52 protein-coding genes and 3 pseudogenes (1 of these 55 running past the window's edge) are annotated in these 57671 nt (G+C 58.6%); 32 read left to right on the top strand and 23 right to left on the bottom strand.

Features of this window, described 5'->3' with window-relative positions; translation table 11 throughout:
* Both scpB and BD293_RS23225 read left to right on the top strand, forming a co-directional pair.
* Positions 1-54, top strand: partial view of an SMC-Scp complex subunit ScpB gene (gene scpB / locus BD293_RS20180; RefSeq protein WP_142085419.1) — the 3' end only. The gene continues 582 nt to the left of window position 1, outside the view; 54 of the gene's 636 nt are visible here — the last part of the coding sequence; its start codon lies beyond the left edge, outside the window; its stop codon occupies positions 52-54.
* A 216-nt stretch (positions 55-270) separates the two neighbouring features.
* Positions 271-420 (top strand): helix-turn-helix transcriptional regulator, encoded by a 150-nt coding sequence (locus BD293_RS23225; RefSeq protein ID WP_246086419.1) that lies wholly within the window; start codon positions 271-273, stop codon positions 418-420.
* Here BD293_RS23225 and BD293_RS20170 read toward each other — a convergent pair.
* Positions 413-1141 carry an SWIM zinc finger family protein gene (locus tag BD293_RS20170; protein ID WP_211841098.1) on the bottom strand — a complete coding sequence of 243 codons (729 nt, stop codon included), beginning with the start codon at positions 1139-1141 and terminating at the stop codon, positions 413-415. The genes BD293_RS23225 and BD293_RS20170 overlap by 8 nt on opposite strands.
* Before the next feature lie 65 nt (positions 1142-1206).
* Positions 1207-3834, bottom strand: a complete 2628-nt coding sequence (locus BD293_RS20165) for a DEAD/DEAH box helicase (RefSeq protein ID WP_211841097.1) — start codon at positions 3832-3834, stop codon at positions 1207-1209.
* 674 nt (positions 3835-4508) lie between these two features.
* Between BD293_RS20165 and BD293_RS20160 the strand changes: the two genes are divergently transcribed.
* From BD293_RS20160 to BD293_RS20150, 3 genes are all read left to right on the top strand, one after another.
* The gene (locus tag BD293_RS20160; protein ID WP_170207254.1) at positions 4509-5000 is read left to right on the top strand and encodes a hypothetical protein; all 492 of its coding nucleotides are present in this window, start codon (positions 4509-4511) and stop codon (positions 4998-5000) included.
* Between the two features lie 119 nt (positions 5001-5119).
* Positions 5120-6376, top strand: a complete 1257-nt coding sequence (locus BD293_RS20155; RefSeq protein ID WP_142079999.1) for an ISL3 family transposase — start codon at positions 5120-5122, stop codon at positions 6374-6376.
* A gap of 135 nt (positions 6377-6511) precedes the next feature.
* Complete coding sequence (locus BD293_RS20150) at positions 6512-7021, top strand: M48 family metalloprotease (RefSeq protein ID WP_170207253.1); 510 nt, start codon at positions 6512-6514, stop codon at positions 7019-7021.
* Here BD293_RS20150 and BD293_RS20145 read toward each other — a convergent pair.
* The 3 genes from BD293_RS20145 to hisI form a co-directional block, all read right to left on the bottom strand.
* The gene (locus tag BD293_RS20145; protein WP_142079999.1) at positions 6988-8244 is read right to left on the bottom strand and encodes an ISL3 family transposase; all 1257 of its coding nucleotides are present in this window, start codon (positions 8242-8244) and stop codon (positions 6988-6990) included. The genes BD293_RS20150 and BD293_RS20145 overlap by 34 nt on opposite strands.
* An 821-nt stretch (positions 8245-9065) precedes the next feature.
* Complete coding sequence (locus BD293_RS20140; RefSeq protein WP_142085411.1) at positions 9066-10859, bottom strand: Ig-like domain-containing protein; 1794 nt, start codon at positions 10857-10859, stop codon at positions 9066-9068.
* A 737-nt stretch (positions 10860-11596) separates the two neighbouring features.
* Positions 11597-12070: a phosphoribosyl-AMP cyclohydrolase gene (hisI, locus tag BD293_RS20135; protein WP_142085409.1), complete on the bottom strand. Its 474-nt coding sequence runs from the start codon at positions 12068-12070 to the stop codon at positions 11597-11599.
* A gap of 89 nt (positions 12071-12159) precedes the next feature.
* Here hisI and BD293_RS20130 point away from each other — a divergent pair, with 89 nt between their 5' ends.
* The 12 genes from BD293_RS20130 (at position 12160) to BD293_RS20075 (ending at position 23383) form a co-directional block, all read left to right on the top strand.
* The gene (locus BD293_RS20130; RefSeq protein WP_170207252.1) at positions 12160-13281 is read left to right on the top strand and encodes a CobW family GTP-binding protein; all 1122 of its coding nucleotides are present in this window, start codon (positions 12160-12162) and stop codon (positions 13279-13281) included.
* On the top strand, positions 13281-14624 hold the full coding sequence (gene cysS, locus BD293_RS20125; protein ID WP_142085408.1) for a cysteine--tRNA ligase: 1344 nt from the start codon (positions 13281-13283) through the stop codon (positions 14622-14624). The genes BD293_RS20130 and cysS overlap by 1 nt, the downstream gene beginning before the upstream one ends.
* The gene (gene yidD / locus BD293_RS20120) at positions 14621-14869 is read left to right on the top strand and encodes a membrane protein insertion efficiency factor YidD (RefSeq protein ID WP_142085405.1); all 249 of its coding nucleotides are present in this window, start codon (positions 14621-14623) and stop codon (positions 14867-14869) included. The genes cysS and yidD overlap by 4 nt, the downstream gene beginning before the upstream one ends.
* Complete coding sequence (gene thrS / locus BD293_RS20115; protein WP_142085403.1) at positions 14866-16785, top strand: threonine--tRNA ligase; 1920 nt, start codon at positions 14866-14868, stop codon at positions 16783-16785. Before yidD ends, thrS begins: the two co-directional genes overlap by 4 nt.
* Positions 16785-17216, top strand: coding sequence for a DUF1636 family protein (locus tag BD293_RS20110; protein WP_142085401.1), 432 nt, complete (start codon positions 16785-16787; stop codon positions 17214-17216). The genes thrS and BD293_RS20110 overlap by 1 nt, the downstream gene beginning before the upstream one ends.
* Entirely contained in the window at positions 17213-18004 is a 792-nt protein-coding gene (locus BD293_RS20105) for an ABC transporter ATP-binding protein (protein WP_142085399.1), read from the top strand. Before BD293_RS20110 ends, BD293_RS20105 begins: the two co-directional genes overlap by 4 nt.
* Positions 18001-18936 carry an ABC transporter substrate-binding protein gene (locus BD293_RS20100; RefSeq protein WP_142085397.1) on the top strand — a complete coding sequence of 312 codons (936 nt, stop codon included), beginning with the start codon at positions 18001-18003 and terminating at the stop codon, positions 18934-18936. Before BD293_RS20105 ends, BD293_RS20100 begins: the two co-directional genes overlap by 4 nt.
* Before the next feature lie 3 nt (positions 18937-18939).
* Entirely contained in the window at positions 18940-20031 is a 1092-nt protein-coding gene (locus BD293_RS20095) for a FecCD family ABC transporter permease (protein ID WP_142085396.1), read from the top strand.
* Between the two features lie 75 nt (positions 20032-20106).
* On the top strand, positions 20107-20526 hold the full coding sequence (locus BD293_RS20090) for a transcriptional repressor (RefSeq protein ID WP_170207251.1): 420 nt from the start codon (positions 20107-20109) through the stop codon (positions 20524-20526).
* On the top strand, positions 20523-21488 hold the full coding sequence (locus BD293_RS20085; RefSeq protein ID WP_142085393.1) for a CobW family GTP-binding protein: 966 nt from the start codon (positions 20523-20525) through the stop codon (positions 21486-21488). The genes BD293_RS20090 and BD293_RS20085 overlap by 4 nt, the downstream gene beginning before the upstream one ends.
* Positions 21473-22372, top strand: coding sequence for a WD40 repeat domain-containing protein (locus BD293_RS20080; RefSeq protein ID WP_142085391.1), 900 nt, complete (start codon positions 21473-21475; stop codon positions 22370-22372). Before BD293_RS20085 ends, BD293_RS20080 begins: the two co-directional genes overlap by 16 nt.
* A 33-nt stretch (positions 22373-22405) precedes the next feature.
* Entirely contained in the window at positions 22406-23383 is a 978-nt protein-coding gene (locus BD293_RS20075; protein ID WP_170207250.1) for an IS5 family transposase, read from the top strand.
* A gap of 34 nt (positions 23384-23417) precedes the next feature.
* Here the strand turns inward: BD293_RS20075 and BD293_RS20070 are convergent.
* The 4 genes and pseudogenes from BD293_RS20070 to BD293_RS20055 form a co-directional block, all read right to left on the bottom strand.
* Positions 23418-25724, bottom strand: a pseudogene (locus BD293_RS20070) (1-deoxy-D-xylulose-5-phosphate synthase N-terminal domain-containing protein); the annotation flags it as partial.
* 24 nt (positions 25725-25748) lie between these two features.
* The gene (locus BD293_RS20065; protein ID WP_142085389.1) at positions 25749-26300 is read right to left on the bottom strand and encodes an OsmC family protein; all 552 of its coding nucleotides are present in this window, start codon (positions 26298-26300) and stop codon (positions 25749-25751) included.
* Positions 26293-27615, bottom strand: coding sequence for a trans-sulfuration enzyme family protein (locus BD293_RS20060; RefSeq protein WP_142085387.1), 1323 nt, complete (start codon positions 27613-27615; stop codon positions 26293-26295). Before BD293_RS20060 ends, BD293_RS20065 begins: the two co-directional genes overlap by 8 nt.
* A 29-nt stretch (positions 27616-27644) precedes the next feature.
* Entirely contained in the window at positions 27645-28847 is a 1203-nt protein-coding gene (locus BD293_RS20055; protein WP_142085385.1) for a methionine gamma-lyase, read from the bottom strand.
* A gap of 111 nt (positions 28848-28958) precedes the next feature.
* On the opposite strand from BD293_RS20055, the gene BD293_RS20050 reads away from it, so the two are divergent.
* Positions 28959-29417 carry an Lrp/AsnC family transcriptional regulator gene (locus BD293_RS20050; protein ID WP_142085383.1) on the top strand — a complete coding sequence of 153 codons (459 nt, stop codon included), beginning with the start codon at positions 28959-28961 and terminating at the stop codon, positions 29415-29417.
* Positions 29418-29752: 335 nt separating this feature from the next.
* Positions 29753-30271, top strand: a pseudogene (locus tag BD293_RS20045) (SDR family NAD(P)-dependent oxidoreductase); the annotation flags it as partial.
* A 74-nt stretch (positions 30272-30345) separates the two neighbouring features.
* On the opposite strand, the gene BD293_RS20040 reads toward BD293_RS20045, so the two are convergent.
* A complete protein-coding gene (locus BD293_RS20040; protein ID WP_142085381.1) occupies positions 30346-30900 on the bottom strand; it encodes a helix-turn-helix domain-containing protein in 555 nt (184 codons plus the stop codon).
* 190 nt (positions 30901-31090) lie between these two features.
* Between BD293_RS20040 and BD293_RS20035 the strand changes: the two are divergent.
* Positions 31091-31273, top strand: a pseudogene (locus BD293_RS20035) (FAD-dependent oxidoreductase); the annotation flags it as partial.
* A 56-nt stretch (positions 31274-31329) separates the two neighbouring features.
* Here the strand turns inward: BD293_RS20035 and BD293_RS20030 are convergent.
* The 4 genes from BD293_RS20030 to BD293_RS20015 form a co-directional block, all read right to left on the bottom strand.
* The gene (locus BD293_RS20030; protein WP_246086418.1) at positions 31330-31809 is read right to left on the bottom strand and encodes a hypothetical protein; all 480 of its coding nucleotides are present in this window, start codon (positions 31807-31809) and stop codon (positions 31330-31332) included.
* On the bottom strand, positions 31806-32363 hold the full coding sequence (locus tag BD293_RS20025) for a recombinase family protein (protein ID WP_142085379.1): 558 nt from the start codon (positions 32361-32363) through the stop codon (positions 31806-31808). The genes BD293_RS20030 and BD293_RS20025 overlap by 4 nt, the downstream gene beginning before the upstream one ends.
* Positions 32364-32870: 507 nt before the next feature.
* Positions 32871-33221, bottom strand: a complete 351-nt coding sequence (locus BD293_RS20020) for a TSCPD domain-containing protein (protein ID WP_142085378.1) — start codon at positions 33219-33221, stop codon at positions 32871-32873.
* A gap of 52 nt (positions 33222-33273) precedes the next feature.
* Positions 33274-33594 carry a single-stranded DNA-binding protein gene (locus BD293_RS20015; protein ID WP_142085376.1) on the bottom strand — a complete coding sequence of 107 codons (321 nt, stop codon included), beginning with the start codon at positions 33592-33594 and terminating at the stop codon, positions 33274-33276.
* Between the two features lie 422 nt (positions 33595-34016).
* On the opposite strand from BD293_RS20015, the gene BD293_RS20010 reads away from it, so the two are divergent.
* Positions 34017-35273, top strand: coding sequence for an ISL3 family transposase (locus tag BD293_RS20010; RefSeq protein WP_142085374.1), 1257 nt, complete (start codon positions 34017-34019; stop codon positions 35271-35273).
* A 303-nt stretch (positions 35274-35576) separates the two neighbouring features.
* On the opposite strand, the gene BD293_RS20005 is transcribed toward BD293_RS20010, so the two are convergent.
* From BD293_RS20005 to BD293_RS19995, 3 genes are all read right to left on the bottom strand, one after another.
* Positions 35577-36167 (bottom strand): hypothetical protein, encoded by a 591-nt coding sequence (locus tag BD293_RS20005; protein WP_142085372.1) that lies wholly within the window; start codon positions 36165-36167, stop codon positions 35577-35579.
* Positions 36168-36361: 194 nt separating this feature from the next.
* On the bottom strand, positions 36362-36673 hold the full coding sequence (locus BD293_RS20000; protein WP_142085370.1) for an H-NS histone family protein: 312 nt from the start codon (positions 36671-36673) through the stop codon (positions 36362-36364).
* Between the two features lie 320 nt (positions 36674-36993).
* Positions 36994-37761, bottom strand: coding sequence for an IclR family transcriptional regulator (locus BD293_RS19995; RefSeq protein ID WP_142085368.1), 768 nt, complete (start codon positions 37759-37761; stop codon positions 36994-36996).
* 71 nt (positions 37762-37832) lie between these two features.
* On the opposite strand from BD293_RS19995, the gene BD293_RS19990 reads away from it, so the two are divergent.
* Genes BD293_RS19990 through BD293_RS19975 form a run of 4 tightly spaced genes read left to right on the top strand, consistent with a single transcriptional unit; the run spans position 37833 to position 40451 of the window.
* Entirely contained in the window at positions 37833-39191 is a 1359-nt protein-coding gene (locus BD293_RS19990) for a selenium-binding family protein (protein WP_142085366.1), read from the top strand.
* Positions 39188-39556 (top strand): 2Fe-2S iron-sulfur cluster-binding protein, encoded by a 369-nt coding sequence (locus BD293_RS19985; protein WP_142085364.1) that lies wholly within the window; start codon positions 39188-39190, stop codon positions 39554-39556. The genes BD293_RS19990 and BD293_RS19985 overlap by 4 nt, the downstream gene beginning before the upstream one ends.
* Position 39557: 1 nt before the next feature.
* Positions 39558-40022: a CoA-binding protein gene (locus BD293_RS19980; RefSeq protein ID WP_142085362.1), complete on the top strand. Its 465-nt coding sequence runs from the start codon at positions 39558-39560 to the stop codon at positions 40020-40022.
* 39 nt (positions 40023-40061) lie between these two features.
* Entirely contained in the window at positions 40062-40451 is a 390-nt protein-coding gene (locus tag BD293_RS19975) for a rhodanese-like domain-containing protein (RefSeq protein WP_142085360.1), read from the top strand.
* 326 nt (positions 40452-40777) lie between these two features.
* Here BD293_RS19975 and BD293_RS19970 read toward each other — a convergent pair whose 3' ends face one another.
* The 4 genes from BD293_RS19970 to pdxR all read right to left on the bottom strand — a co-directional run bounded on the left by BD293_RS19970 (position 40778) and on the right by pdxR (position 46084).
* Positions 40778-41941, bottom strand: a complete 1164-nt coding sequence (locus BD293_RS19970) for an acetate/propionate family kinase (RefSeq protein WP_142085358.1) — start codon at positions 41939-41941, stop codon at positions 40778-40780.
* 6 nt (positions 41942-41947) lie between these two features.
* Positions 41948-42703 carry a sulfite exporter TauE/SafE family protein gene (locus BD293_RS19965; protein WP_142085356.1) on the bottom strand — a complete coding sequence of 252 codons (756 nt, stop codon included), beginning with the start codon at positions 42701-42703 and terminating at the stop codon, positions 41948-41950.
* Positions 42704-42709: 6 nt separating this feature from the next.
* The gene (gene xsc / locus BD293_RS19960; protein WP_142085354.1) at positions 42710-44485 is read right to left on the bottom strand and encodes a sulfoacetaldehyde acetyltransferase; all 1776 of its coding nucleotides are present in this window, start codon (positions 44483-44485) and stop codon (positions 42710-42712) included.
* Positions 44486-44608: 123 nt separating this feature from the next.
* On the bottom strand, positions 44609-46084 hold the full coding sequence (pdxR, locus tag BD293_RS19955; RefSeq protein WP_142085352.1) for a MocR-like pyridoxine biosynthesis transcription factor PdxR: 1476 nt from the start codon (positions 46082-46084) through the stop codon (positions 44609-44611).
* 138 nt (positions 46085-46222) lie between these two features.
* Here pdxR and BD293_RS19950 point away from each other — a divergent pair, with 138 nt between their 5' ends.
* Positions 46223-47614, top strand: a complete 1392-nt coding sequence (locus tag BD293_RS19950) for an aminotransferase family protein (protein ID WP_142085350.1) — start codon at positions 46223-46225, stop codon at positions 47612-47614.
* 23 nt (positions 47615-47637) lie between these two features.
* Here the strand turns inward: BD293_RS19950 and BD293_RS19945 are convergent, their stop codons facing one another.
* Positions 47638-49266: a GMC family oxidoreductase gene (locus BD293_RS19945; protein WP_142085348.1), complete on the bottom strand. Its 1629-nt coding sequence runs from the start codon at positions 49264-49266 to the stop codon at positions 47638-47640.
* 135 nt (positions 49267-49401) lie between these two features.
* Between BD293_RS19945 and BD293_RS19940 the strand changes: the two genes are divergently transcribed.
* The 4 genes from BD293_RS19940 to BD293_RS19925 all read left to right on the top strand — a co-directional run bounded on the left by BD293_RS19940 (position 49402) and on the right by BD293_RS19925 (position 53630).
* Positions 49402-50631: a TRAP transporter substrate-binding protein gene (locus tag BD293_RS19940; protein ID WP_142085345.1), complete on the top strand. Its 1230-nt coding sequence runs from the start codon at positions 49402-49404 to the stop codon at positions 50629-50631.
* A gap of 146 nt (positions 50632-50777) precedes the next feature.
* Positions 50778-51446: a TRAP transporter small permease gene (locus BD293_RS19935; RefSeq protein WP_246086417.1), complete on the top strand. Its 669-nt coding sequence runs from the start codon at positions 50778-50780 to the stop codon at positions 51444-51446.
* A gap of 10 nt (positions 51447-51456) precedes the next feature.
* Complete coding sequence (locus tag BD293_RS19930) at positions 51457-52815, top strand: TRAP transporter large permease (protein ID WP_142085343.1); 1359 nt, start codon at positions 51457-51459, stop codon at positions 52813-52815.
* A 32-nt stretch (positions 52816-52847) separates the two neighbouring features.
* Complete coding sequence (locus BD293_RS19925) at positions 52848-53630, top strand: IclR family transcriptional regulator (protein WP_246086416.1); 783 nt, start codon at positions 52848-52850, stop codon at positions 53628-53630.
* A 400-nt stretch (positions 53631-54030) separates the two neighbouring features.
* On the opposite strand, the gene BD293_RS19915 is transcribed toward BD293_RS19925, so the two are convergent.
* Positions 54031-55178 (bottom strand): IS630 family transposase gene (locus tag BD293_RS19915; protein ID WP_142084307.1). Its coding sequence is split into 2 segments (ribosomal slippage): positions 54031-54731 and positions 54731-55178, totalling 1149 coding nucleotides; the frame shifts between segments, so codons are not numbered across the junction.
* Between the two features lie 449 nt (positions 55179-55627).
* On the opposite strand from BD293_RS19915, the gene BD293_RS19910 reads away from it, so the two are divergent.
* Positions 55628-56659 carry a TAXI family TRAP transporter solute-binding subunit gene (locus BD293_RS19910; RefSeq protein ID WP_246086415.1) on the top strand — a complete coding sequence of 344 codons (1032 nt, stop codon included), beginning with the start codon at positions 55628-55630 and terminating at the stop codon, positions 56657-56659.
* A 141-nt stretch (positions 56660-56800) separates the two neighbouring features.
* Positions 56801-57671 (top strand): TRAP transporter large permease subunit (locus tag BD293_RS19905; RefSeq protein WP_142085341.1); only part of this gene is annotated, 871 nt, incomplete at its 3' end.

Raw genomic sequence — 57671 nt, 5'->3', positions numbered from 1 at the left:
CAAGCACCTTTGGATCCATTAGATCAGGGGGATGACGCTGCGCTGTCAGAATAACCGCCAGGGTTTTTCCAGGCAAAACATCTCGTGTCACTGTACCCTTAACCATCATATTGGACCTTTATGACCGCACCAAGGTCACGCTTTCGGCCGGTGAGGATGAACTGATCCCAGCGGATTGCGCGAACCGACTGCTTAACGGCGAAATCGCCTTGCGCGTCTACCGCAACCTGCGCGGCCTGACAGAAAGACGCCCTCGCCGAAAAGGCGGGCGTGAACCGTGTGACAATTGCCGAAATTGAGACCGGTAGAAAGCAGGGCTCTATCACGACCCTGCGCGCGCTGTCCGATGCGCTCGGCGTGAGCCTGGATGATCTTCCGCGTACGGTCGGCCAAAAGAGACCTGTCGAGCCGTTCAATTAGATCTGGGCTTCTTTGCGCGTGGTTTTTTCTTTACGGCCGGGGCGATTTTCGGAATCGGCTCCTTTACGGGTGCCGCCTCTTCCATATCCAGGCCAAACAAGGCGGCCATATCATCAGTCTTCAGAATATTATCTGGTGACGGAGAAGGTTTCGCAAGCGGCGTTTTAAGGTCGATATTAGCGATTAAATCCTGATGGTTGACCCCGCGTAGAACAAAGAGAAGTTCGGGTTGTTGATCAAGACGCGCACCAATGCCGTAGATAGTCGCAGCAACATGTTTGCACATGGACGCCCAATCAGGACAGGTACAGGAAAGCTTGATCTCTGAAGGCTTAGGAAACAGCCCCGTACCTGGCTGACATAATCGCTCCATAACTGGTTTTGACAATTTGCCTTGCAGCAGATCGACCAAAGAGTCGATGCCATTGGCGCAGTCGTCGCGCAGAGCTTTCCAATGGTCTTTTGGCAGCGGCTCAATTGTTATTTTAACTGTATAAAGCGAGGAACCAGCGACGTTCGCGGTTACCTGTCCAGAGGTGATCTGTAGGTCGACGACCGAGCCGTTACGCACATAGGTACGACCGCGTGGCAGGCGGCTGTTATAATCGCCAAAACTCTCCATGGTGCTGCACCATGCCTTGCCCCAGGCTGTGGTTGCGATCGTACGACCAGAGATAGCAACAGGTGAAACAGGGTGCCCCGCCTTGCGCAGTTTGGCCATTGCCCGTTCAGCTTTTCTTCTGCGTTCAGCCACTGGCACATATCGACCCCACTGCGACATGGAACTTACTCCTTTGAGACCGATGCAAGATCAAGGGCGACGAGGCGCAGCAAAGCGTCATCGGTCATTTCGGTCAAGTTCATTTCGGCTGATCCCCCCAGCACTTCCTCTGACAAGGATTTCTTTGACTCGATCATAGCATCAATTTTTTCCTCGACGGTTCCGGCGCAGACAAACTTATGAACCAATACATTGCGCTTCTGTCCGATGCGGAAAGCGCGGTCTGTGGCCTGATTTTCTACCGCCGGATTCCACCAACGATCAAAATGCACCACATGCGAAGCTGCTGTCAGGGTTAGACCAGACCCACCCGCCTTCAAAGACAGTATGAAAAACGGTACATTTTCGTCCTCTTGGAAAGCCTTGACCAGTGACTTTCGCGCTTTGACTGGTGTGTTCCCATGGAGCACCAAGCCAGGTCGCCCGAATATCTCGGTGAGGTAGTCGTGAAGCGGGGCGGTTACTTCACGAAATTGAGTGAACACAAGCATCTTGTCTTGCCGAGCAGCGACAACCTCGGCAATTTCGCGCAGACGCAACCACTTGCCGCTATCAGCCTCGCTCCACCCCCCGTCATTCAACCATTGCGAGGGGTGATTGCAGATCTGTTTAAGCCGCATGATGGTGGCCAGAACCAACCCTTTTCTTTCAATCCCCGACGCGGTACTTAGCGCCTCGGCCAACTGCTCTACCGTCTGGGCATAGAGAGCCGCCTGCTTGCGGCTGAGCATGCAATGGGCCTTGACTTCGGTCTTGTCGGGCAGATCAGAAATCACCGATGGGTCAGTCTTCATTCGGCGCAGGATGTAGGGTTGCACCAATTCCCGCAACGGTCCAAAGGCATTGTGCTCACGCGCTGCAAGGGTTTTGACGTAGCGGGAAAACTGCTTGTCACTTCCTAGCAAACCAGGATTGATCACATCGAAGATCGACCACAAATCCCCCAAATGGTTTTCAACCGGTGTACCTGTGAGAGCAATGCGGGATTTGGCCTTGATAGATTTAACGGCTTTGGTTTGTTTGGCTTTGGGATTCTTGATTGCTTGCGCCTCATCAAGAACCAGAAACTTCCAGTCTGTTGCCGTCAACGCCGGTTGACGTAGCAATGTGCCGTAGGACGTGATCACCAAGTCAATCTCACTGAAGTCAGAAAGGGTCGTCATTTGATCCTTTGACATCGACGAGGGATGAACGATCTGGGCGCGTAGATCCGGGGCAAAACGATCGATTTCCGCCGCCCAGTTCGCCAGCAGTGATGCCGGGGCCACCAGCAGACAAGGGCCCTTGCCCTGGTGTGCCACGAGCAGCGCCAGCACCTGTATGGTTTTGCCAAGGCCCATGTCATCGGCCAGGCAAGCTCCCAGGCCCAACCCTGTCAGCATGTGCAGCCAGTGGACACCGGCTTTTTGATAGGGGCGTAGGCGCGCCTTCAGTTTCACGCCGGGATATCCTTCACCAGAAGGAGCGCGCAAATTCCTTAATGTCTCGGCTAACCATGGGCCCGCAGTGATCTGGGACCATTGGCGTGTAGCTTCGTCAACATCATCTCCTGCAATGGCGACCCCAGACATCAGGCGCATCGCTTCCAGAAACGACAAACCTTCGCTTGCCGCCAGGTTTTCGGCAGCTTTGAAGCGCTGCATTTCGCGCTCAATGCGGTCGCGATCAATCTCGACCCATTGCCCCCGCAGCATTACCAGTGAGTCAGCACTAGACAGCAGCGCATTCATCTCTTCATCCGATAGAGCCTCACCGTTCAGCGTAACCTCCATACGGAAGTCCAGCAGCCCATCGAGCCCAACAGAAGAAGGCGTTCCACTACCGATAGAGGCCGTGACCTTAGGCCGTGGTGGCCGTGCGGCGGTCCAACCTGCGGGCATGCGCAAAACAATTCCGGCAGCACCAAGATCAGGCGCACTATCCAGTAAGCGCGCGGCATTGGCGGGTGTCCACCTCAAGGGATGGTATATTCCCCCATCCTCCACCATTTCCTTCAACCATGCACATGATTGGCTGGCACGGCTGACAGGGAGTAACAAATTCAAGAGCCGTGAATGATCGTCGGCATAGTCATGTAGCGCCTGACCTAGCGGCACGTGCCGCGCTTGACCGCTAGCCGCGAGTTCGGTCGTATAACTGGCCATGAACGCAAAGGGAAAGTCGGGGTCCCCGCGGTTTTCTGCCAAGTTGAAATGCACCCTCCCGATTGTGTTCCATGCTGGGTTCAGGGCAGACAAAAAACCTGGTAAGTCGGACCCCGCTTCTTTCGCAACGGCTGCCACTATCTGCTGCCAAAGACGAGACAGCACATCGGCAGTCACATATTCCGCCCCCTTCATCATCGGCACTGTCGTCACCATGGCCGCAAGCTCGGCTTCTGGTGGAGAAACATTCGTGCTCGCCTGATGGCACAAGGCCCAAACGGCGCGGCGCGCGAAATTGCGCCACCACGCAAGGTCAGGTGACAAGACTTTGGTTGTCCCGGCCCCCAGACGCAGGAGGCCATAGCCCTCCCCTTGAGCAAACGCTTCGGCCAGCGGACCAGCATCGCTCGTGTCCGCAACAAGGTGTCCATGGGGTGTCAGGCGTAGAGAAAGCGAATTTGGATCAGAATTGTGCAGATACTGTGCCAATGTGAGCTACCTTTTAAATTCCAGCGCTCCGACATTGGGCGTCTACTTGGACCATCATTTGGGGTCGATGCCCTGGTTCGATTGGATAGCGCTGATGCGCCGAGGATTCAATGAGCGCAGCCTACTCGGTTAACCCGGCGGCTGGGGCGGGCACGATGCCGCAACATTTGCGCCGCCCTCCCGCTCCTTGCGCTGGCGCATCCAATGACGCACCCGGCCCAGAACCGCCGCTCGTGCCCCGCGCAGCGAATGACTGGTCCCAGACCATCCTGGGCATTCACAATGGGTTTGCAATAGGCCTCGCCCTTTCCACATGCGTAGAGGGTCTAGCGAACACCAGACGTGATCTTTGACGTGCCGCAGGACCAGCCGGCATAGTCTGCATGACCCTCCGCCGACCGCGCGATCGAGATCACATCTATGTTGGTGACTTGTTCTGAACAACAAAACTGGCGAAACTCACCCTCGCTCCCAGAGGTACGCGCAGCAACGCTCGAAACCCACTGGTTGCATGACGAGAAGATTGAGTTTTCCACTTTATTGCATCCAACGGAAAAGGTAGATTGTTAAGATATCGCGTTAAATTCCGACTACACCGAAAAGAAGAAAGCAAGAAGAACTATAGTTGCCTAATACATTGCTGAAATCTTTCCTCGCGCGAGCAAGCGCGATCATTGAGTGAATTATATAATTGGCCGCAGGGTGATATGCTTACTCCAGAAGAAAACGATCAATTTTGGTATGGCACGATTTCACGAGGGGACCCAGATCTTCACGCCTCGCTCACAGCTCCGAAAACGTCGAGTGATTTTTTCAACCGGCTGAAAGCTGAGCCGCTGCTTGATCACACTCGGCTATATAGAGTTGCCAGACATAGACTGGAGTCTGGAAGAATTGCCAACTTGCTAGAGGATCCGCATAGGTCAGATTTCCTTGAATACTTGGATAGCATTGATGAAACGTCAAGGATTATTTCTGACTGGATCCCCTTTGGATACGTTCTCAACAACAATCCAGAAGCGCTATGCATGAATACCGAAGGCGGGTCAGTTATAGTTGTCTCAGAAGTGGTCAGATATGCATTATTCTGGTCCCTTCGCGATTTGTGTGGGTTGCTGGTGGGCGGCGGATTGAATCTTCTACCAGATATTGTGGTCACAACATAAGGCGCGTCTGTCGCGGAGACCTCAAATATCGCAGCGTCAGACGCGCCGAGCCTGTTGAGCTGCGGCAGTTTTTTTGGATAGGGTGAAGCTTCCTGAAACCAGCGGATGAGGAGGTATTCATGGGTCCCGAGACAAGTTTGTTCACGACAGCTCTTGGCCTGCAGGCTCCGTGGAGTGTCACGGACGTACGTTTTGACGCCAAACTCAAAGAGATCCACTTTGACGTCCGCTTCAAGGCGGGAAGTCGATTTGCTTGTCCCTCCTGTGGCGCGCCCGATCAGCCCGTCCATGACACGCGATCCAGGATCTGGGAACACCTGCGTTTTTTCGAGCACAAGGCTTTCATCCATGCCGATGTGCCACGTGTTGCTTGCAGCCAATGTAGCAAGACCGGACAGGTTCCGGTCCCCTGGGCGCGCAGTGGCAGCGGTTTCAGTCAGTTGTTTGAAGCCTTTGTGATTGCGCTGGTGCGACAGATGCCGGTGAAGGCTGTTGCTGATATGCTTGATGTTGGTGACGATCGCCTCTGGCGGGTTCTTGACCATTACGTGTCGTCAGCGCGAGATCGCGAAGACTTCAGCGCCGTGACCGCCCTTGGGATTGACGAGACAGCTGCGCGCCGCGGGCATAATTACATCACCCTATTTCACGACCTTCTGGCCGGCAGGCTTCTCTTTGCCTGTGAAGGACGTGATGCAAAGACTGTGGCGGCTTTCGGTGAAGATCTGCGCGCCCATGGCGGTGATCCCGATGCCATCTCCGCTGCCTGTATCGATATGAGTAGGGCCTACATTTCTGGCGTCGCAAAGCATCTGCCGAACGCGGATGTTACCTTCGACCCATTCCATGTCATCCAACTGGCCAATGTGGCGCTTGAAGAGGTTCGCCGCGCCGAAGTACGCAGCAGACCTGAGTTGAAACACAGCCGCTGGATGTGGCTCAAGGACAAGAAGAGATGGACGAAGCGGCAGATCACACAGCATCATGATCTATCTCGGATGCACCTGAAAACAGGACGCGCGTTTCGCTTGAAAGAGGCTTTGCGCGACATCTTTGCTGAAGCCGAGTCCAAGGCAGAGGCCGAAGAACGGCTTACCGCCTGGTTTCAATGGGCGCGCCGCAGCAGGCTGCCAGCATTCAAGAAACTCGCTCTGACACTCAAGGCGCACTGGGATGGTATACTTAACGGTTTTGACAGCGATCTGAGCAACGGCGCTGTCGAAGCCATCAACGGCCTCATTCAGGCCGCAAAGGCTCGGGCGCGCGGGTATCGCAAAACCCGCAACCTCATCAACATGTCATACCTCATCGCAGGCAATCTCACCCACTTACCAGCGTCACCCTACCGCACAACATCTTGTGCCACAGGCAAATGAACGGAAACCAAGCCACCCACACAAACCGCGAAATAGCCATTATTCTTCATGAATATTGGGTTAAGTGATTTATTCGGGTTTGACGATGTGCCGGATGACGTAAAGTCCGCCGCACTTATGATAGCAGCTCGAACAATGACACTAGATGAGACTCTTGACTTTGACATGGATCCACGTGGCGTTATCCCGGATGCAATTTTAGCGCGGACGTGGGGAATGGTCTCTGAGCAGATGAAATTTGTCATAGGTCATGAGTTCGCGCATCATAGGCTCGGGCATTTGGCAGAAGGTGCAATACCCTATCGTGCAGCTCGGTCACCAAGTCTTTCTTCGGTTGAAAGGGGGTGGCTAGCAGCCAAAAGAAGCTGGGAGCATGAGTATGAGGCTGACCTCGGTGCATTGGAAGCTCTCACTGATCCTTCAAAGAAGCTTCACATTACGATTGGTGCAATTCAGTTTTTCTTGTGCCTAATTTTTTTCGAAGAAGTTTTCGAGGGACTCGATGCCGGTCTAAAGGAGGTTGACACACATCCTCCAACCGAAGAAAGGCTTAGAAGAATTGTGTTTAAATTCGGCTATTTCGCGGTTTGTGTGGGTGGCTTGGTTTCCGTTCATTTGCCTGTGGCACAAGATGTTGTGCGGTAGGGTGACGCTGGTAAGTGGGTGAGATTGCCTGCGATGAGGTATGACATGTTGATGAGGTTGCGGGTTTTGCGATACCCGCGCGCCCGAGCCTTTGCGGCCTGAATTAGGCCGTTGATGGCTTCGACAGCGCCGTTGCTCAGATCGCTGTCAAAACCGTTAAGTATACCATCCCAGTGCGCCTTGAGTGTCAGAGCGAGTTTCTTGAATGCTGGCAGCCTGCTGCGGCGCGCCCATTGAAACCAGGCGGTAAGCCGTTCTTCGGCCTCTGCCTTGGACTCGGCTTCAGCAAAGATGTCGCGCAAAGCCTCTTTCAAGCGAAACGCGCGTCCTGTTTTCAGGTGCATCCGAGATAGATCATGATGCTGTGTGATCTGCCGCTTCGTCCATCTCTTCTTGTCCTTGAGCCACATCCAGCGGCTGTGTTTCAACTCAGGTCTGCTGCGTACTTCGGCGCGGCGAACCTCTTCAAGCGCCACATTGGCCAGTTGGATGACATGGAATGGGTCGAAGGTAACATCCGCGTTCGGCAGATGCTTTGCGACGCCAGAAATGTAGGCCCTACTCATATCGATACAGGCAGCGGAGATGGCATCGGGATCACCGCCATGGGCGCGCAGATCTTCACCGAAAGCCGCCACAGTCTTTGCATCACGTCCTTCACAGGCAAAGAGAAGCCTGCCGGCCAGAAGGTCGTGAAATAGGGTGATGTAATTATGCCCGCGGCGCGCAGCTGTCTCGTCAATCCCAAGGGCGGTCACGGCGCTGAAGTCTTCGCGATCTCGCGCTGACGACACGTAATGGTCAAGAACCCGCCAGAGGCGATCGTCACCAACATCAAGCATATCAGCAACAGCCTTCACCGGCATCTGTCGCACCAGCGCAATCACAAAGGCTTCAAACAACTGACTGAAACCGCTGCCACTGCGCGCCCAGGGGACCGGAACCTGTCCGGTCTTGCTACATTGGCTGCAAGCAACACGTGGCACATCGGCATGGATGAAAGCCTTGTGCTCGAAAAAACGCAGGTGTTCCCAGATCCTGGATCGCGTGTCATGGACGGGCTGATCGGGCGCGCCACAGGAGGGACAAGCAAATCGACTTCCCGCCTTGAAGCGGACGTCAAAGTGGATCTCTTTGAGTTTGGCGTCAAAACGTACGTCCGTGACACTCCACGGAGCCTGCAGGCCAAGAGCTGTCGTGAACAAACTTGTCTCGGGACCCATGAATGCCTCCTCATCCGCTGGTTTCAGGAAGCTTCACCCTATCCAAAAAAACTGCCGCAGCTCAACAGGCTCGGCGCGTCTGACGCTGCGATATTTGAGGTCTCCGCGACAGACGCGCCTTATGTTGTGACCACAATATCTGGTAGAAGATTCAATCCGCCGCCCACCAGCAACCCACACAAATCGCGAAGGGACCTTAAATTCGGAAGTGCTGTCGGAATCGATGAAGAGTGGAGCGTGGCCGCCGCTCGCCACATAAGATCAATTTCGAGCCAGTTAATTGGCATGAGCATTGATGCCGTGAACACTGGAACGAACGAACTCGAAAGTCGGCCCTTATTTGGCTGGTATGGATCACTGTACTTAGGGCGCTGGAAAGGGCCTACACTAATAGACCGGGTGGACTTCTAATTCCTGCTGAGTCATGTGTATCTATTGTATCATTGACGTATCCATTGGCCATGATCTCTCGACGCAAATGCTTTCTCCGCAACGCGGTCATTGGTGAGCCGCGCAGCGAAGGTCGGGTCTCGCCCTACACGTCGGTGATGCTGCGACCGCGAAGTTCATCGCGTGGATGGTGTGAACGGCAGCAAGGTCCGCATAACTGCCGGTCGGACCGCGTTTCGGATGCTGCAGCGCCGCAAGGCAGGTCGGAGCCCATTGCAGCGACATTCAGGCATGCCGCAGCATGCGCAGCCTTTCGTACATGCAGCATTGCGGCCGACAGTAGTTGGTATTGCTGAGACCTATTGGCCCCATGAAAAAGCCCGCCCCAAGGAGGAAGGGGCGGGCTTGATCGCTTCTTGAGAGGCAGCTTCTCAGAAGCGGATATCGACGCCCAGATTGCCGCCAACGCTGCGGAAGCGCGAACCGATGCCGTCATAGAAGGTGCCGGCCCGGACTGTGGTTCCCTGCCCGGAGTCCCAGTTCATGCCCATGTGAACGCGCCCACGGCCATTCTCGAAATCAGCTGAGCCGCCCCGTGTGGACGAGTAGATTGCCGATGCCCCGCCGGTGAGTTCCAGACTGCCTGCATCTGATTGTAGCGGCACCCTGAAGTCCATGCCACTGGTCAGCTGTGTCAGGGCCACAGACTGGCTACCGATCGCATTGCCGAGGCTATCGGTATAGGCCCTCGAGCGGTCGCGTGTGTGGGTGAAGTCCAGCAGCGGGATCCAGGTGATGGTTTCTTGCTGGATTTCGCCCTCAGCGCGCAGCTGTGCCAGCCAGCGCTCGGTCGAGAAGCCGTCGGTATAGGTTCCCAGTGGCGAGATACGGTTGCTGGTTTGGCCATAGAGCAAGCGGCCCTCGAAGTAGAGCGGCTGTTCAGCCATTTTTGCGGCGAAGTATGGGCCAACCATCCAGCCGGTGCCTCGTGCGTTGTTGCGGTCATCCCTAGCTCGGTCGAACTGGACCATCCCGCCGAGCAGGAAGTTCTCGTTGATGAACTGATGCGCGCCGATTGTGCCCAGCGAGTAGCTGGAGCCATTGCCCCAAGATGCTGTGATCTCGGTCCAGACATTGCCTTGTGTCGCGCAGCCTTCCAGCGACCCGCCCGCATCGTTGCCACGAGCGTTGAATGAACCACAGCCCTCACCGCGCAGGAAGCGGGTCAGGCGCGGCTGGTTGGATGCGAGCTGATTGGCACGACCGAGCATGAAGGAAGATATCGCGCGTTCGGTGATTTCTGGAATTTGGTTACCGATGTGCAGTGTATTCGAGGCTTCATTGTTATTGCCTGCCAGATCTTCGGCAGCACCTGCGGGCACCGTGATTGTCACCTCGCCCGCGCCTGTGGGGGTCACAGTCAGTGTGTAGACCGAAGGACCGCCGGTGATGACGGTGACGGTGCCGTTGGTGATGGTTACGTCGTTTGCCAGGTCATCAAAGCCCGTCACGTCTTCGTCGAAGGTCGCTGTCACCGTGAACGGGTCGGTGCCGGTCAACGTGGTTGTGGTGCTGGACAGCGTGACGGAGGGGGGCGTGGTGTCGGGTGTTGGGATTTGCGTGCGAATGTTAACAATTACCTGGTTGCTTTGACCCACGAGAGCCCACTCGTGACGATAATAAAACCCATCATTTGTATCGAGCGCAGTGAAGACAACTCCCACTCGGGTAGTGTTATTAAAATCTACTTCGTAAAAACCAGGGGCAGGGACTGCATTACGTGTCGGGATGCTGTCCCACTGTTCTACATTTATGTCTGTCAGGTTTGCGCACTGGCTATCCACGAGACCCACCCAATCCGACACAGGTATACTGCTGGAGTGGTATCCAAATCCGTTATTGAAGGGCCCATTATTGGCTGCAGTGCGCAAATTTTGATACAGTCCCGGCCCATTTAAACCCACGATACCCTGACTGCCTCTTGTATTCCAAATGGCTGTGGCAAACGGAAAACCCAAGCTATCACACCCTACGCCCAGAACAACTGTCTGGGCGATGATGGGGTCAGTAAAAGCCCACGCTTGCCCACTTCCGATCAGCGTTGCCGCCGCTGTCACAGCTGCCAGCGATATCGCCTTGATCCCGCTCAACACCCCAGCGCGCCAAGAGGCGCGGTTTGCTTCTATGTCCGCCCTGACAGGCTGTTGTTTGATGATTCTATTCATGTCTTTCTAATCCTGCTCTGGTTAGCGGGCGCATACTCGCCGAACGCGCGACAAACAAGATGAGACGACGCGCGACCAGAGACGTTTTGTGGCGCGCGCAACGCAGCACGTCGCATCGAAAATGCCGCGACCGCGATGTTTTTTTCGCGGGCGCAGCGAACGGCAGCAAGGTCCGCATAACTGCCGGTCGGACCGCGTTTCGCATGCTGCAGCGCCGCAAGGCAGGTAGGAGATACCCATCAGCGACATTCAGGGATGTCGCAGCGAGCTGAAGCCTTTCGCAGCTGCAGCATCGTGCCCGGCCCATTGCCGCCGATCGGTCTGGCGCCAAGTGTTCACCGAAGCGGCCGTTCGGGCAAGGCGCAGCATTGGTGTTGCAATGGGATACTGTAGATGATCGCTGTGGTGCTGCCCTGAGGGGTGTTTGGCACGAACCCAGGTCCCTGAAAGGACACCGGTGGCCTAGCCGCAACGGCTCTTTAAATTGCCTGCAACGCCCAGATCTTCGGCCGTAACCTGCGCGACAGGGCGATGGATGAGCAATGAACGTCGGATCAGGTCGAGCCCGAGAATCGTGATCTGTGTGGCCGGGCCGGGGCATTGAGGGTCAAGGCATTCGACCTCTGTGACTGTGATAAGTGCATTGGGCCCTGGTTGCGAATATTCCCGCACCAGATATTTGACGCGCTGGATATGCCAGAGCGTACAGGCTTTTTCGCGCAGGTCTGCAGCAAAACTCATAGACTGGTCGGGTTCGGGGCGTCGCCGTAGACAGCTATGGGGTCAAAAGTCTTGGCATGTTCAGTGAAGCGCAGCGCGCCGCCGGCATCCGGCCCGACCGGCACGGCGCGGTAGAAGCACGACCGATAGCCGACATGGCAGGATGCGCCGGACCCGGCGACGTCGACGCGCAGCCAGATCGCGTCCTGATCGTCGTCAATCCGCGCCTCGATCACGCGCTGGACCAGACCCGAGGTCGCGCCTTTGTGCCAGATCGACTGGCGCGCGCGGCTGAAGTAATGCGCCTCGCCCGTCTGCAAGGTCAGGCGCAGGGCGTCGGCGTTCATCCAGCCCAGCATCAGCACCTCGCCACTGCCCGCATCGGTGGTGATGCAGGGCATCAGCCCATCCTCGCCGAATCTGGGGGCAAGGTTTGACCCTTCCTCGACTTCTTCGACCGAAACGCGGGGATGGAAGTGCAGTTCGCGCATGTCTGGTCCTCGTTTGATCTCTTGCGACGTGTAATGTTATATTATAACCATCATGCCAAGCCAAGACCCGCAACCCGAAAGACGCCGCCATGATTTCTGCCCCGATCCCCGTAACCTTGCTGACCGGCTTTCTGGGTGCGGGCAAGACCACGCTTCTGAATCGGCTGTTGCACGATCCGACTGCGGGCCGGGTGGCAGTTGTCGTCAATGAATTCGGCGATGCGGGGCTGGACCATGACCTGATCGAGCAAGCCGCCGAGGATGTCGTGCTGATGCCCGGTGGCTGTGTCTGCTGCTCGATCCGGGGCGATCTGTCCAAGACGCTGCTGTCCCTGCTGGCACGGCGGGTGCGGGGTGAACTGTCCTTTGACCGTGTGGTGATCGAAACCACGGGGCTGGCCGATCCTGGCCCGATCCATCACACGCTGCTGGTCGATCCGGTGCTGGCCCCGAATTACGCGCTGGACGGCACTGTGACGGTGGTCGATGCCGTGCTGGGGGCGGCAACGCTGGACCGCCATGCCGAGGCACAGGCGCAGGTCGCCATGGCCGACCGGATCGTTCTGTCGAAGCGCGATCTGGCGGATGCGGCTGGCCTTGCTGCGCTGGAGGCGCGTCTTGACCGGCTGAACCCCGGCGCGCCGCGTATTGTGGCCGATCAGGGCGCAGTGCCCGCGGGCAGCTTGTGGGGCCTTGGCGCCTTGCGCAAACCCATGGCGCCGGATCACGCGCTGGCATGGCTGGCCCAACCTGCGGCGGATCCGCTGGCGGGGCTGTCGGGCATGACTGCGCCAAGGCCCAAGTCGGTTGATTTTGCTGCGCCCTCGCACCACGCCACCGATGACCGGATCGCCACGGCCTCGATCACGCTGAATGCCCCGATCCCCGCCGAGATCTTCGATTTCTGGCTCGACACGCTGATTGCGCTGCGCGGGGCGCATATCCTGCGTCTGAAAGGCATCGTGCATATCGAGGACGCGGCCCACCCCTTCGTCTTTCACGGTGTGCAGCATATTTTTGAACCACCCGTCCCGCTGCAAAACTGGCCCGAGGGCGACACCACCAGCCGCGTGGTCATCATCGCGCGCGACATGCCGAAATCCGATCTGGACGAAAGCCTGTCGCTGCTGACCCTGCCCAAGCTGCCCGGGGCGGAGGATGCTGCAGGGCTGTCAGGCATGACCGTCCACACGCTGGAGCAGCCGTTCTGATGGCGCTCAACCTGTTCAATTCGATGGGCCGGCAGGTCGCGCCGTTTGTGCCGCAGGATGCAGGCCATGTGCGGATGTATGTCTGCGGGCCGACAGTCTATTCCTATGCCCATATCGGCAATGCGCGGCCTGCGGTGGTGTTCGACGTGCTGGCGCGCCGCCTGCGCGCGCTTTTCCCGCGCGTCGCATATGCGCGCAACATCACCGATGTGGATGACAAGATCATCGCCGCAGCCGCCGCCGAGGGCGTGGCCCGCGATGTGATCGCAAATCGCTTCACGCGGGCCTATCACGCCGACCTGTCCGCTCTTGGCGTCGCCCCGCCGGATATCGAGCCGCGCGCGACGGGCCACATTTCGCAGATGATCGCCATGATCGAGGGGTTGATCGCGGCGGGCCGGGCCTATGCGACCGACGGGCATGTGCTGTTTCACATCCCCGCCTTCCCGGCCTATGGGCGACTGTCGGGTGCCAACCCTGACGAGATGCTGACGGGCGCGCGGGTCGAGGTCGCACCGTGGAAACGCGATCCGCGTGACTTCGTGCTCTGGAAACCCTCCGCCCCCGATCAGCCCGGATGGGACAGCCCCTGGGGTTTCGGGCGGCCCGGCTGGCATATCGAATGTTCCGCCATGATCCGCGCGCATCTGGGGGATCGGATCGACATTCACGGCGGCGGGATCGACCTGCGCTTTCCTCACCACGAGAACGAGATCGCCCAAGGGACGCAAGCGCGCTTCTGGGTCCATAACGGGCATGTAACGGTGTCGGGCGCCAAGATGTCGAAGTCGCTTGGCAATGTCCTGCTGGTGCGTGACCTGTTGGCCGATGCGCCTGGCGAGGCGATCCGCTATGCGCTGCTGTCGGCCCAGTATCGCCAGCCGCTGGACTGGACGCTGGAAACACCGCGCGCGGCCAAGTCCGCGCTGGACCGGCTTTACGGCGCGCTGCGCGATCAGCCCGAGGCGACAGCACTGCCTGAGGATATGGCCCCTGTCCTTGCCGCGCTCGACGATGATCTCAACACCCCTGCCGCCTTGGCCGCCCTGCACGCGCTGGCAGGGCAAGTGCATGGCAGCTCCGATCTCGCGCGGCGGGCAGAGCTTACCGCAGCCTTGCGGCAGGGGGGGGCATTTCTTGGTCTGTTGCAGCAGGATCCGCAGGTCTGGGCGCAGGCCGGGACCGTCGAAGCAGTCCGGATCGACGCGCTGGTCGCCGCACGTGGGCAAGCCCGCGCGGCGAAAGACTGGGCGCGCGCCGATGCGCTGCGCGATGAACTCGCCGCCCTCGGGGTCGAGGTCGAGGATGCAGGCAGCACCAGTCGCTGGCGGGTGCGGGCATGAGGGGCGCGCTGATCTGGCTCCTGATCCTGCCGATCCGCGGATACCGCCTGATCCTGTCGCCTTGGCTGGGTCATTCCTGCCGCTTCCAGCCCAGTTGTTCGGCCTATGCCATCGAGGCGCTGGAAACCCACGGCCCCATGCGCGGGCTGTGGCTGACGCTGCACCGTCTGGCCCGTTGCAACCCATGGGGCGGGTCAGGCTACGACCCTGTGCCCCCTGTCCACCCTAGAGCGACCGACCCATGATCCATATCCGCCTGCCCGACGGGGCCACCCGCGCCCTGACCCCTGCCAGCACCGCCGCCGATCTGGCCGCCAGCATCAGCCCCAGCCTGGCCAAACGCACTGTGGCAGCGCTCGTGGATGGCAAGCTTGCCGATCTTTCGGCCCCCTTGCCCGATGGTGCTGCGGTCGAACTCTTGTCGCGCGACGATCCCCGTGCGCTGGAGCTGATCCGTCATGACCTTGCCCATGTCTTGGCCGAGGCCGTGCAGACCCTCTGGCCCGGCACCCATACCGCCATCGGTCCGGCCATCGAGCACGGCTTCTACTATGATTTCGACCGCGAAACCCCCTTTACCCCCGATGATCTGCCGGTGATCGAGACGAAGATGCGCGAGATCATCACCGCGCGCACCCCCTTCACGCGCGAAGTCTGGCCGCGCGCGCAGGCACTGGCGCATTTCAAGGCAGCGCAAGAGCCCTACAAATGCGCATTGATCGAGGCACTTCCCGACGATGCCCCGATCACCATCTATCGCCAGGGCGACTGGCTGGACCTGTGCCGCGGCCCGCATATGCGCCACACAGGCGATGCGGGGGTGGCCTTCAAGTTGACGCGCGTGGCGGGCGCTTATTGGCGCGGCGATGCGAAGAACCCGATGCTCAGCCGCATCTATGGCGTGGCTTTCGCAGACAAGCCCGCGCTCGATGCCCATCTGACCATGCTGGCAGAAGCCGAAAAGCGCGACCATCGTCGCTTGGGTCGCGAAATGGACCTGTTTCATTTCGAGGAGGTCGCGCCGGGGTCGGTGTTCTGGCACCCGCGCGGCTGGCGGCTGTTCCAGACCCTGATCGGTTACATGCGCGCGCGGCAGGAGGCGGCGGGATATGTCGAGGTCAATTCGCCCGACATCATGGACCGCGCGCTGTGGGAAACCTCGGGCCATTGGCAGAACTACCGCGCCAACATGTTTCTGGCCAAGACCGAGGATGAGCGCGATTACGCGCTGAAACCGATGAACTGCCCCGGTCATATGCTGATCTATGGCCAGGGCACGAAAAGCTATCGTGACCTGCCGCTAAAACTGGCCGAATTCGGCAAGGTGCATCGCTACGAGCCATCCGGCGCGCTGCACGGCCTCTTGCGCGTGCGCAGCTTCACGCAAGACGACGCGCATATCTACTGCACACCTGAGCAGCTGACCGAGGAGTGCCTGAAGGTCAACGATCTGGTGCTGTCGATCTACCGCGATTTCGGCTTCACCGATGTGCGGATCAAACTGTCCACCCGCCCTGAAAACCGCATCGGCAGCGACGACAGCTGGGACCGGTCTGAAGACGCACTTCGCATGGCGCTTGATACTGCAGGCCATGCCTATACGATTTTTGAGGGCGAAGGGGCCTTTTACGGGCCAAAGCTGGAATATGTCCTGCGCGATGCCATCGGGCGCGACTGGCAGTGCGGCACGTTGCAGGTGGACTTCAATCTGCCCGAACGCTTTGGCAGCGCTTACGTCGCGCCCTCGGGCGAGAAGCTGCCCCCCGTGATGCTGCACCGCGCGCTGTTCGGCTCGCTTGAGCGCTTCACCGGCATATTGATCGAGCACCATGCCGGCCACTTGCCGCTGTGGCTCGCGCCTGTGCAGGTGGTGGTGGCCACCATCACCAGTGCGGCTGACAGCTATGCGGCGGACGTGACTGACGCCCTGCGCACAGCCGGGCTGCGCATCGAGACCGATCTGCGCAACGAGAAGATCGGCTACAAGGTCCGCGAACACGCGCTTGCGAAAGTGCCGGTCCAGATCGCCCTTGGCGCGCGCGAGGCGGAAGACCAGACCGTCACCATCCGCCTCCACGGCGCGACGCAGACGCAGACACTGCCCCTGTCCGAGGCCATCACGCTTCTGCTTCATGATGCCCAACCGCCGCAGGGGTCCTGATGCAGACCTTGCCCGCGCCCACCCTTTCGATCTGCCTGACCTGTCGCGATGGCCGCGAGGGCGATCACGGCGATGTCCGGGGCGGTGCCCGGCTGGCCCGTGCGCTGTGTAGCCTGGTCGCCCAGCAGGGCTGCGACGCGACCTTGCGCGGTGTGCGCTGCATGAGCCAGTGCAAGCGCGCCTGCATCGTGTCGCTGACAGCCCCCGGCGCATTCACCTATCTGTTCGGCGACCTCGATCCCACGGACCCCGCCCATCTGCAGGCGATCCTGGACCTGATCCCACTCTACAGCAAAGCCCCCGAGGGGTTTCTGACCCGCGATGCCCGGCCCGAACCCCTGCGCGCCACAATCCTCGGGCGGCTCCCACCGGTTGGAACGGCCTCCGAGTTGGTCAGTGATCTTGGCGCGATGCGGAAGGTTAAAGTATGAGCTGTCCGCCCGAAACCGCTGCTGAACTGACCCTCGAAGGCGTCTCATGGGGCGATGGCATCCTGCATCCTGTCAGCCTGCAACTTGGCGCGGGCCGCGTTCTGGGCGTGCTGGGGGCCAACGGCGCGGGAAAATCGACGCTTTTGCGGCTGATCTACCGCTTTCACACCCCGCAATCAGGCCGCGTGCTGCTGGATGGGCAGGATATTCACGCCATGCCCGCACGCCGTGTCGCGCAGCGCGTGGCGGCGGTGTTGCAGGAGCAACCCACCGATTTTGCCCTGACCGTGTCGGAAATCGTGGCATTAGGTCGCGCGCCACATCGCCGCGCGCTAAGCGGCCCGTCGGCGCGCGATGCGCATGTGGTCGAGCATGCGCTGGCCCGCCTGTCGCTGCTGGATTTCGCGCAACGCCCCTTTGGCACCTTGTCGGGCGGCGAGCGTCAGCGCGTCATGGTCGCGCGCGCCTTGGCGCAAGAGCCGGGGCTGATCGTTCTGGATGAACCCACCAACCATCTGGATATCCGCCATCAGCTTGAAGTGCTGCGGCTGGTGCGCGGCCTTGGCGCCACTGTTGTGGCGTCGCTGCATGACCTCAACCTGGTGCAGGGCTTTGCCGATGATCTGTTGGTGTTACAAGGCGGGCGGGCGCTGGCTTTTGGGCCCGTGGCGCGGGTTCTCACCCCCGATTTGATCGCGCGCGCTTTTGGCGTGCGGGCCCATCCACGCGGCCCCGCGCGCTTCGATTTTTCCCTTTTCGACGAGATGCAACAGGAGACACCCGCATGAAAGTCCTACCCCTCGCCATCCTGACCACGACGCTTGCCGTGCCAGCTTTTGCCCATCCTGTTACAGTCCAAAGCTGCGACCGCGAGCTGACCTTTGACGCCCCGCCCAGCCGTGCCGCATCAAACGACGTCAACCTGACTGAAATGATGTTGGTGCTGGGAGTGACAGACCGCATGGTTGGCTATTCCGGCATTTCGGGCTGGAAAACGCTGGATCCCGAGATCAGCGCGGGCGTGGCGGAACTGCCCGAACTGTCGGAACGCTACCCCTCGCGCGAGGTGCTGATCGGTGCGGACTTGGATTTCTGGTTCGCGGGCTGGAACTACGGGATGCGCGTGGGTGGTGAAGTGACGCCTGACACGCTCGCCCCCTTCGGGATCGCCGTCTATGAGTTGACCGAAAGCTGTATCCATATCATGGCCCGCGATGGGGTCGCGATTGATGATATGTATAACGATATCCGCAATCTGGGCACAATCTTTGGCGTGGATGACCGCGCGGAAGAATTGATCACCGGCTGGCAGGCCGAACTGGCCGAGATTGCCGCGACCATCCCCAAGGGCGATCCGCTGCGCGTCTTCGTCTATGACAGTGGCGAGGATACGCCCTTCACCGCCGGGCGCTACGCCATGCCCACAGCGATGATCAAGGCAGCAGGCGGGCGCAACATCATGGATGATGTCGAGTCAAGCTGGACCCGCGTGGCGTGGGAGCCTGTGGTCGAGCGCAACCCCGAAGTGGTTGTCATCGTGAACTATGGCGAAGTCACTGCCGAGCAGAAGATCGATTTCATGAAATCGAACCCGGCTTTCGCGGGCATGGATGCGGTCGTCAATGACCGCTTCGTGGTGCTGGAATATGTCGAGGCCACACCGGGCCCGCGCAATATCCGCGCCATCCGCGCGCTGGCCGACGCGTTTCACGGCGAGTAACCCATGCGCACCACCCCCAGCCCTGAAACTGCCGCGCCGGTTCTGGCCACGCAGGCCAGATTGCCTGCGCTGGCGCGCCCGGTCCGGCAGGGGCTGTGGGGGCTGGGATTGGTGGCGCTGGCACTGTCCATCTCTGCCGCTGTCAGCATTGGGGCCGTGTCCATCCCGCTGGGCACAGTCTGGGGCGTGATCGCAAACCGGGTCGCGCCCGGTCTGGTCACAACCGACTGGTCAGCGGGCCGCGCGGCGATTGTCTGGGATATCCGCCTGCCGCGCGCGCTGCTGGCGGCGTTGGTGGGGGCAGGTCTGGCGCTGGTGGGGGCGGTGCTGCAATCGGTCACGCGCAATCCGTTGGCCGATCCGCATCTCCTGGGCATCTCATCGGGGGCGGCCTTCGGCGCGATTCTGGCGCTGTTGCACACGGGCATGTTTCTGGGTCTGGCGACGGTGCCGCTGCTGGCATTCCTGGGCGCGCTGGGATCGACGGCGCTGGTGCTGTCGGTCGCGAGTTTCGCGCAGGCCACCAGTGCTGACCGGCTGGTGCTGACCGGCGTAGCGGTGTCGTTTATCGTGATGGCGCTGGCCAATGTGCTGATCTTTCTGGGCGATCCGCGCGCCGCGCATACGGTCGTGTTCTGGATGCTGGGCGGGCTTGGTCTGGCGCAATGGGCGCATCTGGTCTGGCCCGCGCTTATACTGGCAGGTGCGGCGATCTGGTTTCGCGCAGTTGCAGGCTCGCTCAATGCCATGACCATTGGAGATGAAACCGCATCGACCCTCGGCATCCCGGTCGCGCGGTTCCGGATCACCTGTTTCGTGGTGGCCGCGCTGGTCACGGGCGTCCTGGTGGCGTTTTCTGGCGTCATCGGCTTTGTCGGTCTGATGATCCCGCATATCGTGCGGCTGGTGGTGGGGGGCGACAATGCGCGCGTGCTGCCTGCCGCGATGTTGGTGGGCGCGATCTTTCTGGTCTGGGCCGATATCATCGCCCGCACCATCATGCGCCCAGAGGACATGCCCATCGGCATCGTGACCGGGCTGATCGGCGGCATCTTCTTCATCTGGCTTTTGCGGCGGCGGTCGCGAACGCAATGACACCATGCGCTATTCGGACTTGGACAACCCACACCCGAAGATGTTATAGAGTAACATCAAATGAGGTGCGATGCGATGGCAGCCAATCTGCTCAATGCCCGTGATATGGCACTCCACGCCTGCCTTTGCGCAGCGTCACGCCCGCTTTCGGCCTATGACCTGCTTGATGCCAGACGCGCGGCAGAACCTCGCATCGCGCCGACCGCGATCTACCGATCACTCACCAAGCTCGAAAAGGCAGGCCTTGTGCAGCGCGTTGCCACCCTCAACGCCTGGATCGCCCGCCCGCCCAAGCTGCCAGCAGAACCGAGCGTTCTTGCCATCTGCGACAGTTGCGGCGCGGTGGAACAAGTGGCTGAAGCGGGCGTCATTCAAGCCGTGACCGATGCGGTGACCCGCAGCGGTTTCCACCCCAACCGGCCCGTGATCGAGGTGCATGGCCACTGCCCCCGATGCGAGTCCGAGACCGACCCAACCCGGAGTGCCCCAAGATGACTGCATCCACCCAAGTTCCCGTTACTGTCCTGTCCGGCTTTCTCGGCGCCGGAAAGACCACACTTCTCAACCGCATCCTGACCGAACAGCATGGCCGCCGCTATGCGGTGATCGTTAACGAGTTCGGTGAGACCGGCATCGACAACGAGTTGGTCGTCGATGCCGATGAGGAAATCTTCGAGATGAACAACGGCTGCATCTGCTGCACCGTCCGGGGCGACCTGATCCGCATCCTCGGCGGCCTGATGAAGCGGCGCGATTTTGACGGAATCATCATCGAGACGACCGGCATGGCCGACCCGGCACCCGTGGCGCAAACCTTCTTCGTCGATGATGACGTGGCCGCGCGGACCCGGCTGGATGCCATCGTGACGGTTGTCGATGCGGTGAACCTTGCCACCCATCTGAATGAGGCGCATGAGGCGGCCGAGCAGATCGCCTTTGCCGATGTGATCTTGCTGAACAAGACCGACCTTGCCGACGCCGCCGCCATCGCCGCGGTCGAGGCGCGCATCCGTACCATCAACCCCTATGCGAAGATCGTACATTCGGCGCGCTGCGCCGTGCCGCTCGATCAGGTGATTGGGCTCGACGCCTTCAGCCTTGAGCGTGTGCTGGCGGTTGAGCCCGATTTCCTGACCAGCGATCACGACCATGAGCATGAGGAGGAGATCACCTCGGTTTCCCTTGCCGCCGATCAGCCGCTGGACCCGAACCGCTTCGAGTTCTGGTTCGGCCAGATCATCCAGCGCTTCGGCACCGACATCCTGCGCGCCAAGGGCATTCTGAATCTTGCGGGCGAGGACCGGCGCTATGTCATGCAGGGCGTCCATATGCTGATTGAGGCAAACTTCCTCGGCCCCTGGCCCCCCGGCCCCCGGATTTCGAAGCTGGTATTTATCGGCCGCAACCTCGACACCATGGATCTCGGAGGGGGCTTCAAGGCATGTCAGGTGGACTGACCCTCGATCCATCCACGCTTTCAGGCAGTGGACCCACGCAGATCGAGCTCAATGCGCGTCATATGGATATTGGCGCGGTGCCGGTGCTTGGCGCGGCCTTGGGCGAGACAATCGCACTGGCCTGCGGTGACGGGCAGATGCGGTTTTTCGCACGAGACGGCAACATGTCGGCCTATCAGGTGCATCGCGGTGCCATCCTGTCGATGGTGCTCTTACCAGGCGAGGAGGGTGTGCTGACGGGCGGCGACGATGGTCGGTTTCTGCGCATGAGCAGTGACGGTACCGTAACGGAACTCAGCGCGCACCAGCGCGGCTGGGTCGATCATGTCGCAGCGGGCAAATATGGACGTATCGCCTGCTCGGTAGGTCGCGTCGCGAATCTGCATGATGAAGACGGACATGTTCATGCGCTGGAGCATCCTTCAACTGTCGCGGGCCTTGCCTTTGATGCCAAGGGCAAGCGCCTTGCCGTTGCCCATTACGGAGGTGTTACTGTCTGGTCGAAAGAGAAGCGCGGCTGGAAGCCCAGTACTCTGAAATGGGCAGGCAGCCATACAGGTGTCACCTTCAGCCCGGATGGCCGCTTCGTGATTTCCATGATGCAGGAAAATGCTCTGCACGGATGGCGGCTGCGCGATAAGGCCGACCTGCGCATGTCGGGCTATCCATCCAAGGTCAAGAGTTGGGCCTGGGCTGCAGATTTACCCTGGCTTATCACCAGCGGTGCCGATCAGGCGATCCTGTGGCCCTTCGACGGGGTCAAGGGCCCGATGGGCCGTTCGCCGCTGCAATTATGCTGGTCTGTGCCATCGCTCGCGACCGCGGTGGCCGCCGTCCCAGGGCGCGAGATGGCGTTGTTGCATGGACCCTACGGTTTCTGTTAGGAGGCCGTTTCCCTGATCGATTGGATAGCGTTGATGCCGCATAAATTCAATGACGGCCGCCGGCACAAATTCGAGAAGAAGCGGTACCGCATTACGAACTGGGCTGACTATAACGAAAGGCTGCGTCGGCGGGGCGATGTAACAATTTGGCTAAGCCCCGAGGTTGAAGCTGCATGGCGTGCAGAGCGCCGCAAGACACGGGGTGGCCAGCCAGTTTATTCTGACCTGTCTATTGTGACCTGCCTGACACTTGGCATCGTTTACAACCAGCCGCTGCGCCAGACCGAAGGGTTTGTAGGCAGCCTGGTGAAGCTCATGGGGCTGGATTTGTTGGTGCCCGACTACTCGACCCTGTCACGTCGCGGGGCCGGTTTGATCTTGCCAATGAAAGCGCGCGCGTCGACGGATGGCCCTATCCACTTGGTGGTAGATAGCACGGGCCTGAAGATCTTTGGCGAAGGCGAGTGGCTGGAAAACAAGCACAAAACAAAGGCCAAACGCAAATCCTGGCGCAAGCTGCATCTTGGGCTGGACCTTGTCACCGGCGAAATTGCCTGCTCTGAACTGACCACCGATGATGTGGGTGATCCCACCGCCTTGCCAGAGCTTCTGGATCAGATTGACGGGGACGTGACACGCTTCATCGCCGACGGCGCCTATGACGGCGACCCGACCAGCGACTTGCTCGTGAAGCTGTTTGGGGTTGATGTCGAGATCACTATTCCGCCTCCCAAGACTGCGGTTCTCAGCGCCGAGGCTCTGGGCAATCCAACGCTGCGCGACCAGCGCATTGCCGCAATACGCACAGGCGGGCGTATGGCCTGGCAGGTGAGCAGCGGATACAATCAGCGCAGCCGCGGTGAAACACAAATGGGTCGCTGGAAGATGGTCATCGGCCCCAAACTGAAAGCGCGCAGCTTTCCCAACCAGAAAACAGAAGCCAAGATCGGCACCCACATTCTGAACAAGATGACCGAACTTGGCCGTGCCAAGTTCGAGGTCGTCGCTTGACCAAATGAGCGGGTAAGGGCAAACTCAAACCATCGTAGGTCCGTGCAACAACGCCGATGGTGCCGGTCTGCCCGAAATGTTCGACCCCATGCGAGACGGTCCGATGGCCCGCCACACTGCCCAGCCAGGCCAGCGTCGCGGGATGGCCGTCGATTGCGGTAACTATCAGGCAATCGCGGGGCAAGTCGCCCAGCAGGGTCTCGATGTGGCTGCGGGCGCGCGGATTGCCACGGGCGCGGGCGCGCTGTGCCGCTGTCCAGCCAGCGTTCAGACGGTCGGACGACGTGACAGCCATCACGCCGACATCGCGGCGATGCTCGCCGATCAGGCCCGCTGCGCCGATGGCTTCAGGTGCCACCACACCCTGATAGGCGATCACCACGTCACAATTCGGCCCAGGTTTGCGCAGCCAGTAGGCGCCGTCGATGGTGCCCTGTCGGAAATCGTCGTTCACGCGCTTGCCGGGTTGCTCCAGCGGGTTGGTGGTCAGCCGCAGATAGACCGAGCCGCCGGTCTCGTCGCGCAGCCAGGTGCGTTCGTCCGGGTCGCCGTCTCCGTCCCGTTGCAGATAGTCGAAGGCCCAATGCATGATGACCGCCAACTCATCCGCAAAGGCAGGTTCAAAGGTCGCAAGCCCGTCCTGCGCTATGCCGGTCAAGGGCGTACCGATGGACTGGTGCGCGCCGCCTTCGGGCGCCAGCGTCACCCCCGAGGGCGTGCCCACGATGATGAAGCGCGCGTCCTGATAGCAGGCATAGTTCAGCGCATCGAGGCCACGGTGAATGAAAGGGTCATAGACCGTGCCGATGGGAAACAGCCGCTTGCCGAACAGGCTGTGCGACAGGCCTGCAGCCCCCAGCAAAAGGAACAGATTCATCTCTGCGATGCCCAGTTCAATATGCTGGCCTTCCGGGGCAAAATCCCATTTGGCGGTCGAGGGGATGCGATGTTCGATGAAGACATCGGCTTGTGGCTTGCGGGCGAACAGCTTGCGGCGGTTGACCCAGGGACCAAGGTTGGTGGTCCCCGTCACATCGGGCGAAGTGGTAACGATCCGCGTGGCCAATGCGCTGTCCCCCTTGGACAACGCGTCCAAGATCTTGCCGAAGGCCATCTGGGTCGAGATTTCACGCTCGGCCTCAAAACTGATCGGCGGAACCGCGATACGGGCATCGTGATAGCGGCGGCGACCCTTGGCAAAGAAGGGAACCCTGGCAAGAAAATCTTGCAGCGCGGGCAGGTCGTCAATACCGGCAAAAGGTTCCCATTCCTGACCCTTCGGCACGTCCATATGTGTCTGCCACTGGGCGAACTGGGTGGGGTTCATCAGCCCGCCGTGGTTGTCCTTGTGTCCGGCAATCGGCGTGCCCCAACCTTTGATCGTGTAGGCAAGGAAACACACAGGCCGGTCATGATCGACAGCGGCAAAGACCTCGGCCATGGTCTCCACGCAATTACCACCAAGATTTTCCATCAACGCCGCCAGTTCGGCATCCGAGCGCCGGTCGATCAGGGCGCTGACCTCGCCTTGATCGCCCAGATCCTCCATCAGCCGCTTGCGCCAGACGGCGCCGCCCATGAAGGTAAGCGCGGAATACTGCTGGTTCGGGCAGGCGTCGATCCAGTCGCGCAGCGCCGCGCCGCCTGGTTCGGCAAAGGCCGCGCGCTGCAAGGCACCATGTTTCACCCGCACCACATCCCAGCCGAAGGCGTCGAAAATTCTCTCGATCCGGGCAAAGAGCCCCTCGCGCACGATCCCGTCCAGCGACTGGCGGTTGTAATCGATGATCCACCAGCAATTGCGCAGATCGTTCTTCCAGCCTTCCTGCAACGCCTCGTAGATGTTGCCCTCGTCCAGTTCGGCATCGCCCACCAAAGCCACCATGCGGCCCATGGGCAGATCGCGGCCCCAGTCCTTGGCGGCAATGTAGTCTTGTACCATCGAGGCAAAGGAGGTGATCGCCACCCCCAGACCCACCGAGCCGGTCGAGAAATCGACATCGTCGATGTCCTTGGTCCGCGAAGGATAGCTTTGCACCCCGCCAAGGCCGCGAAAATTCTCCATCTTCTCGCGGGTCTGATTGCCCATCAGATACTGGATGGCATGAAACACCGGTGAGGCATGGGGCTTGACTGCCACCCTGTCCTCTGGCCGAAGCGCCGAGAAGTAGAGCGCGGCCAGTATCGACACCATCGAGGCGGAAGACGCCTGATGCCCGCCGATCTTGATGCCGTCTACCTTGGGTCGGATATGGTTGGCATGGTGGATCATCCAGTGCGACAACCACAACAGGCGCTGCTCGATGGATTTCAGATGGGTCTGGTCAGCGTGGGTCATCATCGGCGGCTCCTTGTCGGGCTGGGGTCAGGCGTCGGAACGGTTGCAGATGATCTCGCCCTTCAAAGTGACAGGGTTGAGTATCGTCTGTGCGTTCGGGCTGTGCGCGATGGCCTTGGCGTGCAGCGCTTCCAGTTGGTCGGTGCTGGCATCCGAGGTTGCATGAATCTTGTATCGGATTTCGGGAAAGCCCACGGTGGAATTGCTGCCAATCCCAAGAAACCCACGCAGGTCCAGCGTTGCCTCGAGGTCGATGCGCAGGCTTTCCAACTGGATGCCCTCGGCCGTGGCCCCGGCGACAAAAGCCACCATCATGCAAGCCCCCAGACCCGACAACAGCAGCTCTTGTGGATTTGGCCCGTGATTGTTGCCCATCAACTGCCGCGGTTCATCGACCTTCCATGTGAAGGACCGGCTGACACGGTGTGGGCCGACCCGCATCGGCTTGACCTCGGCGCGCGAGCGAGTGCCGCTTTCCCAATCGAGAAAGACACCGTAGTCCATCACGGCCTCTTCCGGGGAAGCGGTCACTTCGTTGACGAATTCGGAAAGGGCGGCGGTGGGCAAGCTGTTACGCATGGGCGGTTTCCTTTGCGGGAGAAATCTGGGCAAGGGCCTGCTCGAAATCGGTGATCAGGTCGGCGGCATCTTCAATCCCGACCGACAGGCGCACGCAGCCGGGATGGATGCCGATGGCGGCGCGCTGGCGAGCGGTATAGCTGGCCTGCGAGGTGTTGAAGGGCAGGCTGACAAGGCTTTCGACCCCGCCAAGGCTGGTTGCCTGCTTGGGGATGCGCAGCGCATTCACCAGCGCCAGCGCCGCCGCATCGCCACCTTCGACAAGGAAGGTCACATTCCCTGTGCCGTTTTTCAGCAGCCGCCGCGCCACGGCGCGGTCGGGGTGGCTGTCCAGAAGCGGATAGAAGACGCGGGTCACCTTCGGGTGGCTTTCCAAATACTGCGCCAGCGCATGCGCACTTTCTTCGTGTGCTCGCATCCGGATCGCCAGTGTCTTCAGGCCCCGCTCCAACAGGAAGCAGGCATGCGGGTCGAGCGATCCGCCATAGTTCAAAAGCCGCGGCCAGATCATGTCGATCAGCTTGCGTGGACCGGCGGCGACCCCTGCAATCAGATCGCTGTGACCGTTGAGGTACTTCGAGGCCGAATGCACCACCACATCCGCCCCCTGCTCCAAGGTCCGCATGGCGACGGGCGGGGCAAAGGTGGCGTCGATCACCAGCCGCAAGCCGTTGCGGCGGGCAATTTCGGCCAACCGGGGAATGTCGATGATCTTCAAAAGCGGATTGGTGATTGCCTCGAAATACATCAGTTGCGTTTCGGGGCGAATGGCCGCCTCGATCGCCGCGAAATCCTGCGGATCGGCCAGCGTTGCCGACATGCCAAAGGTCGGAAACTCCTGATTGAAGAGGTTGTAGGTGCCGCCGTAAAGATCGGCCGAGGCGATCACATGCGCTCCCTTGTCCACCAGTGCCATCACTGTAGCGGTGATTGCCGCCATGCCTGATGAAAAGACAATCGCCGAGTCCGCCCCTTCCAGCGCGGCCAGCTTTTCCTGCACCGCCCATTGCGACGGGTTGCCATAGCGCGAATAGATAAAGCGGTCGCGGGCAAAGCCTTCTTCGATGGAGCGATACTGATCGGCCCCGAGCAGAAAGGTGGACGCCTGATAGATCGGCGTGCCCACCGCGCCGGTGCGCGGGTCATCATGGGTTCCAGCATGGACAGCCGTCGTCGAAGGCCCTGCTGCGGGCCGATCATTACCAGACAGGAACGGCCCGGCATCGCGCTTGCGGTCAAGGCTGTTCAGCCAGCCGCCAGACGTGGAGCTTGGGCCGCAGCTGGTCGCATCGCCACGGATTTGAGTGTCAGACATCGAATTCTCCGGTTCTCGGGAACATAAGGTCAGGTCGCTTCGACATTATGCGCGGCAAGCGCCTGCATCAGATCGCCGAGAATGTCGTCCACGCCCTCCAGCCCGACCGACAGGCGCACCAGCCCTTCGGCAATGCCGTGGGCGGCGCGTTCCTCAGGCGTATAGGTGGAATGGGTCATGCTGGCGGGGTGCTGGATCAGGCTTTCTGCATCCCCCAAGGAGACCGCGCGCTGGATCAGCGTCAGCCGGTTCATCATGGCGATGCCACCTGCCTTGCCGCCTACCACCTCGAACGGGATCATGCCGCCGAAGGCCGCCATCTGTCGTCGCGCCAAGATCGCCTGCGGGAAGCTCTCCAGGCCAGGGTAATGCACGCATTTCACCGCCGGATGTGTCTCCAGCGCGCGGGCTATGTTCAGAGCCGCTGCGGAATGGTGCCGAACCCGCAGTTCCAGCGTCTTGATGCCGCGGAGCAGTAGCATCGCGCTAAAGGGTGACATCACCGCCCCAGTCATGTCCTTGATGCCCACCAGCCGGATCTGCGCCATGTCCTCGGCCCGCCCGACCACCAGCCCGGCGATCACATCGCCATGACCGCCCAGATACTTGGTCGCCGAATGCACCACGATATCGGCGCCATGCTCGATGGGCCGGGTCAGCACCGGCGTGGCATAGGTGTTGTCCACCACCACCTTCGCCCCGTGCCGATAGGCGATTTCGCTGATCGCGGTAATGTCCACCAGCCGGTTGTTGGGGTTGGCGGGGGTCTCGAAATAGACGATCCGTGTCTTCGGCCCGATCACCGCCGCCAGGTTGGCCGGATCGGACAGATCCACGGGGCGCACCGTCACGCCAAAGCGCGGTAGGCCGTGGGTCAGAAAGGCAAAGGTGCAGCCATAAAGCGTCTTGTCGAGGATCACCTCGTCGCCCGCCTGCAAGAACGTCCACAAGGTCGAAGTGATCGCCCCCATCCCCGAGGCCGTGCAAAGCCCCGCCTCGGCCCCTTCCAAATTGGCAATGCGGGTTTCCAGATGCCCCAGGGTGGGGTTCGAGATGCGGCTGTAGAAATGCCCCTCGGCTGCACCCGCGAACATGGCCCCCCCGGCCTCAGCGGTCTCGAAGGCGAAGGTCGAAGACAGATAGACCGGCGGGTTCAACGCACCTTGATGATCGCTTGCGTCATAACCGTGGTGTATGGCGCGGGTGGCAAAGCTGGGCGGGGTGTCACGCATGGTGTTCTCCTTCTGGCTGATCACCATCTTGCGCTTGTTGCGTTGGCATTAGGTTGCTATTCATGCCATCAGATGCGCCAATGTTGGCATTTTATGCTAGGAATTATCAAAATGGATGAAAAAGACCGCCAGATAATCCGGGCCCTGCAGCGCAACAGCCGTGCCACGAATCTCGAAATCTCTGCCGAAGTGAACCTGTCGCCTTCGCCCTGCCTGAGGCGTATCCGGCTTCTTGAGGAAAGCGGGGCGATCCTAGGTTATCGCGCGGTGGCCGATCAACGCGCCTATGGCCTGCCGGTCTCGGTGTTCATCCGCATCCGGTTGGAACATCACAGCGGCGACACGGTTCAACATTTCGAGTCGCGGATCCGGGCGCTCGATGAGGTGTTGGAATGCCACCTGATGACCGGCCCCGCTGATTACCTGTTGCGCGTCGTGGTGGCCGGGCTTGACGCTTATGAAGATTTCATCCGTAACCGCATCCACCCGATCGGCGGCATCGCCTCAATCGATTCCAGTTTTGTCTATGGATCGGTGAAAAACACCGGGATTTTTCCGCTCGTTGGATAATGGCAAGAAACGCGTGAGCCGCCAAACGGAAAGGTCAACCCTACTTGCGCTTGATCAGCGCCACTTTGATGGTCGTACAGGCAGTCACGCAACAGTCGGTCGTTGTTCCACGTTCGTGACGGTCTTGTCACTGGATGCGGGTCTCGGATTCGTCGTCCACAAAGCGTTGTTTGAGGTTCGTCGCAGCGCGCGGCTTAAGTGACCGCTTGAAAGAACGTCGCGCGAGAGGCCGACAGACCGCTCTGGGCCGCATTGGGCGCTGACCTCGTACCAAAGGTCAGCGGGCCGATGCCGCGCCGCAGCTCGACGCGGGGAGCCCAAATCGGACAGATTGCGGGCGCATCGACATTCTGCACAGCCATGCCGGGATCCAGATTGCCGGTCGGCTTGAGGATGCGGAACTTGACCAGTTGGGTCTGGCATGGGCACTTAATGTCCGGGCGCATTTCGTTCTGGCGCAAGCAATGATTGCGCCGATGCGCACACAGGGGGGCGGGTCGGTGATCGTGACTTCATCAAACTCCGGCTGTCAGTATGACCGTGGCATGATTACTTATGCGACCACCAAACACGCCACTGTGGCGATGGTGACGCAGATGGCGGTGGACTATGCACGCGAGAATATTCGTTTCAATGCCTTGTGTCCTGGTTTCGTTGATACGCCATTCAATGCCGGGTTCGAGGTTCAGATGGGCGGTCGCGCATCTCTCGAAAGCTATGTCGCGGACTCTATTCCCATGGGGCGATGGGCCCGCGTCGAAGAGATCGCGGATGGTATCGTCTATCTGGCCTCGGACAGATCCAGCTTCGTCACCGGGCTTGCTCTCGTTATTGATGGCGGTGAAATGCTATGAACGAACAGCTTGGTGCGTGGACAGAGCAGGCACCCAAGCGATCACATCTCGAAAGTAGACTTCCATTCCGCGCGTCAATACACGGGCGGCGAGATGACCCAGATCACGACGGCAGGATCAGAATGCGGGTTGGCCCATGCGTAGTCACGGTTTGTGAATTGGAAGCTGTCACCCGCATGAAGGTCGAATTGCAGATCGTCGATGGCCAAAGACAGCCTGCCACTAACCAACATCCCACCATCTTCGCGGTCACCCGCCCGCATGCGACCGCCGCTGTCGGAATGTGGGGCAAAAATTGATTTGATCATCTCGAACGACCCTGACAGCGAGGGCGAAAGCAATTCTTCGGTCAAGCCGCTTTCCGTCGATCCAATGGGCACACGGTCATCGGCGCGCAAGACAAGGCCGCGCTCGGCCTCGGCGCGGGATGCAGAGCGGAAGAACACACTGATGTTGATGCTCAGAGTGTCAGCAATCAGGCCAAGGTCTCGCACGGAGGGCGCGGTCTGCCCACGTTCGATTTGGCTAAGCCAGCCAAGGGAACGGCCGATTGCGGTCGCAAGCTGCTTCAGGGTCATACCGCGCGCCTTGCGCAGGGCGCGGATATCATCGCCGATCTGTTTGCTCATGTGGATTTCATACCTTCGCTTTTGCCCGCATTGGTAAACAACCAGCATTACGACGCAAGGATTTTCGCTTGATATAATTGCTTAACAATAATCACTCTACAATGAAATTCTCATTTGATATTTCATTTCAAAGATGGCAACACTTGGCCTTATCATCCCCTCCCGCTCGGGCCTGCAAGGATTGCCACCTATGGTCACACTTCCCGCCAAAGCACGCGTCGTCATTATCGGGGGCGGCATTTCGGGCTGCTCGGTCGCCTATCATCTGGCCAAACTTGGCTGGACGGATATTGTCCTGCTGGAGCGCAAACAACTTACATCAGGCACGACATGGCACGCGGCGGGACTGGTGGGGCAGTTACGCGCCAGCCAGGCCTAGCTGGCCCGAAGCTGCATATTTGGGCTTCTTCGAGAACAATGTGAGAACTTTTAGTCGACGGAATTCTGCAGATACATTGCGATGGTTTCGGCGGGCATCTTGTACCCACGCCCGTCGGAGACGCGCTCGGTGCTGATCGGGTACCTTGGTCTATTGGGATTGATTGCCACGATCCGATGGAGGTCTCCGCGCAATTTGAAAGTCCGCCCATAGTCAGATGGCTCAAGGCCAAAATGTGGAGCAAGAACTTCAAAGAGTGCTTTTTCTGGCGAATAGATCGCGCCGTCCTCCATCGGGATACCGACCCGGAAGCTGATGTCGAAACCATGACGCAGGTCGATGTCGCTCAGCTCCCCACCTTCGACCGTCAAACCATGCGTCTCCGCCACCTTTAGGCACGCTTGCGTCATGTCCCGGCGCAGCTTTTCGCAGAGCGGGGGCGTCAGGTTACGCGGCGGTGGTACTTTTGTGTTTGATGGCGCTGGTGGCTTTGCCACTGGCGACCGCTGCTTTGTCTTGCTCTTTTTCACATCAACGCCTTTGCTTTATAAACAGTGCCCCGCGATATTCCCATGTCACGTGCGATTTTCGTAGGTGACATTCCCTCTGACAGCTTCGCCTGAATGGTGGCCATATCGATTTTCGGGAGGCGACCGCGATACACGCCACGTTGCTTGGCAGCGACAATACCCTCGGCTTGCCGTTCCCGCCGAAGATTGGTTTCGAACTCGGCAAAGACGCCGAGCATGTCGAAGAAGGCCTTGCCCGTTGCCGTGGATGTATCGACGGGCTGTTCAGTAGCCGCCAGATGCGCGCCCTTGGATTTCAGCCGGGTGACGATGACCTGCAGATCACTGAGACTGCGGGCCAGTCGATCAATGCGCGTGACCACCAACGTTTCTCCTGGATGGATGAAGTCGAGGATCGTTTTCAGTTCAGACCGCCCCTTTAGGCTCGCGCCACTCTTTTGCTCGGTGCGGACCATTCCGCATCCGGCCGCGTTCAAGGCGGCAATTTGCGCATCAAGGTTTTGCTCGACGGTTGACGTGCGCGCGTACCCAATTTTGGCCCGATAAGTGTTCATTTTGAGTGTGCCCTCGACATGAACTGTTCATTATCGGCAAATTGACCCAAAGTGAACAAGAAATCCACTTGCTATAGTGTTCATTCGCACTGTCACCAAGGGTATACCCATAATGGCACGCATCGCCACTAATCGAGCTGTATGCATGGGTTTTCTGGACGATAGAACCACCCAAAGGTTCAGCTTATGTTCTTTGCCCTGCACAGATATGCAACGTCGGGCCGACTAGGCCGACTTGCAGCCTGCGCGCATAGCAACTGTCGCATCACGACGACCGAACATCCGCCTCGGTGTCCACATCACTCCAATCGATCGACACTTACAGCTTTGACACCCAACCGCGTGCCCGGCGCTGCAGGCCAGTGCCGCCACGACCGGCCGCTTTCATCAGATGCTGCAAGCGCAATTCCGCACTGCCGTCAGTCCGCTTTCCGCCCTTCGCGTCACCCGACACATGCTGCACCAAGTGGGACAGTTCATAATGAGGCTTGCCTGCCTTTTCCCGGGCTATTTCGACAACAGCTCTTCAGTGATCAAACCGACAATGCTGCCGTGCGCGAAGCTGGTATCAGGCTGCTCAACGCGGGACAGGGACTTGGCGATGTCAGCGGGCATATGACCATGCTGCAAGAGCAGTGATATGAGAACACAGGCATCCTGCACCATGAACTCAAGCTGCGAGCCTGATTTGAAACCAGCAGAATAGAAGATTTCGCGAGGGCGGTTTGGATCGCGGGGATCATATCCAAGCGAGAGATACACGGTATGGCCGTCAGCAGTGGTGATCTTGCGCGTTTCTGTTAGACGGCGCGTCGGTAGGTCATGACGCGGTTCGGGCTGATCGCGGTAATCGTCCATGGGAATGTCCTTGTGTGGAAGGGCGCAGGGGCGGCTCAAGCCGCCCCTTTGCTCACTGGTCTTTCACCGCCAGGCGGCTGAACTCATCGCCTGCGAGAGTGACGCCATACACGGTTGCGCCATCTTTTTCGTAAGAAGTCTCGCGGATCGTGCCGCGCGTGTGGACGAGATCACCGACCTCGATGTTGTCCTTGATCCAGTTGACCGTCTTTTCGTTGAAGATGGTGACGGTATTCCAGAAAGGCTTGCTGTCCCAAGAGCCGTCTTCGGCGCGCTTGCCGTAATCGGCTGCAACCGAGACTTTGAGCGTCGAGCCTGCTTCCGTGACCTTGCCAACGCGGCCAATGATCTGAAATTCTGCAAAGGTTTTCATGGTCTTCTCCTTAATTGAGGTTTCGATGTTGAACGGGGATGCGTGCTGGTGATGCAAGCAAATGAAAAAACGGAGTGTCTGCCGAAGGGAGAAGCCGTTTTTTCATTTGCAGGGAATGGCTTGTCCGTGACGGGTTGCGAAGAGCCAGTAAAGCTAAAGAACCGTTGTCGAAACCGCGAGGGGAAGACTGTTCCTGCGCAATACCAGTCTTTGGCTTGGCAAAAAAGGTCCCTTCGCGATTTGTGTGGGTTGCTGGTGGGCGGCGGATTGAATCTTCTACCAGATATTGTGGTCACAACATAAGGCGCGTCTGTCGCGGAGACCTCAAATATCGCAGCGTCAGACGCGCCGAGCCTGTTGAGCTGCGGCAGTTTTTTTGGATAGGGTGAAGCTTCCTGAAACCAGCGGATGAGGAGGTATTCATGGGTCCCGAGACAAGTTTGTTCACGACAGCTCTTGGCCTGCAGGCTCCGTGGAGTGTCACGGACGTACGTTTTGACGCCAAACTCAAAGAGATCCACTTTGACGTCCGCTTCAAGGCGGGAAGTCGATTTGCTTGTCCCTCCTGTGGCGCGCCCGATCAGCCCGTCCATGACACGCGATCCAGGATCTGGGAACACCTGCGTTTTTTCGAGCACAAGGCTTTCATCCATGCCGATGTGCCACGTGTTGCTTGCAGCCAATGTAGCAAGACCGGACAGGTTCCGGTCCCCTGGGCGCGCAGTGGCAGCGGTTTCAGTCAGTTGTTTGAAGCCTTTGTGATTGCGCTGGTGCGACAGATGCCGGTGAAGGCTGTTGCTGATATGCTTGATGTTGGTGACGATCGCCTCTGGCGGGTTCTTGACCATTACGTGTCGTCAGCGCGAGATCGCGAAGACTTCAGCGCCGTGACCGCCCTTGGGATTGACGAGACAGCTGCGCGCCGCGGGCATAATTACATCACCCTATTTCACGACCTTCTGGCCGGCAGGCTTCTCTTTGCCTGTGAAGGACGTGATGCAAAGACTGTGGCGGCTTTCGGTGAAGATCTGCGCGCCCATGGCGGTGATCCCGATGCCATCTCCGCTGCCTGTATCGATATGAGTAGGGCCTACATTTCTGGCGTCGCAAAGCATCTGCCGAACGCGGATGTTACCTTCGACCCATTCCATGTCATCCAACTGGCCAATGTGGCGCTTGAAGAGGTTCGCCGCGCCGAAGTACGCAGCAGACCTGAGTTGAAACACAGCCGCTGGATGTGGCTCAAGAACAAGAAGAGATGGACGAAGCGGCAGATCACACAGCATCATGATCTATCTCGGATGCACCTGAAAACAGGACGCGCGTTTCGCTTGAAAGAGGCTTTGCGCGACATCTTTGCTGAAGCCGAGTCCAAGGCAGAGGCCGAAGAACGGCTTACCGCCTGGTTTCAATGGGCGCGCCGCAGCAGGCTGCCAGCATTCAAGAAACTCGCTCTGACACTCAAGGCGCACTGGGATGGTATACTTAACGGTTTTGACAGCGATCTGAGCAACGGCGCTGTCGAAGCCATCAACGGCTTCATTCAGGCCGCAAAGGCTCGGGCGCGCGGGTATCGCAAAACCCGCAACCTCATCAACATGTCATACCTCATCGCAGGCAATCTCACCCACTTACCAGCGTCACCCTACCGCACAACATCTTGTGCCACAGGCAAATGAACGGAAACCAAGCCACCCACACAAACCGCGAAATAGCCGCAAAAAATCACGGCGCTGATCACACAATCTCACGCGGCTGAAGCGGAGTGCGCAGCACACATTGGACAGAAAACGGGAATGCTGGCAGGCTATCGTAACGAGGGCAGCCGGATCGAGGCTTCGGGGGCGGTCATGGTCGTCCACACGCGCGGCGCTATTCCAAGGCTTGCGCAACATGGCGATAGTGCATGGCGTCACTCTCGCAGGGGCTGAGCTTCGCTGACAAGGCCAGATCAGAGAGCCTGAGTTGGGAGAGATACGCATTTATTCCACCATGGTGGGGGCAATCCCAAGACGTTGCAGACAAACGGAAATGCGGCACAGCAAGTCTTCATCGCAGGGTTGGATGTTCGGAAGATGTCGCGCGGCTTCGCGCAGATCATCTTTGTTTTGAGTGACAAGATACTTTGCGATGCCGCCCCCGAATTGTAGCGCAGGCAGGTAATCGAGCACGGGCCGATCTTGTCTCTCCGCATCTTCAAAGGCCATGGATAGAATTGCCAGAAGCTCCTTGCCGCATAGGCGGTGAGGTTCGACAAAATCGGGCATGATGCTGATCTGTGACATACAGAGCAAGGATATGATTTCGTCGAAGGCGGCGGTTTTCCATCCCCGACGTGGCGATTGAAGAAGATCAGCAAGTCGCGCTAGCTTTGGGTGCAGCCCCCGCACGGTATCAATGTTTGCCATATTGGGGAATGATATGACGCCGCGATAGCAAAACACACAGGGGTAGTAAGTGTCGGGGGCCAGGATGATCTGGACATACACATCATCCAGAGGATCAGCCGCACGGAAGCGTGCGATGTTTGGCTCAAACAGAATAGGGTCGCAAAGCGAAGGTTTCGTCAGCATGGGATTGCCTTTGCCCCTTTGCAGAAGTTGATCCATCGCGTTCTGACCGACGGATGGTCGAGCTTCACGCCGTGCTGTGCGAGATTCTGTCGGAACTTCAGCGCCAGCATGTTCATGCAGGGCCGTCATCGGCCCGATGGCACTCGGATGCGTAAGGGCGCCCCGGCGGTCTAATCAACGCTCTACAAGTCGCGTCAAATTTTCAGGGCGTCTTCGTTCATTCCTGCCTCGAGGGCCTCTTTGAACCAGTCTGGTTTGCGGCCTCGGCCCGTCCAGGTGAGGGCGGGATTTTCCGGATGGCGGTATTTCGGCGATCCTTGGGTTTTGCTCTTTGCCTTCCCCGAAATGGCCATTACGTCCTCGAGCTTCACGCCCATTTCACGGGCATAGCCTTCCAGCTTGGCGCGGGCCTCGGCGAGTTGGCGCGCCTCGAAGCTCTCTACCGCCTTCTGAATATCTTTCTGGTATTTTTTCAGCTCCTCAAGCGACATCGCGTGCAAATCCATTGGGGCCTCCCTGACAAATGATAGTTCAGTCTATGCCAAACGGAGACGCAAAAAGAAACCCGCTATTGCGGGCGTCTGAATGCTCGGGTCGAAAGCAACCAATGTCGGCCGCGCTGAGCGTGTCAGGTGCCAGCCAGTGATAGGCCCAATGGGCGGAAAGCCGTCTGTGAAAGCGCAGCATTGCATCTGCAGCATTAGGCGAAAGCAGCCGGTCGTCGTGGCGCTGTCTACCGGTGAAATTGAGCAAGCCGAAAGACCGCACCATCCTTCCTGCTTCTTGCGTCAAGGTTGCCTGTGTGCAGGATGCAGGCCAAGAGAGGTCAGAATCGGTTTGTTTTACTGATATCCTGCGCGACACTCCAGCCGAGGTTTGCTGATATCTCGCGCGCTATCTTAATAATCTGCGGTCCGAGTTCTTCACGGAACGCAGGCGTGAACACCCGCACGGATCCTGTTGCTCCGATGGACATCGTGGCCCCCGGCCCGCTTGACGCAAGCGGGGCCGCGACCGAGCACATTCCACGCTCGATTTCTTCCACGCATTCCGCAAACCCGCGCGCACGGATGGCTTTAAACTCTGCCTGCAGGTCGTTCACGTTTGTCAGGGTGAATTCAGTATATGCGCGCAACCGGCCTTCCATTTCGCCAGACACGAACAAATCCGGCGAAAAGGCGGCAACAGCTTTTGAGCAGGAACAGGCATGCAGGGGACGCTTTCCTAAGCCCGGATGGAGATAAGACACACCCTTGTCCGGCGTCTCGACATGAATGATTTCGACGGATTTTCCACGCAGTCGTGACAGGAAAAACGCGACTCCGTACTGGGCGGCCGCTTGTTTCATCGTCGGTGCAATTAGTTCCAGCAGCGTGCGGTCGGACTGGTCGCTACGCGTCATCTGCTTCAGGCGGGTTCCGATCATGAACCGCCCACGCGCGACAGGTTCTAACAGGCCGACAGCAACGAGGTCCTGCACCAATCTGTAGGCCGAGGGCTTAGGCAGGTCCGAATGGACGCAAATCTCGGCCACCGTTGCTTCGCCCTTTTGACCTACGATTTCGAGAATGCACGTGAGACGTTCCAGATGCATAATTTTTTACCTTGCGAGAATCAACTTCTCAAATTACGATAATCATAACATAATCGCAAGGGAGGAGTGTGATGATGGACGGCGCATGTTGCGGCCCCGGGTACGCAAGCCCGGCCGAGGCCATGAAGGCCCCACGCGAAAAACTGCTGTACACAATCGCTATATATACGGGTACCGGCATTCAAAAGCCGGACTACCTGGCGACAGTTGATGTGGACCCCGAAAGCCCGACCTATTCACAGGTCATCCACCGTCTCGAGATGCCCGGCATCGGCGACGAGTTGCACCACATGGGGTGGAATGCTTGTTCGTCTTGCCATGACGATGCAGGCATGTCGCGCAAATACCTGCTGGTGCCCGGTGTGCGGTCCAACAACATCCACGTCATCGACACGGCTACTGATCCCCGCGCACCGCGTCTGCACAAGGTGATCGACGGGGCGGAGATCAAGTCAAAGACCAACCTCAGCGGTCCGCACACTGTGCATTGCCTCGGCTCCGAGATCATTATTTCCTTCCTCGGCGACGCGCAGGGCGAAGCGCCGGGTGGCTACTTGCATCTCAACAAGGATTTCGAGATTGTGGGTCGGTGGGAAGCCACCATGGGCGATATCCCGTTCAGCTATGATTTCTGGTACCAACCGCGCCACAACGTCATGGTGTCCTCCGAATGGGCGGCCCCCAACACGTTCATGCCGGGGTTCGATCTGGAAGAGGTGGGGCACCTGAAATATGGACGCCGCTTACATATCTGGGATTTCAAGGCGCGCAAACCGGTCGAGACTCTGTATCTCGGCGAAGACGGACTGATCCCGCTGGAAGTCAAATTCCACCATAATCCCGACAGCAGCCACGGCTTTTGCGGCGCGGCCCTGTCGGCCAATGTGATCCATTTCTGGAAATCCGACGCGGGCAAATGGGAATGGGAAAAGATCATCGACGTTGAGAACGAGCCGCACCCCGATTGGCCTATCCCGATTCCGGGAGTGATGAGCGCGATCCTCGTGTCGATGGACGACAAGTATCTTTATCTGAACAATTGGCTGCACGGCGACATGCGCCAGTACGATATCAGTGATCCGCACAAGCCTGTGCTGACGGGGCAGGTCTACATGGGTGGTCTGCTGAACAAGGCACCAGAGGTGAACGGCGTCAAGGTCGCGGGCGGCCCGCAGATGTATCAACTTTCGCTGGACGGTAAGCGGCTCTATGTCACAACATCTCTGTTCTCGACATGGGACAACCAGTTTTACCCTGAGATCCGTACACAAGGCGGTGTCTTGCTGATGATCGACTGCGATGCCGAAAACGGCGGCATGAAGATCAACGAGGATTTCGTCGTGGACTTCGGCAAGGAACCCAACGGTCCCAGCCGCTGCCACGAATCCCGTTATCCCGGTGGCGATTGTACGAGCGATATCTGGCTGTGAGCGAGACACGCACCATAACGATCGCCAACTACGGCGGCGCGATCTATCAGGTTGAGGCCCGCCGCCCGTTGCTGGATTGCCTGCGCGAGCAGGGCGTCGATCTGCCTTACGGCTGTAGATATGGCGGCTGCATCACCTGTGCGGCCAAGCTGACGGCAGGAGAGGTTAACCAGCGCCGCCAAGTGGCGCTGAACAATCGTCAAATCAACAATGGCTACGTCCTGCTCTGCGTTGCACGCGCAGTCACTGATTGTACTTTGGAAATCGGCGTCGAAAGCCACGACAAACTCTACCGCAACCCATTCCTCGACCCGCTGGAGCCTCACGAGCTGAAAGCGGAAATCGCCACACCCAAGGAAAGCTAACATGCCAGCTGCCGCGCTTGATGATATCTACGACTACGATCAGCAGTACATCGCTGACATCCTGAAATCGGTCAAGACCATTGCCATGGTCGGGGCAAGTGCCGATAAGACCAAGTTCAGTTATGGTGTGCTGCGCGTGTTGCACGAGACTGGATATGATATGATCCCGGTCAATCCGAACCCTAATCTTAAAGAAATCCGCGGTATTCCGGTGTATCATTCGCTTGATGAGATCGACCGACCAGTCGATATGGTCGAGGTCTTCAGGCCGAAAGAGGAACTCTATGGCATCACGGAAAAAGCGATCGCAATCGGTGCGAAAGTGCTTTGGGGACAAATCGATGTCTATGACGACCGGGCGGCGAAGCTGGCGCAAGATGCGGGCTTGAAAGTGGTAATGAACCGCTGCCCCAAGATCGAGTTATTTCGCCCGTTCTGGAAACCCCGCCTTGATCTTGAGATTTGATCTGAGCGACCTGACGCCGTCCGAAAAGGGAATATGAATATGCCGCAGACCCTTACCAAGACTTCCAAGGACATCGTAAAAGAGGCGATGGCGATCGTGCCTGCAATCAGCGCCGAGGAGGCATTGAGCCTGATCGGCTCGCCTGATCACATCTTTGTTGACCTGCGCGATGGCTCCGAACAAGCAAATACAGGTATCATCGCCGGAGCTGTTGCATCGTCGCGTGGTATGATGGAATTCCATATCGACCCGGAAAGCCCGGCACACAAACCGGAGTTCAATCAGGAAAAGACCTACGTCTTTTACTGTGCATCCGGTGGGCGGTCGGCGCTCGCGGCGAAAGTTGCCATGGAGATGGGTCTATCGCCGGTTGTGAACATGTCCGGCGGCGTCAGCGCATGGACGAAGGCTGGTGGAGCGTTGGAGTAAATCTCGGACGGTAAATTGAAACATGACAGATGAATTGCTCAGATGAATAAGGCATCGCCACTCTGACGCAGAATTCACCCAAATCGATCAACGCACGGTCAGAGGTGATGCTGACCATAAGTTAAGACCTCTGGACGGAAAAGGAGTGTCCCCGGACCACCCTCGCAACCGACCATGCCAGCCGTCAGGCAAGCCATCCTCCACGTCTTCGCCAGCCCTCCACCACGACGATGCCCTCATTGTGAAAGGCTCATCGCAGAACGCTAAGAAAAAATTCGTCAAAGTAATTCTAGCTGTTTAGCCTCACAATTGCTGGGACAAAAATGCTAGCACATCGATGCATCCCGAAAGGCAGTTCCAAGCCGAGCCACATCGTGCGCAATCTCGCGTTCCTCATCGGCTGCGATGATCCAGACACCCACGCGCGCCTTGTCCCCATGCAGACGCGCGGAGCTTACGGTATTGCGTGCGGAGTCTATTTCCGCCCCCAACCATCCAAGATGGGCGATGATTTGAGCGCGCACGGCTACGGCATTCTCGCCGATTCCACCTGTGAATACGATGGCGTCACAGCCGCCCATTGCAGCTGCCATACTGCCTGCATGCCGCGCCACCCAGTAACAAAAATGCTCTATGGTGAAAACACTGCGCGGGCTGCCATTCTCCGCCACAGCGCGCATATCAGAACTTTGACCGGAGAGGCCCAGAAGCCCACTGCCATTGTTGAGCAAGGCGCGCGTCGCCTCCAGCCCCTGTTCCTCAACCAGCTTGAGCACGGCATTCGCGTCAATATCGCCACAGCGGGTGCCCATGGTCAGACCTGCAAGTGGGGAATACCCCATTGTAGTCGCCACTGATTGACCGTCACGTATGGCGCAGAGCGACGCGCCATTGCCCAAATGGCAGGCCAGCACGCGTTTTGGCAAGGGGGTTGTCGTTACAGCAGGCCAATTGCGGACAAGGGCAGAATAGCTGAGCCCATGAAACCCGTACCGCCGGAGCCCTCGCTGTGCCAGGTCGGGTGGCAGGGCGTAATGGGTTGCTACTGCCGGATTGCTTGCATGAAACGCGGTGTCGAAACTAGCAAATTGCGGTAGTTCCGGTGCAAGCCGTGCCACTTCATCAATTGCTGCCAGATTATGCGGGTTGTGCAATGGGGCCAACGGGATGCAGGCGGCAATTTCTGCGCGTATGTCTGGTGTTATGCGCTGTGGCGAAGTCAGGGTCGCGCCTCCATGCACAACGCGGTGGCCCACAGCCGCCAGCCCGTTCAGTGCGACACCGTGACTTGCCAAAGCGTCAAAGATCTCGCGCAACGCGCCAGCGTGATCCGCCATTGGCAGGGCGCGCATTTGTTCTCCTATCCGTAGACGGGCCGCGCCGCCGATGGCATCAGCCACGCCTGACAGGCGCGTTTTCAATGCGTGATCAAATACTGTCAACTTGATCGAGGACGACCCAGCATTAAGAATCAGAATGTCATTGCGCATATTCGTTCACCATAAACTGCGCACCAAGCCCATAACCGATAGAAGGGCCAGCAGCAGCAGCGTGAATCTCTTGAAATCCTGCGGGTTGGCGGAGGTAAAGCGTCGCCCTCCGATCCAGAGGCCAAGCGCCATCATCGGTGCCATGGCCGCAAGGAATACAAAGCTCTGAGCGCTCAGAAGGCCGGTCCACCACAAAGAAGGCAATGCGATCAGGCACACAAGCGTCAGATAAGCGATCAGTGTGGCGCGAACGACCGGTGCTGCGATAGGTTGCGCGGTCAGATATACAGCAATCGGCAAGCCCCCCGCTGCTGCCCCATTCGCCACACCAGAAGCCATGCCTGCAATCACATTCCCCAGTGTTCCAGTCTCACGCCCGAACTGCCAGCCGCGCGCCATCGCCAGACAAATGGCCAGAACCATGCCAGAGATTGCGATACGCGCTACATCCTCACCCAGCCGTGCGATCAGGGTGAAGCTATAGGGCATGACAACGGCAGCCCCCACCAACATGCCAGCCATCCTGCGCCAATCGACCTTCGCCACTACGCCGCGCGCCTGACCAAAACTCAGCACGATTTCACACATGACCAGAGTGGCGACCAACGGAACGGGGTCTGTCACAAGTGCTGCCGCAGTGACCACAAGCGCCGAGAACCCGAACCCCGAATACCCACGCACCCAAGCTGCCCCGAGCGTGCAGAGGGCCAGATAGGCCATCTGCCACAGCTCTAGCCCAACCGCGAGGATGGTGGGGGGCATCCGCGCCTAGAGAGCCTGCGGGCGCATATCGGCGCGGTCTATACCTGCCACCTGCACCGGTTTCTTCATAGCATCACGGCGGAACGGATCGCCCAGTTCCTGATTTATCATCGCCTCGATCAGTGTTGTCTTGCCATTTTTCATCTGGTCTTCAATCGCCTTATGCAGCGCGTCTGTCAGTTCCTCCATCGTGCGGGCTTGCACGCCTTGCAGACCGCAAGCCTGTGCAATGCCGGCGTAGCTGACCTGTTCATCCAGTTCGGTGCCTACGAAATTGTCGTCATACCACAGGGTCGAGTTGCGCTTTTCCGCACCCCATTGGTAATTTCGGAAAACAATCATGGTGATGGCGGGCCATTCGGGGCGGCCAATGGCGGTCAGTTCGGTCACGGCAATTCCGAACGCCCCGTCTCCCGCAAAACCCACAACCGGAACATCCGGGCACCCGATCTTGGCACCCACAATGGCGGGTAGGCCATAGCCGCAGGGGCCGAACAGCCCGGGCGCAAGATATTTGCGCCCCTCGTCAAAGCTTGGATAGGCGTTGCCAATCGCGCAGTTATTTCCAATATCGGATGAAATGATCGCTTCTTTCGGCAAGGCGGACTGAATCGCACGCCATGCCATGCGGGGGGACATCCATTCAGGCTTGGCTGCACGCGCGCGCTCATTCCATGTGGTGCCGGGATCATCCTCTTCATGGTCCATTGAGGAGAGCTGCTGCGCCCAGGCCGATTTGCGCTGCGCGATCACGTTGCGGCGCGCCTCTCGGTCCGTATCGCCTGCGGTCGCGCTTAGCCGCGCCATTATCCCCTCGGCAGTCTTCTTGGCATCGCCTACAATGCCCACAGTCACTTTCTTGGTCAAACCAATGCGATCGGGGTTAATATCAACCTGAATGATCTTTGCATCCTTGGGCCAATATTCCATGCCATATCCCGGCAAGGTGCTGAACGGGTTCAACCTTGTGCCAAGGCACAGCACCACATCGGCTTGCGCGATCAGTTCCATCCCCGCCTTGGAGCCATTATAGCCCAGCGGCCCAGCAAAGAGCGGGTGTCCACCGGGAAAGGCATCATTATGCTGATAGCCCACACAAACTGGTGCATCCAAGCGTTCGGCCAACGCTTTTGATGCTTCGATTGCGCTGCCGATCACTACGCCTGCGCCGTTCAGAATGACAGGAAAGCGCGCCTCGGACAGCAGCTTTGCGGCCCTATCCATCGCCTCATCACCCCCAGACGGGCGCTCGAATGCCAGAATTTCGGGCAGGTCGACATCGATCACTTGCGTCCAGAAATCGCGCGGCATGTTGATCTGCGCGGGCGCAGAATGGCGCTTGGCCTGCAAAATCACACGGTTCAGCACTTCGGCCACGCGGGTAGGGTCGCGCACTTCTTCCTGATAAGCGACCATGTCTTCAAACAGCTTCATCTGCTCGACCTCTTGAAACCCGCCCTGCCCGATGGTTTTGTTCGCGGCCTGCGGTGTGACCAGCAATAGCGGCGTGTGGTTCCAGTAGGCGGTTTTGACGGCCGTGACAAAATTGGTAATGCCTGGTCCGTTCTGCGCGATCATCATGCTCATCTTGCCAGTCGCGCGGGTATAGCCATCGGCCATCATCCCGCCCGATCCTTCATGCGCGCAATCCCAAAAGGTGATGCCTGCCTGATCGAACAGGTCCGAGATCGGCATCATGGCTGACCCGATGATACCAAAGGCATGTTCGATGCCGTGCAGTTGGAGTGTCTTGATAAATGCTTCTTCGGTTGTCATGCGCATGGCTTGGCTCCTTGCTTGACAGTGGCTGACCCGAGCGCGGGATGCGCAGCGGGTTTGAGGTGACAGAACACGAAACGCGGCAGGATGATTAGGGCCAGTTGTATGAAAGACATAAGACCAGCCTTACCTTGAGTGCTGCAGGGTTTTGATTGTCCGCGCGATGCGCGAAATTCCTTCAGGAATTCGTTCGGAAGCGATCGAGCTATAGGCAATTCGGTAAAAGCGATCTGGGGCATCCGCTGCGCCGAAAAAAGGCAAACCGCTCTCAATCAGAACACCTTGCGGCTGCAACGCTTTGGTCAGTGTAGTCGCAGTTACGCCATCGGGGGTGCGCATCCACAGGCTGGAGCCTCCATTTTCAACATCACTTGCGACCGTCAGCCCCTCCGCTCCGATGGCTGCAAGCATCACCTCGCGCCGCGCCGCGAAGCTGCGCGACAGGCGGCGCAGCATGACATCATAATGACCCAGTGACAGGAAGCGCGCGGCGGCGCGCTGCAACAACCCGGGCGGGTGACGCAGCACAGTCGCACGCAGGGCCCGCGCCTCGGTGATGAAGGGGGCGGGACCGACCATAAAACCCAGCCGCAGCCCTGGAAACAGCGATTTCGAGAAGCTTCCCACATGAATGACGCGGCCAGACCGATCCAGTGATTTCAGCGCAGGCAAGGGCGCGCGGCCCTGCGCGATTTCAAACTCGTAGTCATCCTCGACAATCAGGAAATCCCGGTCCTTCGCGGCCTTTAGCAAGGCGTGGCGCGCGTCCAGCGGCATTGTCGCCCCTGTGGGGCAGTGATGGCTGGGTGTGCAGAACAGAACATCCAGCTGCGCGGGCAGATCCTTTGCCAGCAAGCCGCGCGGCCCCACAGGCACCGGAACCAACCGGCAGCGCGTCTGGGTCAGGATATCGCGCAGGCCGGGATAGCCCGGTTCCTCTATCACCGCACTGCGGCGCTGGTTCAGCAGAAGTTGCGCCGCCAGCCACAAGGCATTCTGCGCCCCCAATGTGACCAGTATTTCATCCGGGCGGGCCAGTATCCCGCGGCGCGGCAAGGAATGGCGCGCGATATACTCCAGCAGCCCCGGATCATCTTGCTCAAACTGGTCATCGGACATGCGATCAAAGTCTTTCAAACCCAAAGACTGCATCATGCATAACCGCCAGTTGGCATGGTCGAACAGGCTGGGGTCCGCTTGCCCGTAGATGAAGGGATAACTGAACTCGCGCCAGTTTCTAGGCTTGCCACGGTTCAGATCACCTGACGGTGGGCGGTGGCCAAGCATCCTCGCCCAATCAACCGTCGAAGGCGCACCGCTGGTGCGTTGCTGTGCCTTGCCCGGGCGCGGCGCTGTCCGGGACACGAAATAGCCAGAGCGCCCCTCGGCTTGAAGATAGTCATCCGCGACCAGCTCTGCATAGGCCAGCGTCACCGTAATACGGCTGACGCACAGATGCGCGGCTAGCTTGCGGCTGGAGGGCATCCGCTCGCCCGGCAGCAACCGCCCAGACAAGATGCCCTCGGCCACCATTTGCCGGATCCGATGTTGCAGGGTGCCCTCCTGCAGCGGGTCGAGAAGAAAAGATTCAACCGCGATCATTGTTCCACCTGCTTTGCTTTCCGGTCCAGCAGAGATATGCCAAACTGGCGCTATCGAATATAGTTTTTGGATATACTCTAATCTCGTTACGGGGAAGATATAGAGCATAGAAAAAACCCGAACCCCGCGGAGATGGCGATGAACGATCTTTCCTTTCTCAATGACCTTGATGCCGTCGTTGCGGCGGACCGTGCCCATGTCTGGCACCATCTGAGCCAACACAAAGCGTATGAGACCACCAATCCGCGCGTTATTGTCGAGGGCCGTGGATTGCGCGTCTGGGATGCAACGGGCCGCGAATTTCTGGACGCTGTCTCTGGCGGGGTCTGGACCGTGAATGTTGGCTATGGGCGCGAGAGCATTGCCAATGCAGTGCGTGACCAACTGGTAAAGCTGAATTTCTTTGCTGGCGCGATGGGCACGGTTCCCGGTGCTGTCTTTGCACAGATGCTGATCGACAAAATGCCGAGCATGAGCCGGGTTTATTATTCCAATTCCGGGTCCGAGGCGAATGAGAAAGCCTACAAGATGGTGCGCCAGATCGCGCAACGGCAGCATGGCGGCAAGAAATGGAAAATCCTGTACCGCGAGAGGGATTATCACGGCACGACCATCGCCACGCTTGCCTCTGGCGGGCAGCCAGAGCGCGCGGCGCAATATGGCCCCTTCCCGGAGGGGTTTGTTTCGGTGCCGCATTGTCTGGAATACCGCGCCCAATGGGATGATGCCGATTACGGACGCCGCGCCGCCGATGCGATTGAAGAAGTCATCTTGCGCGAGGGGCCGGACACCATTGGTGCCATCGTGCTGGAGCCGATCACGGCGGGCGGCGGCGTGATCGTTCCGCCGACCGGCTACTGGCCCCGCGTGCAGGAGATTTGCCGCAAATACAAAATCTTGTTGCATATTGACGAGGTGGTTTGCGGTCTGGGGCGCACCGGCACATGGTTTGGCTACCAGCATTACGACATTCAGCCCGACATTGTGACCATGGCAAAGGGCGTCGCCTCTGGTTATGCGGCGATTTCCTGCACTGTCACAACCGAAGCGGTGTTCGACATGTTCAAGGACGATGCCAGCGACCCGCTGGGTTATTTCCGCGATATCTCGACGTTTGGGGGCTGCACTGCCGGGCCCGCTGCCGCCATTGAGAACATGCGTATAATTGAGGAGGAAGGCTTGCTGGAGAACACCTGCGTGATGGGCGAACGTCTGGGCGGCAATCTTGCGGCGCTGAAAGACAAGCACGCGATGATTGGCGATGTGCGCGGCAAGGGGCTGTTCTGGGGGGTGGAACTGGTGCAAGACCGCACCAGCCGCGATCCTGTGCCCGAAGCCGTTGCGCGGGCGGTTGTGGCGGCAACGCTGGAACGTGGGGTCATGATTGGCGTGACCAACCGTTCCTTGCCGGGGTTCAATAACACGCTGTGCCTCAGCCCTGCGCTGATTGCGACGGCTGACGACATTGACGCGATCACCGATGCGATTGACGGCGCATTGACCGAGGTGGGCGCGCAGGCCAATGCCTGAACCATCTGCCGCGCAAGCCTGCCTCATGCCAGCGCGCCTGCGCGGATATCTTCCAGCACCATATCGCTGGCTTTCTCGCCGATCATGATGGCGGGGGCATTGGTGTTGCCTGACACGATCTCTGGCATGATTGCGCAGTCGGCGACACTCAGCCCCTCTACCCCGCGCACCCGAAGGCGGGCATCAACAACGGCCTTACTGTCGCCCTCGGGGCCCATCTTGCAGGTGCCCGTCGGGTGATAGATCGTTGTGGCACTGCTGCGCACCCAGTCCAGAAGTGCCGCGTCATCGGCGCTGTCCACATCTGGTCCGGGGCGGTATTCTTCGGAAATCGCGTCCCGCAAGGGGGCTTCGGCGGCAATGCGCCGCGCGATACGCACGCCCTCGACGATGGTGCGGCAATCCGTGGCGGTGGCCAGATAATTTGAGTGAATGATCGGTGCGCGGGCCGGATCGGGACTGCGCAATTCCACATGTCCGCGACTTTCCGGGCGCAACTGACAGACAGAGGCCGTGAAGGCAGAGAACGGATGCACGCCTTCGCTGGGGCTGTCCGCCGACCATGGCTGAATGTGAAACTGAATGTCAGGGGTTTCCAGATCTGACCCGGTACGCAGGAACCCGGTGGCCAACGAGGCCGCCATCGCCATCGGTCCTTTGCGCGACAGGATATAGCGCAGACCAATGCGCAGCTTGTCGATGGGGTTGCGCACTTCGTCATTCAGGGTTGGGTGTTTTGTGCGAAAGACCAGACGCGCCTGCAGATGATCCTGCAAATTTCGCCCGACCCCCGGCGCATCGACCAGCGGTGCAATACCTTGCTGGCGCAAATGCTCGGCAGGCCCGATACCAGACAACATCAGGATTTGCGGAGAACCGATTGCCCCCGCAGACAGCACGACCCGTGCCCGCGCCCGCGCGGACCATTCGCCCCCATCCGCGCCGCGCCATGCAATGCCAATGGCGCGCCGCCCCTCGAACAAAATGCGCGTTGTCATTGCACGGGTAATGATCTGCAGGTTGGGCCGCTTGCGGACTGGGTTCAGATACGCCACGGCAGAGCTGCACCGACGCCCGTTGCGCGCGGTCAGTTGAAAATATCCAACCCCTTCTTGTGTCGCGCCGTTGTAATCTGGATTGAATGGATAACCTGCGTTTTGTGCGGCCTTCACCCATGCATCGCAGATCGGGCGCGACAGCCGCGCATTGCTTACCGAGAGTGGCCCGCCAACACCATGAAAGTCGTCTTCGCCGCGTTCCTGATCCTCGGCACGGCGGAAATAGGGCAAGACCTGATCCCACCCCCAACCTGCATTGCCCATCTGCTGCCAACGGTCATAGTCCTGCGGTTGACCCCGGACATACAACAAACCGTTCAGCGAAGATGAACCGCCAAGAACCTTGCCACGCGGCCAGGGCAGCCGACGTCCGTTCAGGCCCGGGTCAGGTTCGGTCATATAGCACCAGTCCAGCGAGGGGTCGCCCATCGTGCGGAAATACCCGACGGGCACATGAATCCAAGGGTTCAGGTCACGCCCGCCCGCCTCTATCAGCAGAACGCGCAGACTGGGATCAGCGCTTAACCGGTTGGCCAGAACACAGCCCGCAGACCCAGCGCCTACAATCACGACATCCGCCTCATGGTCGAACATCTGCCCCCCTCCCCTTGTTTCGGCCCACATGTCAAAACGCTTGACTTGAAAACATAGAGGTGCTTTTTTGAAACCTCAAGTCTCACAAATGGAGTTTTCTAATTTTCGACTGTTAGTCAGATCAGGGAGGAGACCATGACTAAACGTGACCTGTCCGGCATTTCACGCCGGGATTTTTTACGCATCACGCAACGCTTCGGGATGAGTTCGACCATGCTTGCACTGGGGGGGCTGACAGGAGCTGTCACGCTGCCTCAACTGGCAGCTGCAGCAGGGTCCACTTACGACAAGCGCCATGCCAAGGAGGCAAAATTCACTCTACGCCACGGGGCTGCGGGGTTTAATGCCCGCAATCTGATGATCGAACGGAATGGTATACTTGAATTCATCCGCGACATTGAGGAGCGTACGGATGGCGAGTTGCGGATTGAATTTATCGGCGACAACCAGATCTGCGGCCAGCTTGATTGCGTCTCCAAGACACAAGAAGGTATTGTCGATCTGTTCTCTGCCTCGACCCAAAATTCAGCAGGTGGCGCGCCCTATCTGAATGTGCTGGATTATGCCTACATGTTCCCAAGCCGTGCGGCACAATACCATTTCTTCTACAGCCCTGAGAGCAATCGCATCTTGCGAGAGCCGTTGGAGCGGATGCATGGCTTGAAATTCCTGTTCACGCATTGCGAATTGCGTGGCATCCAGCTTGGCAGTTCTTGGCGCGACAAACCAACTGTTACCAGCGTGACCGAACTGGCAGGCACGCGCAACCGTGTCACGGGCACGCAACTTGGGCGCATCGCGATGGAGTTGATGAACCTCAACCCCACCCCGATTGCGTGGGAAGAGACGCTGGATGGCTTGCGTCAGGGGTTGATTGACGGTGCGGAAACTTGGGCATCGGCAGTGGCCTATGCCAATATGTCACCCGTCGTGTCGCAAAGTGTGGATCTGCGCTTCTTCTGCGGGACCGAACACACGGCCATGTCAGCCGACAGTTTCGACAAGCTGGACGGCCATTTGCAGGATGCGGTAATGGAATCCTCGTATCTCGCGCAGATTGCCGCGCAATACGCTAATGAGGCGGCACTCATAAATACTGTTGGCTTCTCGGACCCGCAAATGCCCGGCACGATTTTCGCCGAGCATGGCGTGCGCAATGCCTTCCTGACCGCCGAAGCCCGGCGCGAAGCAGAAGAAATGTGCTCTCCCGAGTTTGTGCCCGGCCCTTGGGAACAGTGGCGCGAGCGGATCAATAACTGGGCAGGTGGCATTGACACCTATAGCGAGATTCACCGCATCGCGCGCGAAATTCCGGCCGATATGCTGGCCGAGAATGTCGAGCCACGCCGCTGGTGGCGCGGTTGATCTGACGCGGCAGGCGGCGCCCGGACATATTTACCGGGCGCGCGCTTTCGCGTCCCTGCTTTTTTGGGCCAGCAAAGGGCAAGGCGTCCATGAACAACGCCTTGTCCGCGGCCCTACCCCTTCCGCCAGCAAGAGGCCATCCACGCATGCAGGAATTTTTGACAGGGTTCATGGCAATCTGGGACGCGGTCCTATCGGGCCAGTCCTGGGCCATATCACGCGCCATCCGAAATCCGGCACTTTATTGGATCATTGCCATGGCGCTGCTGCCTGCGGCATTTCTGGTCATGATGGCCTTGCGCAAGGCAAAGCTTCTGGATCGCTATCTGGAACCGACCGCGATGTTCTTCATATATCTGACCATCGCTGCAATTATCTTTGTTGAAGTAATCCGGCGCTTTGTTTTCAATGTTCAGGCACCATGGTCGACGACGCTGCCGCCCTATCTGTTTCTGCTGCTGACATGGATCGGCTGTGCCTATAACGTCAAGCTGCGCACACATCTGTCCTTTGGCGAATTCCGCGCAATGATGCCCCCGAAAGGCCGGCTGGCGCTGTCCTGTCTTGATGCAGGCTTGTGGTACATCATGGCCGTGATCGTCATGGTTGCAACCCTGCGCCTTACTGCCAATTCGGCTGCGAATTTCCAGATGCTGTTGGGCACCGACAATGTGATGCGGTGGTGGTTCTACATTTGTGTCCCGGCGGCCTGGTTGCTGCTTTATGCACGCGTGTTGGAAAACCTGCTTCAGGATATCCGCAATTACCGCGCAGGCCGCGAATTCGGCCTGACCAACGAACTTGCCCGCGAATAGGACTTCTGCGATGACAGACGGAACGCTGACACTAATATTCTCGCTGATCGCCTCGGGCTTTTTCATGCTTGGTGTGCCGATCTTTCTTGTGATCGGCCTGTGGGTCGTCGCCATGAGTTTTGTTGTCGATCTGACGCTCGACAATATCGGCTATGCCTTCTCGGCGGTGTTCACGACATCATTCGCGCTTCTGGCCATGCCTTTGTTCATCCTGACTGGAGATCTGATCAACCGCTCTGGCATCGCGCACCGGCTGTCGTCTTTCGCCTATGCCTGTCTTGGCTGGCTGCGCGGCGGGCTTGGCATGGCAAGTATCGGCGCTTGTGGTTTATTCGCCGCCATTTCGGGGTCCAATTCCGCGACAACCGCAACGATTGGTGCCATGATGCATCCGCGCATGGTCAAGAATGGCTTTGATGAACGCTTCGCGGCGGCGACCGCAGCGGCGGGCGGCACTGTCGGTATTATCATCCCGCCCTCGATCATCTTCATTGTCTATGGGTTCCTGATGAACCTTTCGATTTCCGAGTTGTTTCTGGCCGGTATTATCCCTGGCGCGCTGATGGTGGTGGGGATGCAGATCACTTGCTGGATCGTGTGCCGCGTCAATGGCTGGGGGCATCTGATCCGCTTTCAGTTCGACCGCATGCTGAAAACAGCCTTCGGGGCATGGCTTGGCTTTTTCGCCATCGGGTTGGTTTTATGGGGCATCTATACTGGCAAGTTTTCTCCGACAGAAGCAGCAGGTGTAACTGTCGGATTCTGCGTCATCGTGGCACTGATCTCGCGCCCGCTTTATCGGCTCATCAATCGCGGCCAATCGGAAAACGAAGACCTGACCCGTGTGCCGGGCTGGATCGAGATGGTTCTGGTCGAAGGGTTCCGCCTGCGCGACCTGCCCTCGGTCGTGCTGAATTCTGCACGCATTGCCGGTATGCTTGCCCCCTTGATCGGTATATCGGTTGTCATGCAGCAGATCCTGTCGCTGCTGGGTGCGAAAGACGCCATTGAAACCTTCATGACGGGAATCGGCGGATATTATGCCGTGTTGCTGATGGCGATGGCATTTGTCTTTATTGCGGGTATGGTGTTGGAAAGCTTGCCAAACACCATTATCATGGCACCGATACTTGCTCCGATTGCCGTCAGCGTCGGTGTCGATCCGGTGCATTTCGCTGTTATTTTCCTGATTGGCGGCTCGATCGGCTTCATTACGCCGCCCTATGGGCTGAACCTTTATGTCGCAAGTGGCGTAACTGGGGTGCCATATATGCGATTGCTGAAGTATATTGTGCCTTATCTGATCGCTCTGATCGCAGTTTGGTTGCTGGTTGCCTTTGTTCCATGGCTTTCATTGGCGCTGACCTGACGCCGGGGCCAGCGAATTGATGGGCATGAGAGATGATGCACAATACAGACAACGATGGCGCAGCGCAGACAGGTCGCATTCCGACAACCATGCGAATGCTGACAATTCTGGAAGAGATTGTGCGCATTGGCGGACCGGTGACTCCTGCTGATCTGGGCAATGCAACAGAATTGCCAAAGGCCACTCTGCACCGGCTATTCCAAACCCTGGAGGAAGAAGGCTATCTGCAACGCGAACCCGATGGTCGTTCCTATTCTGTCGGACCGCGCACGCGCCAATTTGCAGTGGCTACGCTGTCGACCATGCGCGTGCGCACCTCGCGGCTTGCAGTCTTGCGTGCCCTTGCCAAGGATACAGGCGAAACATGCAATGTTGCGATACCCGACCGCGAAGCGATGGTATATTTGGACAGGGTCGAGACAGAGTGGCCCTTACGCGTCCAGTTTTCGGTGGGCACGCATGTGCCGCTTTATTGCACAGCTTCGGGCAAACTGTACCTCTCGACGCTAAGCGAATTGAGGCTGGAAAGCTTCCTGCGCAATGTCGAGCTGGAGGCGAAGACCGCCTATACCATCACCGACCGCGATGCCTTGCGCGCCGAGATTGCCAAGGTGCGCGCGCAAGGTTTTGCTGTCGATAACGAGGAATTTCTTGATGGGGCCATAGCATTCGCCATGCCGGTACATGACAAATATGGGCGCATGCCTGCCACAATCGCGTTTCAGGGTCCGACGCAGCGCATTTCGCTGGAAAAGGGCTATGCGTTGTTGCCACGTTTGAAACAGGCGGCGAAAGAACTGTCGGAGCTATTGTAATAACCCGTAGGGGGGCCATTCATGCGCAACAGCCGATTATTCGGGCTGACGGCATTGCCAAGTTGTTGTCCGCTGGGTGCAAGGGTCTGCGGCGTATTGCGTTTGATCAATAAAACGTCAAGCACGTGCTTTTCCCCTTAACCGACCAGTCGCGAATGGTGTCGTCGTCCGGATACAGAAATTCTGCAATAGCCTGGCAGGACTTCCCGTCATCCAGCAACAGGATCGCATTGGCCCGACGCGAAACACCATGATCTTCGCGCTGACTACGCACGCAAACCTCAAGCCGTTCTGCAGCGGAAAGAAAAACAAGGACGTATCATGCGCCTACATGAAACGCTCCGCACCTGGACGTCAACCCGTCAAATTTCGGTTCCTCAACGACTCCTAGTCCTGCGATTCACTCGATTTGCGGATAAAGCCGGATAAGCTTTGTGCGCGCGTCTTGAGTTGTGAACTGCCAGTTGGTTTTGGCGCGTTGGGAGTTGCGATTTGTTGTCCATGCATCGACTTCGGCCTTCAGCATAGTTTTGTCCGGGATGCGCCGGGCCAGACATTGGCGAGCGAGGACGCTGAGTTCACATTCAGCGATGTTGAGCCAAGACCCATGTTTTGGCGTGTAGTGCCATTCGAACCGTTGTGCGATGCGGCGCGCTTGGGCAGGCGGGAAAGCCTCGTACAGCGATGCAGGGTTGTGGGTGTTCAGATTATCCTGCACGAGATCGATCTTTTCGGCATAGGGAAAGTGGAGATCAGCCAGATCGCGCAGGATATGGGCATAATCGATGGCAGTGCGTCGATCGCGTATCTCGACGTGGCGCCAGCCCTCCAGAGGAGCGAATAACATGAACAGGCTGGCGACACCTGCGCGTTCATATTCGTAGTCATGGCGCGCCTCGCGCCCTGGCTGCATGGGAATGGGTGTGCGGGTCTCACGGGTCAATTGTTTGCTGGTCTCGTCCAGACAAACCAGCGGACGGTTTTGATCGTGTGGACGGGTGTAGACGTCCAGCACATTCTCCATGGCCGCCACGAAACCAGCGTTGGCTTTGGGTGGGATTACCCAGTACCGGTTCCGGTGCGGTTTGAGCGCGTTTTTTTAAGCGTGCGTTGGATTGTGGTATCACTGGCCTGCTCAACAATGCCCAGTTCGACAACCCGCTTTTCCAACAACCTGAGTGTCCAGTGCGTATATCCTTCGGGTGGTTCGGAACAGGCAAGCGCGATCAGCTTGGCCTCGGCTTGCCCATCGAAGATCCGAGGTTGTGAAAGCGACGCTGGAACTTTGCGCGCTAAAGTCGCCTCAAGCCCTTCCTCCACAAGTTGGCGCCGGGTGCGGAAAACAGTCGAGAGACTGGTCTCTAATGCCTCGGCAATGCGCGCATCTTCCCATCCCGGGCCATCAGAGGACACATCCGCCTTCAGCAAAATCCGCGCCTTCAGCAGTCTGTAGGCGGCTTGCCGACCCGTTCTGATCATCCCTTCAAGGTGTTCACGCTCCTCTGTCGTCAGTCGAACTACATACTTCGGCTTGCACCCTCTTGTCATCATCTCACCCCCAGAAAGCTGCTACGCTCCACAGAGATTCAGAAAAAATCAAAGCTGTCAAATACCCCGAAGCGAGGCACTAGTATAAGCCTAACGCACACAAGCGGCACGCCACTCGGACCCATTTGAAGCTCTCCAAGGCTTATTTTTTAAGCAACCGGTTTTACATCATGCGCGCAAGCCCCCTGAGCAACGTAGGCGTAAGTCCAGTTCGCGCAAATTAATAATACCAGATCAATGCGAATATTGACTCCAAAGACCGCGACGACTTGTCTGCAAGCATCGGGTTCGCAGCAAACTTTGACGCTGCAAAGGTTCCTGTGTCACGCGCTGCCACACCCGCGGGTGAACTTCACATGTCTTGATCTTAGGGAAGGACAAGAACACCGGCATCGTTATTCAGAAAATGCGCATAGTTCAAGATCGCGCACATCAACAGGGGATTGAAAATGACCATGAAGCGATTTCAACGCACGACAGCCAGCGTCGTTTCGGTTTTCGCGCTAAGCGCCGCTCTCGGGACAGCCTCTCCAGCTGCTGCAGAGGAAAGAAGCTATATCCTGACGACAGCGGGAACCGGTGGCACCTTTTATCCAGTCGGGGTCGCGCTGGCCACGCTTGCGAAAATGCAACTTCAGGCGGCGCATGGCATCGATATCTCTGCAATCAGTTCTGCCGGTTCGGGCGAGAATGTTGGGTTGATGCGCGACGATCAGGCTCAGTTCGGCATTTATCTGGCCATCTTCGGTCAATGGGCGCGCGAAGGTTCGGGCATTCTTGAATCCGAGGGACCACAAGAAAACCTGCGTTCGATCGCGCTGCTCTGGCCCAGTGTGAAGCATATACTTGTGACATCTGACCGGGCCGAAACTGGAACAGTTGACGATCTGCGCGACTTCGACGGCCGGTTCTCTATTGGTGCGCGCAATTCAGGCACAGAACACTCCGCCAGGTTCTACCTTGGCAATTTTGGCATTAATGTCGATGAGGACATGGATACTGTCTATCAGGGATTTGCCCCTTCGGTCGAATCTATGATCAACGGAAATATCCACGGAATGATCGTTAATTCTGGCTTCGGCGTGGGCAGCGTAACACAAGCAAAGGCCCAGATGGGTGACGGCGTAACACTTCTGTCCTTCACCGAAGATCAGGCAGCGGCATTTGATGGCGGATTGAACATGTATTTCCCGATCACCATTCCGGCCGAAACCTATCCCAACCAGCCAGAACCTGTGGACACGATCGCCCAGCCCAACTTCCTGTCGGTCAATGCCGATGTCCCTGAAGAGGATGTGTATCTGTTTACCAAGGCGATTTACGAGAACCTTGGTTTTTTGTGTAATGTTCATATCGCCACCTGCGACATGTCCCTAGACAACGCGCTGGCTGGCTTGCCCTTGCCATTACATGCAGGCGCGGCGCGTTATTTCGAGGAAGCCGGGTTGGAAATCCCCGATAATCTGCAACCAGTAGATTGAGACTGCGGGCCGAAACAGCAGCTCATGCATAATGTTTCGGCCCCTGTGACCCGACGCTAGTTCGGGCCGGATCGCCAACACGGTTGCCCTGAAAGGGGTATCGGACAAAACCATTATCTGCCGCGAATTTCGGAGAGTAACATGCCCAGCGACCAGCCGCAGCGGCCCGCCGATGCCCCCACTGACGTTGTGGCACCGGGCATGGCCGGATTGCGCAGCCCAGACAGCGTTTATGGACGCGCTGCCTTTTGGATCGGTGTCGGTCTGGCGCTGCTGCATATCTGGTTCAACACTTTCGCGACCTGGCCAGAACTCATGACCTCGGTGATCCATTTTGCGGGCTTCGGGGTGTTGTGCGCGTTGCTCTATCCTGCATGGCAGGCGCGCGGTCAAACCGGGAGGCGGCTGGTTCTTGCAATCGATCTGACACTCGCGGCGCTTTCGATCTCTCTCGTGGCCTATCTGCTACTGGGAGAACAGGCATTTTACGACCGTGGTATGCGCATGGTGTGGCATGACTGGGTCTTCACGCTGATTGCGCTGGCGCTGGCCGTGGAATTCACGCGGCGCACGACTGGCTGGGTAATCCCGATCCTGATATTGGCCAGCTTTACCTATATAACCTATTGGGGCGCTTATGTGCCCGGCATGCTGACCTTCAGCGGATTGCGCACCGATACGATGCTGTTTCGCATTTTCTACACCGATGACGGGATGTTCGGCTCGGTTGCGCGCATCTCTGCCAGCTTTGTTTTCATGTTTATCCTGTTCGGCGCGTTCCTGCTGCGCTCTGGCGCGGGTGAGTTCATTGTGGATTTTGCGCAGGTCATCGCAAGGCGCATGATCGGCGGGCCGGGCTTTGTTGCTATTATCGGGTCCGGGCTAATGGGCACTATCTCTGGCTCGGCTGTGGCAAATACGGTTTCGACCGGATCCATCACCATCCCATTAATGAAACGCTCGGGCCTTCCCGCGCGTACAGCCGCAGCAACGGAGGCGGCTAGCTCTACAG

It is taken from the genome of Roseinatronobacter monicus (assembly GCF_006716865.1).
Taxonomy (GTDB): Bacteria; Pseudomonadota; Alphaproteobacteria; order Rhodobacterales; family Rhodobacteraceae; genus Roseinatronobacter; species Roseinatronobacter monicus.
This window is presented reverse-complemented; position numbering and strand designations above follow the sequence as displayed.

What these genes read in the sequence shown, in the direction of transcription:
- BD293_RS20155 (WP_142079999.1), top strand. Translation starts at nt 5,120, where the DNA reads ATGGGTCCCGAGACAAGTTTGTTCACGACAGCTCTTGGCCTGCAGGCT.
- BD293_RS20060 (WP_142085387.1), bottom strand. Translation starts at nt 27,615, where the DNA reads ATGTCTGACACTCAAATCCGTGGCGATGCGACCAGCTGCGGCCCAAGC.
- BD293_RS20020 (WP_142085378.1), bottom strand. Translation starts at nt 33,221, where the DNA reads ATGGACGATTACCGCGATCAGCCCGAACCGCGTCATGACCTACCGACG.
- thrS (WP_142085403.1), top strand. Translation starts at nt 14,866, where the DNA reads ATGATCCATATCCGCCTGCCCGACGGGGCCACCCGCGCCCTGACCCCT.
- BD293_RS19940 (WP_142085345.1), top strand. Translation starts at nt 49,402, where the DNA reads ATGACTAAACGTGACCTGTCCGGCATTTCACGCCGGGATTTTTTACGC.
- BD293_RS19945 (WP_142085348.1), bottom strand. Translation starts at nt 49,266, where the DNA reads ATGTTCGACCATGAGGCGGATGTCGTGATTGTAGGCGCTGGGTCTGCG.
- xsc (WP_142085354.1), bottom strand. Translation starts at nt 44,485, where the DNA reads ATGCGCATGACAACCGAAGAAGCATTTATCAAGACACTCCAACTGCAC.
- BD293_RS20150 (WP_170207253.1), top strand. Translation starts at nt 6,512, where the DNA reads ATGACACTAGATGAGACTCTTGACTTTGACATGGATCCACGTGGCGTT.
- BD293_RS19930 (WP_142085343.1), top strand. Translation starts at nt 51,457, where the DNA reads ATGACAGACGGAACGCTGACACTAATATTCTCGCTGATCGCCTCGGGC.
- BD293_RS20100 (WP_142085397.1), top strand. Translation starts at nt 18,001, where the DNA reads ATGAAAGTCCTACCCCTCGCCATCCTGACCACGACGCTTGCCGTGCCA.
- BD293_RS20085 (WP_142085393.1), top strand. Translation starts at nt 20,523, where the DNA reads ATGACTGCATCCACCCAAGTTCCCGTTACTGTCCTGTCCGGCTTTCTC.
- BD293_RS20005 (WP_142085372.1), bottom strand. Translation starts at nt 36,167, where the DNA reads ATGCTGACGAAACCTTCGCTTTGCGACCCTATTCTGTTTGAGCCAAAC.
- BD293_RS20080 (WP_142085391.1), top strand. Translation starts at nt 21,473, where the DNA reads ATGTCAGGTGGACTGACCCTCGATCCATCCACGCTTTCAGGCAGTGGA.
- BD293_RS19965 (WP_142085356.1), bottom strand. Translation starts at nt 42,703, where the DNA reads ATGCCCCCCACCATCCTCGCGGTTGGGCTAGAGCTGTGGCAGATGGCC.
- BD293_RS19990 (WP_142085366.1), top strand. Translation starts at nt 37,833, where the DNA reads ATGATGGACGGCGCATGTTGCGGCCCCGGGTACGCAAGCCCGGCCGAG.
- BD293_RS20140 (WP_142085411.1), bottom strand. Translation starts at nt 10,859, where the DNA reads ATGAATAGAATCATCAAACAACAGCCTGTCAGGGCGGACATAGAAGCA.
- BD293_RS20055 (WP_142085385.1), bottom strand. Translation starts at nt 28,847, where the DNA reads ATGCGTGACACCCCGCCCAGCTTTGCCACCCGCGCCATACACCACGGT.
- BD293_RS20105 (WP_142085399.1), top strand. Translation starts at nt 17,213, where the DNA reads ATGAGCTGTCCGCCCGAAACCGCTGCTGAACTGACCCTCGAAGGCGTC.
- BD293_RS20025 (WP_142085379.1), bottom strand. Translation starts at nt 32,363, where the DNA reads ATGAACACTTATCGGGCCAAAATTGGGTACGCGCGCACGTCAACCGTC.
- BD293_RS19910 (WP_246086415.1), top strand. Translation starts at nt 55,628, where the DNA reads ATGACCATGAAGCGATTTCAACGCACGACAGCCAGCGTCGTTTCGGTT.
- BD293_RS19975 (WP_142085360.1), top strand. Translation starts at nt 40,062, where the DNA reads ATGCCGCAGACCCTTACCAAGACTTCCAAGGACATCGTAAAAGAGGCG.
- cysS (WP_142085408.1), top strand. Translation starts at nt 13,281, where the DNA reads ATGGCGCTCAACCTGTTCAATTCGATGGGCCGGCAGGTCGCGCCGTTT.
- BD293_RS19995 (WP_142085368.1), bottom strand. Translation starts at nt 37,761, where the DNA reads ATGCATCTGGAACGTCTCACGTGCATTCTCGAAATCGTAGGTCAAAAG.
- BD293_RS19925 (WP_246086416.1), top strand. Translation starts at nt 52,848, where the DNA reads ATGATGCACAATACAGACAACGATGGCGCAGCGCAGACAGGTCGCATT.
- BD293_RS20065 (WP_142085389.1), bottom strand. Translation starts at nt 26,300, where the DNA reads ATGCGTAACAGCTTGCCCACCGCCGCCCTTTCCGAATTCGTCAACGAA.
- BD293_RS20090 (WP_170207251.1), top strand. Translation starts at nt 20,107, where the DNA reads ATGGCAGCCAATCTGCTCAATGCCCGTGATATGGCACTCCACGCCTGC.
- BD293_RS20095 (WP_142085396.1), top strand. Translation starts at nt 18,940, where the DNA reads ATGCGCACCACCCCCAGCCCTGAAACTGCCGCGCCGGTTCTGGCCACG.
- yidD (WP_142085405.1), top strand. Translation starts at nt 14,621, where the DNA reads ATGAGGGGCGCGCTGATCTGGCTCCTGATCCTGCCGATCCGCGGATAC.
- BD293_RS20000 (WP_142085370.1), bottom strand. Translation starts at nt 36,673, where the DNA reads ATGGATTTGCACGCGATGTCGCTTGAGGAGCTGAAAAAATACCAGAAA.
- BD293_RS20130 (WP_170207252.1), top strand. Translation starts at nt 12,160, where the DNA reads ATGATTTCTGCCCCGATCCCCGTAACCTTGCTGACCGGCTTTCTGGGT.
- BD293_RS20075 (WP_170207250.1), top strand. Translation starts at nt 22,406, where the DNA reads ATGCCGCATAAATTCAATGACGGCCGCCGGCACAAATTCGAGAAGAAG.
- BD293_RS19970 (WP_142085358.1), bottom strand. Translation starts at nt 41,941, where the DNA reads ATGCGCAATGACATTCTGATTCTTAATGCTGGGTCGTCCTCGATCAAG.
- BD293_RS20040 (WP_142085381.1), bottom strand. Translation starts at nt 30,900, where the DNA reads ATGAGCAAACAGATCGGCGATGATATCCGCGCCCTGCGCAAGGCGCGC.
- BD293_RS20145 (WP_142079999.1), bottom strand. Translation starts at nt 8,244, where the DNA reads ATGGGTCCCGAGACAAGTTTGTTCACGACAGCTCTTGGCCTGCAGGCT.
- pdxR (WP_142085352.1), bottom strand. Translation starts at nt 46,084, where the DNA reads ATGATCGCGGTTGAATCTTTTCTTCTCGACCCGCTGCAGGAGGGCACC.
- BD293_RS20010 (WP_142085374.1), top strand. Translation starts at nt 34,017, where the DNA reads ATGGGTCCCGAGACAAGTTTGTTCACGACAGCTCTTGGCCTGCAGGCT.
- hisI (WP_142085409.1), bottom strand. Translation starts at nt 12,070, where the DNA reads ATGCGCGAACTGCACTTCCATCCCCGCGTTTCGGTCGAAGAAGTCGAG.
- BD293_RS20110 (WP_142085401.1), top strand. Translation starts at nt 16,785, where the DNA reads ATGCAGACCTTGCCCGCGCCCACCCTTTCGATCTGCCTGACCTGTCGC.
- BD293_RS20170 (WP_211841098.1), bottom strand. Translation starts at nt 1,141, where the DNA reads ATGGCCAAACTGCGCAAGGCGGGGCACCCTGTTTCACCTGTTGCTATC.
- BD293_RS20050 (WP_142085383.1), top strand. Translation starts at nt 28,959, where the DNA reads ATGGATGAAAAAGACCGCCAGATAATCCGGGCCCTGCAGCGCAACAGC.
- BD293_RS19950 (WP_142085350.1), top strand. Translation starts at nt 46,223, where the DNA reads ATGAACGATCTTTCCTTTCTCAATGACCTTGATGCCGTCGTTGCGGCG.
- BD293_RS19980 (WP_142085362.1), top strand. Translation starts at nt 39,558, where the DNA reads ATGCCAGCTGCCGCGCTTGATGATATCTACGACTACGATCAGCAGTAC.
- BD293_RS20015 (WP_142085376.1), bottom strand. Translation starts at nt 33,594, where the DNA reads ATGAAAACCTTTGCAGAATTTCAGATCATTGGCCGCGTTGGCAAGGTC.
- BD293_RS19935 (WP_246086417.1), top strand. Translation starts at nt 50,778, where the DNA reads ATGCAGGAATTTTTGACAGGGTTCATGGCAATCTGGGACGCGGTCCTA.